Origin of the sequence: Gluconacetobacter johannae (assembly GCF_014174305.1) — a bacterium.
In the GTDB taxonomy this organism is placed as follows: domain Bacteria; phylum Pseudomonadota; class Alphaproteobacteria; order Acetobacterales; family Acetobacteraceae; genus Gluconacetobacter; species Gluconacetobacter johannae.
In genome coordinates, this window is sequence record NZ_JABEQH010000022.1 from 1 (window position 1) to 57,671 (window position 57,671).

General features: G+C 70.3%; 44 protein-coding genes and 1 pseudogene (1 of these 45 running past the window's edge). 24 read left to right on the forward strand and 21 right to left on the reverse strand.

Annotated features, from left to right (window positions below; translation table 11 throughout):
- Window positions 1-577: pseudogene (locus HLH21_RS14495) on the forward strand (ammonium transporter); the annotation flags it as partial.
- A 180-nt stretch (window positions 578-757) separates the two neighbouring features.
- Entirely contained in the window at window positions 758-1,249 is a 492-nt protein-coding gene (locus HLH21_RS14500; protein ID WP_182944470.1) for a hypothetical protein, read from the forward strand.
- 19 nt (window positions 1,250-1,268) lie between these two features.
- On the opposite strand, the gene HLH21_RS14505 is transcribed toward HLH21_RS14500, so the two are convergent.
- From HLH21_RS14505 to HLH21_RS14515, 3 genes are read right to left on the reverse strand one after another with little or no spacing between them, the layout of a single operon-like run.
- Window positions 1,269-2,237 (reverse strand): aspartyl protease family protein, encoded by a 969-nt coding sequence (locus tag HLH21_RS14505; RefSeq protein WP_182944471.1) that lies wholly within the window; start codon window positions 2,235-2,237, stop codon window positions 1,269-1,271.
- Entirely contained in the window at window positions 2,206-3,147 is a 942-nt protein-coding gene (pip, locus tag HLH21_RS14510; protein ID WP_182944513.1) for a prolyl aminopeptidase, read from the reverse strand. Before pip ends, HLH21_RS14505 begins: the two co-directional genes overlap by 32 nt.
- Window positions 3,148-3,164: 17 nt before the next feature.
- Complete coding sequence (locus HLH21_RS14515; RefSeq protein WP_182944472.1) at window positions 3,165-4,151, reverse strand: tyrosine recombinase XerC; 987 nt, start codon at window positions 4,149-4,151, stop codon at window positions 3,165-3,167.
- A 74-nt stretch (window positions 4,152-4,225) separates the two neighbouring features.
- Here HLH21_RS14515 and HLH21_RS14520 point away from each other — a divergent pair, with 74 nt between their 5' ends.
- A complete protein-coding gene (locus HLH21_RS14520; RefSeq protein ID WP_182944473.1) occupies window positions 4,226-6,487 on the forward strand; it encodes a primosomal protein N' in 2,262 nt (753 codons plus the stop codon).
- A 19-nt stretch (window positions 6,488-6,506) separates the two neighbouring features.
- Here HLH21_RS14520 and HLH21_RS14525 read toward each other — a convergent pair whose 3' ends face one another.
- On the reverse strand, window positions 6,507-8,192 hold the full coding sequence (locus tag HLH21_RS14525; protein ID WP_182944474.1) for an NAD(P)/FAD-dependent oxidoreductase: 1,686 nt from the start codon (window positions 8,190-8,192) through the stop codon (window positions 6,507-6,509).
- 184 nt (window positions 8,193-8,376) lie between these two features.
- On the opposite strand from HLH21_RS14525, the gene HLH21_RS14530 reads away from it, so the two are divergent.
- The 3 genes from HLH21_RS14530 to HLH21_RS14540 all read left to right on the forward strand — a co-directional run bounded on the left by HLH21_RS14530 (window position 8,377) and on the right by HLH21_RS14540 (window position 11,893).
- Window positions 8,377-9,426, forward strand: coding sequence for a cation diffusion facilitator family transporter (locus HLH21_RS14530; RefSeq protein WP_182944475.1), 1,050 nt, complete (start codon window positions 8,377-8,379; stop codon window positions 9,424-9,426).
- Window positions 9,427-9,429: 3 nt separating this feature from the next.
- Window positions 9,430-10,326 (forward strand): cation diffusion facilitator family transporter, encoded by an 897-nt coding sequence (locus HLH21_RS14535; RefSeq protein WP_182944476.1) that lies wholly within the window; start codon window positions 9,430-9,432, stop codon window positions 10,324-10,326.
- Window positions 10,327-10,534: 208 nt separating this feature from the next.
- On the forward strand, window positions 10,535-11,893 hold the full coding sequence (locus HLH21_RS14540) for a chloride channel protein (RefSeq protein ID WP_182944514.1): 1,359 nt from the start codon (window positions 10,535-10,537) through the stop codon (window positions 11,891-11,893).
- Between the two features lie 38 nt (window positions 11,894-11,931).
- On the opposite strand, the gene HLH21_RS14545 is transcribed toward HLH21_RS14540, so the two are convergent.
- The 8 genes from HLH21_RS14545 to HLH21_RS14580 form a co-directional block, all read right to left on the reverse strand.
- Window positions 11,932-12,996 (reverse strand): WD40 repeat domain-containing protein, encoded by a 1,065-nt coding sequence (locus tag HLH21_RS14545; RefSeq protein WP_246379819.1) that lies wholly within the window; start codon window positions 12,994-12,996, stop codon window positions 11,932-11,934.
- Window positions 12,993-13,991, reverse strand: coding sequence for a CobW family GTP-binding protein (locus HLH21_RS14550; RefSeq protein ID WP_182944477.1), 999 nt, complete (start codon window positions 13,989-13,991; stop codon window positions 12,993-12,995). Before HLH21_RS14550 ends, HLH21_RS14545 begins: the two co-directional genes overlap by 4 nt.
- Before the next feature lie 81 nt (window positions 13,992-14,072).
- On the reverse strand, window positions 14,073-15,167 hold the full coding sequence (locus HLH21_RS14555; RefSeq protein ID WP_182944478.1) for a glycosyltransferase family 4 protein: 1,095 nt from the start codon (window positions 15,165-15,167) through the stop codon (window positions 14,073-14,075).
- A gap of 10 nt (window positions 15,168-15,177) precedes the next feature.
- Window positions 15,178-15,846, reverse strand: a complete 669-nt coding sequence (locus HLH21_RS14560) for a glutathione S-transferase family protein (RefSeq protein WP_182944479.1) — start codon at window positions 15,844-15,846, stop codon at window positions 15,178-15,180.
- Between the two features lie 29 nt (window positions 15,847-15,875).
- Window positions 15,876-16,955, reverse strand: a complete 1,080-nt coding sequence (mnmA, locus tag HLH21_RS14565) for a tRNA 2-thiouridine(34) synthase MnmA (RefSeq protein ID WP_182944480.1) — start codon at window positions 16,953-16,955, stop codon at window positions 15,876-15,878.
- 23 nt (window positions 16,956-16,978) lie between these two features.
- Entirely contained in the window at window positions 16,979-17,293 is a 315-nt protein-coding gene (locus HLH21_RS14570; RefSeq protein WP_182944481.1) for a ferredoxin family 2Fe-2S iron-sulfur cluster binding protein, read from the reverse strand.
- Window positions 17,281-18,516, reverse strand: a complete 1,236-nt coding sequence (locus HLH21_RS14575) for a cysteine desulfurase family protein (RefSeq protein ID WP_182944482.1) — start codon at window positions 18,514-18,516, stop codon at window positions 17,281-17,283. Before HLH21_RS14575 ends, HLH21_RS14570 begins: the two co-directional genes overlap by 13 nt.
- A complete protein-coding gene (locus HLH21_RS14580) occupies window positions 18,513-19,652 on the reverse strand; it encodes a cysteine desulfurase family protein (protein WP_182944483.1) in 1,140 nt (379 codons plus the stop codon). The genes HLH21_RS14575 and HLH21_RS14580 overlap by 4 nt, the downstream gene beginning before the upstream one ends.
- 619 nt (window positions 19,653-20,271) lie before the next feature.
- Between HLH21_RS14580 and HLH21_RS14585 the strand changes: the two genes are divergently transcribed.
- The 3 genes from HLH21_RS14585 (at window position 20,272) to HLH21_RS14595 (ending at window position 22,740) form a co-directional block, all read left to right on the forward strand.
- Entirely contained in the window at window positions 20,272-20,937 is a 666-nt protein-coding gene (locus HLH21_RS14585) for an alpha/beta hydrolase (protein ID WP_182944484.1), read from the forward strand.
- Window positions 20,938-21,113: 176 nt separating this feature from the next.
- Window positions 21,114-22,358: a tyrosine--tRNA ligase gene (gene tyrS / locus HLH21_RS14590; protein ID WP_182944485.1), complete on the forward strand. Its 1,245-nt coding sequence runs from the start codon at window positions 21,114-21,116 to the stop codon at window positions 22,356-22,358.
- Window positions 22,359-22,374: 16 nt separating this feature from the next.
- Window positions 22,375-22,740 carry a DUF4186 domain-containing protein gene (locus tag HLH21_RS14595; RefSeq protein WP_182944486.1) on the forward strand — a complete coding sequence of 122 codons (366 nt, stop codon included), beginning with the start codon at window positions 22,375-22,377 and terminating at the stop codon, window positions 22,738-22,740.
- A 6-nt stretch (window positions 22,741-22,746) separates the two neighbouring features.
- Here HLH21_RS14595 and HLH21_RS14600 read toward each other — a convergent pair whose 3' ends face one another.
- Window positions 22,747-23,091, reverse strand: coding sequence for a Rieske 2Fe-2S domain-containing protein (locus HLH21_RS14600; RefSeq protein WP_182944487.1), 345 nt, complete (start codon window positions 23,089-23,091; stop codon window positions 22,747-22,749).
- Between the two features lie 121 nt (window positions 23,092-23,212).
- Here HLH21_RS14600 and HLH21_RS14605 point away from each other — a divergent pair, with 121 nt between their 5' ends.
- Window positions 23,213-24,460: an aminopeptidase gene (locus tag HLH21_RS14605; RefSeq protein WP_182944488.1), complete on the forward strand. Its 1,248-nt coding sequence runs from the start codon at window positions 23,213-23,215 to the stop codon at window positions 24,458-24,460.
- Complete coding sequence (locus HLH21_RS14610) at window positions 24,457-24,945, forward strand: hypothetical protein (RefSeq protein WP_182944489.1); 489 nt, start codon at window positions 24,457-24,459, stop codon at window positions 24,943-24,945. The genes HLH21_RS14605 and HLH21_RS14610 overlap by 4 nt, the downstream gene beginning before the upstream one ends.
- Here the strand turns inward: HLH21_RS14610 and HLH21_RS14615 are convergent.
- From HLH21_RS14615 to HLH21_RS14630, 4 genes are all read right to left on the reverse strand, one after another.
- Window positions 24,936-26,096 carry a glycosyltransferase family 4 protein gene (locus HLH21_RS14615; protein ID WP_182944490.1) on the reverse strand — a complete coding sequence of 387 codons (1,161 nt, stop codon included), beginning with the start codon at window positions 26,094-26,096 and terminating at the stop codon, window positions 24,936-24,938. The genes HLH21_RS14610 and HLH21_RS14615 overlap by 10 nt on opposite strands.
- A gap of 18 nt (window positions 26,097-26,114) precedes the next feature.
- Window positions 26,115-27,902: a heparinase II/III family protein gene (locus HLH21_RS14620; RefSeq protein ID WP_182944491.1), complete on the reverse strand. Its 1,788-nt coding sequence runs from the start codon at window positions 27,900-27,902 to the stop codon at window positions 26,115-26,117.
- Window positions 27,903-27,963: 61 nt separating this feature from the next.
- A complete protein-coding gene (gene rpe, locus HLH21_RS14625) occupies window positions 27,964-28,641 on the reverse strand; it encodes a ribulose-phosphate 3-epimerase (RefSeq protein ID WP_182944492.1) in 678 nt (225 codons plus the stop codon).
- Window positions 28,642-28,720: 79 nt separating this feature from the next.
- Window positions 28,721-30,007 (reverse strand): RsmB/NOP family class I SAM-dependent RNA methyltransferase, encoded by a 1,287-nt coding sequence (locus HLH21_RS14630; protein ID WP_182944493.1) that lies wholly within the window; start codon window positions 30,005-30,007, stop codon window positions 28,721-28,723.
- A gap of 242 nt (window positions 30,008-30,249) precedes the next feature.
- Between HLH21_RS14630 and HLH21_RS14635 the strand changes: the two genes are divergently transcribed.
- The 6 genes from HLH21_RS14635 to HLH21_RS14660 all read left to right on the forward strand — a co-directional run bounded on the left by HLH21_RS14635 (window position 30,250) and on the right by HLH21_RS14660 (window position 37,173).
- The gene (locus HLH21_RS14635; protein WP_246379828.1) at window positions 30,250-30,963 is read left to right on the forward strand and encodes a YggS family pyridoxal phosphate-dependent enzyme; all 714 of its coding nucleotides are present in this window, start codon (window positions 30,250-30,252) and stop codon (window positions 30,961-30,963) included.
- 66 nt (window positions 30,964-31,029) lie between these two features.
- Complete coding sequence (locus tag HLH21_RS14640; protein ID WP_182944495.1) at window positions 31,030-33,030, forward strand: potassium transporter Kup; 2,001 nt, start codon at window positions 31,030-31,032, stop codon at window positions 33,028-33,030.
- On the forward strand, window positions 33,020-34,222 hold the full coding sequence (gene hemW, locus HLH21_RS14645; protein WP_246379821.1) for a radical SAM family heme chaperone HemW: 1,203 nt from the start codon (window positions 33,020-33,022) through the stop codon (window positions 34,220-34,222). Before HLH21_RS14640 ends, hemW begins: the two co-directional genes overlap by 11 nt.
- Before the next feature lie 83 nt (window positions 34,223-34,305).
- Window positions 34,306-35,412, forward strand: a complete 1,107-nt coding sequence (locus tag HLH21_RS14650; RefSeq protein ID WP_182944517.1) for a nucleoside hydrolase — start codon at window positions 34,306-34,308, stop codon at window positions 35,410-35,412.
- 16 nt (window positions 35,413-35,428) lie between these two features.
- Complete coding sequence (locus HLH21_RS14655) at window positions 35,429-35,875, forward strand: DUF1489 family protein (protein ID WP_182944496.1); 447 nt, start codon at window positions 35,429-35,431, stop codon at window positions 35,873-35,875.
- Between the two features lie 53 nt (window positions 35,876-35,928).
- Window positions 35,929-37,173, forward strand: a complete 1,245-nt coding sequence (locus HLH21_RS14660; protein WP_182944497.1) for a lytic transglycosylase domain-containing protein — start codon at window positions 35,929-35,931, stop codon at window positions 37,171-37,173.
- Here the strand turns inward: HLH21_RS14660 and HLH21_RS14665 are convergent.
- Window positions 37,154-39,157, reverse strand: a complete 2,004-nt coding sequence (locus tag HLH21_RS14665) for a glycoside hydrolase family 3 C-terminal domain-containing protein (RefSeq protein ID WP_182944498.1) — start codon at window positions 39,155-39,157, stop codon at window positions 37,154-37,156. The two genes, HLH21_RS14660 and HLH21_RS14665, sit on opposite strands and share 20 nt — an antisense overlap.
- Before the next feature lie 251 nt (window positions 39,158-39,408).
- Here HLH21_RS14665 and HLH21_RS14670 point away from each other — a divergent pair, with 251 nt between their 5' ends.
- The 5 genes from HLH21_RS14670 to holA all read left to right on the forward strand — a co-directional run bounded on the left by HLH21_RS14670 (window position 39,409) and on the right by holA (window position 45,784).
- Window positions 39,409-40,581, forward strand: coding sequence for an MFS transporter (locus HLH21_RS14670; protein ID WP_182944499.1), 1,173 nt, complete (start codon window positions 39,409-39,411; stop codon window positions 40,579-40,581).
- Between the two features lie 182 nt (window positions 40,582-40,763).
- Complete coding sequence (locus HLH21_RS14675) at window positions 40,764-41,288, forward strand: DUF3576 domain-containing protein (RefSeq protein WP_182944500.1); 525 nt, start codon at window positions 40,764-40,766, stop codon at window positions 41,286-41,288.
- 122 nt (window positions 41,289-41,410) lie between these two features.
- A complete protein-coding gene (leuS, locus tag HLH21_RS14680; RefSeq protein ID WP_182944501.1) occupies window positions 41,411-44,026 on the forward strand; it encodes a leucine--tRNA ligase in 2,616 nt (871 codons plus the stop codon).
- A gap of 49 nt (window positions 44,027-44,075) precedes the next feature.
- Window positions 44,076-44,771 (forward strand): hypothetical protein, encoded by a 696-nt coding sequence (locus HLH21_RS14685; RefSeq protein ID WP_182944502.1) that lies wholly within the window; start codon window positions 44,076-44,078, stop codon window positions 44,769-44,771.
- A complete protein-coding gene (gene holA, locus HLH21_RS14690; protein ID WP_182944503.1) occupies window positions 44,768-45,784 on the forward strand; it encodes a DNA polymerase III subunit delta in 1,017 nt (338 codons plus the stop codon). The genes HLH21_RS14685 and holA overlap by 4 nt, the downstream gene beginning before the upstream one ends.
- Window positions 45,785-46,371: 587 nt before the next feature.
- Here holA and HLH21_RS14695 read toward each other — a convergent pair.
- A complete protein-coding gene (locus tag HLH21_RS14695; RefSeq protein ID WP_182944504.1) occupies window positions 46,372-46,626 on the reverse strand; it encodes a hypothetical protein in 255 nt (84 codons plus the stop codon).
- 161 nt (window positions 46,627-46,787) lie between these two features.
- Here HLH21_RS14695 and HLH21_RS14700 point away from each other — a divergent pair, with 161 nt between their 5' ends.
- Both HLH21_RS14700 and HLH21_RS14705 read left to right on the forward strand, forming a co-directional pair.
- Window positions 46,788-53,876: a type I polyketide synthase gene (locus HLH21_RS14700; protein WP_182944505.1), complete on the forward strand. Its 7,089-nt coding sequence runs from the start codon at window positions 46,788-46,790 to the stop codon at window positions 53,874-53,876.
- A 177-nt stretch (window positions 53,877-54,053) separates the two neighbouring features.
- Window positions 54,054-55,340 carry an aminotransferase class I/II-fold pyridoxal phosphate-dependent enzyme gene (locus tag HLH21_RS14705; RefSeq protein WP_182944506.1) on the forward strand — a complete coding sequence of 429 codons (1,287 nt, stop codon included), beginning with the start codon at window positions 54,054-54,056 and terminating at the stop codon, window positions 55,338-55,340.
- Here HLH21_RS14705 and HLH21_RS14710 read toward each other — a convergent pair.
- Window positions 55,283-56,506 (reverse strand): capsule biosynthesis protein, encoded by a 1,224-nt coding sequence (locus HLH21_RS14710; protein ID WP_182944507.1) that lies wholly within the window; start codon window positions 56,504-56,506, stop codon window positions 55,283-55,285. The genes HLH21_RS14705 and HLH21_RS14710 overlap by 58 nt on opposite strands.
- Window positions 56,500-57,671, reverse strand: the 3' portion of a protein-coding gene (locus tag HLH21_RS14715) for a glycosyltransferase family 4 protein (RefSeq protein ID WP_182944508.1). 94 nt of this gene lie beyond the right edge of the window; only the last 1,172 of its 1,266 coding nucleotides appear in the window; its start codon lies beyond the right edge, outside the window; it ends in the stop codon at window positions 56,500-56,502. Before HLH21_RS14715 ends, HLH21_RS14710 begins: the two co-directional genes overlap by 7 nt.

Sequence of the window (57,671 nt, forward strand, 5' to 3'; positions counted from 1 at the left end):
CAACGCCGGGTCGGCGGTGGGCGCCAACGGCCGCGCCGGCATGGCCATGGCCACCACGCAGATCGCCACCGCCGCCGCGGGGCTGGGCTGGATGGTCGCGGAATGGATCCGCACGGGCAAGCCCACGGTGCTGGGCATCATCTCCGGCGCGGTCGGCGGCCTGGTCGCCATCACCCCGGCGGCGGGCTTCGTGCTGCCCGGCGGCGCGCTGATCCTGGGCCTGGTCGCCGGCGTCGTGTGCTACTGGGCCGCCACCTCGCTCAAGCACCTGCTGGGCTATGACGACAGCCTCGACGCCTTCGGCGTGCACGGCGTCGGCGGCATCGTCGGCGCGCTGCTGACCGGCGTGCTGGCCTATGGCCCGCTGTCGGCCACCGACGCCAACCCCTCGGGCGTCGTGGGCTCGTTCGCCCAGCTCGTCATCCAGGCCAAGGCCGTCGGCATCACCATCGTCTGGTGCGCCATCGCCACCTTCGTCCTGCTCAAGATCGTGGACCTGACCATCGGCCTGCGCGTCACCCAGGACCAGGAGGTCGAAGGCCTCGACATGGTCCTGCACGGCGAACGCATCAACTGACCGATCGCCCAGGGACATCCCCTGGGCAGCCGGACCAGGCCGGCCGGGGCACGCCCCCCGGCCGGCCTTTTTCTTTCCGTATTGATGTCAAACTGTTATGGATTCCTGTCCTGACAGACCGGTTCGCGGCGCGTGGTGTTCCGCGACTCCGGCCCGAATTCGGAAAGGGTTGCCTTCCTCATGGCTATTGCTCTTCGCGGCCGTCTTGCGCTCGCCCTGCTTCTGACTGCCCCGGCCTTCTCGCTCATGCCCGATCACGCCCACGCGGCCAGCGCGGCGCAGGCGTGCTACCAGAAGTTCAACGCAGCCCGAAAGGCCGGCACCATCCAGGGCATGCCCTACACCCAGTTCAAGGCGACACAGTGCGCGACGCCCGATGCCGCGGCCTCCACCCCGGCCGCACCGGCCGCGGCCCCTGCGGCGGCGCCCGCCGCGACCGCTCCCGCAGCGCCGGCCCCCGTCGCAAAGCCGGCCCCCGTCGCCGCCGGCAACGCGGTCCTGCCCAGCGCCATATCGCCGAAATATGCCGGCGAGCCCGCCGGCAAGGCCCGCATGCATACCTGCCTCGACCAGTACAACGCCAACAAAGCGACCAACAGCAACGGCGGCCTGAAGTGGATCCAGAAAGGCGGCGGCTACTACAGCGTCTGCAATGCCCGTCTGAAGGGCTGACGATCGGAGGCCCGGCGCCTCAGTGCGGCGACCGGCGGACGAACATCCGGCCGGTCGCGTACGAGATCCAGACGGCATGCCGGGCGAACCAGTCCGCGCCCAGCAGCATATCCGCGCGGTCGTGCAGCGGCGCGACCGTCAGGACCGGCGCGCGGTCCAGCTCCCGGCCGATACGCAGGCTGGCGAACCGGTGCCAGCGATAGAGTATCGCCCGCCCGTCCACGCCGCTGGTTTCCCCACCGGGGTCCACGGCCAGACGGTCGGGACCGACCCCCACCCGTTCGGCCATGGCGGCGGAGACAATGCGCGACCGCGCGCCGCTATCGACCAGGGCGACCATGGGCGCGCCGTCCAGTTCCGCCTCGATCGTCACGCGATGCCCGTCGCGCCGCAGGGGGATGGTATCATAATCTCCCCGCCAGGCCGGCGGCCCCTTGCAGGCCAGCGACCCCGCCCCCACGCGCCAGAGCGACAGCCATCCGCCCGCGACGTCGAGTTCCAGGTCGAAGCGCGCCAGCACGTCACCGCCCAACAGGCCGGCGACCGCCGGGCGCAGCATCGGCTGCCCCGGCAGGTCGCCCACAGGCAGCGACTGCTCCCCGAACCGTACGTCGCCGATCCGCATGTCGGGCACGATGACGTTCGGCACCACCCCCGCCAGGCCGCCGGTGCCATGCACGATGGTCCGCCGGTCGGGATCGGTCGCCAGGCGCAGGGCGCGGACCGCCCCGTCATTCACCAGGCCGCCTTCCGACCCGGTATCGACCAGCATGCTGACCGCCTGCCCGGCGATCGAGACCGGAATCGTCAGATACCCCCCGTCGTCGCGCAGGGGCACCCGCGCGATGCGGGCCACCTCGCAGGCCCCGTCCTGGGCCAGGGCCTGGCCGGCAGCCCCCGCCGCGATCAGAACCGACAGGCCGAGAGCCGACAGGGCGGTCCGGCCCCGCCGGCCCTCAGGGCGTGCGGGCAAACCGGTCGGTGGCATCCAGCAGCGCTTCCAGGATTCCCGGTTCCGACACCGCGTGGCCGGCGGCGTCGACAAGGTGGAACGCGGCCTCGGGCCATGCGCGATGCAGGTCCCATGCCGTACGCACCGGCGTCGCCAGATCGTAGCGTCCCTGCACGATCACCGCCGGGATGTGACGGATGCGGTCCACGTCGCGGATCAACTGGCCTTCCTCCAGCCAGCCGCCATGGACGAAATAATGATTCTCGATCCGCGCGAAGGCCAGCGCGTAGTCCGGGTCGGCATGCTGGGCCGACAGGGCGGGCGCGGGGCGCAGGGTCAGGGTCTCGCCTTCCCACAGGCTCCAGGCGATCGCGGCCTGGGTGCGGGTCGCGGGGTCGTCGCTGGTCAGGCGGCGGCGATAGGCCGCCATCAGGTCGCCGCGCTCGTCCGGCGGGATCGGCGCCAGGAAGGCCTCCCACTTGTCGGGAAATAGCCAGGACGCGCCCTCCTGATAGTACCACAGCAATTCCGCCCGCCGCAGCGTGAAGATGCCGCGCAGGACCAGCGCCGTGACGCGCTCGGGATGGGTCTGGGCATAGGCCAGCGCCAGCGCCGAGCCCCATGACCCGCCGAACACCTGCCAGCCTGCCACCCCGGTCAGGCGGCGCAACCGTTCGATATCCTCGACCAGATGCCAGGTGGTGTTGTTCCTCAGGTCCGCATGCGGGGTGGACCGGCCGCAGCCGCGCTGGTCGAACAGCAGGATGCGATAGCGGGCGGGGTCGAACAGGCACCTCTGCATCGGGCTGCACCCGCCGCCGGGGCCGCCATGCAGGAACACCACGGGAATGCCCTCGGGGTTGCCGCACAACTCCCAATAGAGGGTATGGCCGTCCCCGGTCTCCAGATACCCCCGGTCATAGGGTTCGATGGGCGGGTAGGGCATGCGCGGGGATGCGGTCGTCACGGTCTTCGGTCCTTCGTCATGTCGGGCGCGCCGGCGCGGGGATGCGCGCGGGTCCAGACCTCCATCAGCCGCGCCTCGTCCGCCAGGGTATAGCGCTGGGTCGTCGACAGGCTGGCATGGCCCAGCAGGTCCTGGATGGTCCGCAGGTCCGCCCCGCCCGTCATCAGGTGCGTGGCGAAGGAGTGGCGCAGCGCATGCGGCGTCGCATGGTCCGGCAGGCCGGCCATGTGCCGCCACGCCCGCATCGCCCGCTGCGCCACGGCGGGTTGCAGCCGCCCGCCCCGCACGCCGGGAAACAGCGGCGCTTCGGGCAGGGGCGCGGGATGCCGCGCCCGCCAGTCCTGCAGGGCGGCCCGCACCGCCGGCAGCAGGGGCGCCAGCCGCTCCCGCCCGCCCTTGCCACGGATCCGCAGCGTGCCGCCGCCGGCCAGCGCGTGATCGAGGTCGCGGACATCCAGGCCCAGGGCCTCGGAAATCCGCAGGCCGCAGCCGTACAGCAGCAGGAACAACGCCCCGTCGCGCACGCGCGCCAGCGGCGTCACCGCCAGGTCGCCCACCCCCTGCGGGACCTCCAGCGCCTGGTCGCGGGTCAGGGGGCGCGGCAGGGTGGCCTTCGCGCGCGGGGCGGCCAGCAGGCGCGGCGCGGGGTTGGTGCCGCCGTGCCGGCGCGCGAGGTAGCGAAAGAACGACCGCATGGCCGACACCCGCCGCGCCCGGGTGCGGGCGGCACGATCCTGCGTGCTGGCGCGGCCGTCCCGGCGGGGCCGCAGCGATGCGGCATGCTCGAACGCCAGCCACGCGCGCAGGTCCGCCAGCGACAGGCGGTCCAGCACCCCCAGGTCGACTTCGCCGCCGACATGGCCGCCGATGAAATCCAGAAACCGGACCAGATCGCCCCGATAGGCTTCGATCGTCAAAGGCGACGCCCGCCGCTCGTCCCGCAGCCATGCCAGAAAGGCCTCGCGCGCCTCGGCCCCGGTCATGGCGCGCGTCCCTCCATCACGCTGTTCCGCGACGGCAGGCAAGACACGCGGCGACGGGGGCGATAGAAAACGGCATGGCGCATGCGAGTCTAGACAAACGCGACCCGACGCGAAAGCCGGGAAAGACGACCCGGCCCCGCGTGCGCGTGCTGCTGCCGCTGCCCTTCCCCGGCCCGTTCGACTATGCCGTGCCGGACAGCCTGGCCGACGCGGACCTGCGCCCCGGCGCCATCGTTTCCGTGCCGCTGGGGCGGCGGACGGAAACCGGCGTGGTCTGGGACAACGACAGCGTCCTGCCGCCCGAATTCGCCCCGCCCCCGATGCCGGCGGTGGCGGATGGGCGGCTGAAACCCGTCGCCGCCCTGCTGGACCTGCCGCCGCTTCCCGCCGGCCTGCGCCGATTCGTCGACTGGGTCGCGGCCTATACGCTGTCGTCGCCCGGCATGGTGCTGGCCATGGCGCTACGCACCACGGCGACAATCCCCACGGCCCCCGTTCTGGGATGGACGGTCGCCGACCCGCCGCCGCCCGACCTGCGCGAAACGCCCACCCGGCGGAAGGTGCTGGAGGTCGTCTCGGCCCACGGTCCGCTGACGGCGGCCGAAATCGCCCGTCGCGCCGGGGTGGGCGTCGGCGTGGTGCGCGGACTGGCCGATGCCGGGGCATTGCGTCCCGCCCCGATGGCGGCCCCTCCGGCCTTCGCCCGGCCCGACCCGGACCACAATCCACCGGTCCTGACCGGGCAGCAGGCCGATGCGGCGCACAGCCTGCGCGAGCTGGCGACCCAGGGCGGATTCTCGGTGACGTTGCTGGAAGGCGTCACCGGGTCGGGCAAGACCGAGATCTACATGGAAGCTATCGCCGCCTGCCTCGCCCGGGGGCGGCAGGCGCTGGTGCTGCTGCCGGAAATCGCGCTGTCGTCGCAATGGACCGGCCGTTTCGCCCGCCGCTTCGGCGCCGAGCCGGCGCTATGGCATTCCGACCTGGGGCCGCGCCTGCGCCGCATCACCTGGCGCGCGGTGGCGGACGGCGCGGCCCCGGTCGTGGTCGGCGCGCGGTCGGCGCTGTTCCTGCCGTTCCCCGACCTCGGCCTGATTATCGTGGACGAGGAGCACGAGACCGCCTTCAAGCAGGAAGACGGCGTCACCTACCACGCCCGCGACATGGCGGTGGTGCGCGCCCGCGTGGCCGGCGCGCCCGTGGTGCTGGTGTCGGCGACCCCCAGCCTGGAGACGCTGGCCAATGTCGGCGCCGGCCGGTACCGCCATCTGGTCCTGACGGCGCGGCATGGCGGGGCGACCATGCCCGAGGTCCGCACCATCGACATGCGCGCCCATCCGCCCGAACGCGGGCTGTTCCTGTCGCCGGTGCTGACGGAAGCGATCACGGCGGCGACGGGGCGCGGCGAGCAGGCGATGCTGTTCCTCAACCGCCGGGGCTATGCGCCGCTGACGCTGTGCCGCACCTGCGGGCACCGCATGCAATGCCCCAACTGCACCGCATGGCTGGTGGAACATCGCGCGCGCCAGATTCTGACCTGCCATCATTGCGGCTATCAGGAACCGGTGCCCCCCGCCTGCCCGCAATGCAATGCCGAGGCCAGCCTGACGCCGATCGGGCCGGGGGTGGAACGCATTACCGAGGAAGCGCGCGCGACCTTTCCCGACCTGCGGATCCAGGTGATGGCCAGCGACACCCTGCCCGGCCCCGCCGCCACCGCCGACGCCGTGGCCCGGATCGCGCGGCGCGAAATCGACCTGGTGATCGGCACGCAGATCGTCGCCAAGGGCTGGCATTTCCCGCACCTGACGCTGGTGGGCGTGGTCGATGCCGATCTGGGGCTGGGCGGCGGCGACCTGCGGGCGGCGGAACGGACGGTGCAACTGCTGCACCAGGTGGCCGGCCGCGCCGGCCGGGCCGAGGCGCCGGGGCAGGTCCTGCTGCAAAGCTACACGCCCGACCACCCGGTGATGCTGGCGCTGGTCTCGGGCGATTTCGAGGCCTTCATGCGGCAGGAGGCCGAACAGCGCCGGCCCGGATTCTGGCCGCCTTTCGGACGCCTGGCCGCGCTGATCGTCAGCGCCGACACCCCCGACGCCGCCGACGCCACCGCCCGCGCCCTGGGCCACGCCGCGCCGCATGGCGAAGGATTGCAGGTGCTGGGCCCGGCCCCCGCCCCCCTGGCCGTCCTGCGCGGCCGCCATCGCCGGCGCCTGCTGCTGCGGACGCGGCGCGACGTCGCGGTGCAGCCGCTGCTGCGCCACTGGCTGTCGCTGGTCAAACCCGAACGCGGGGCCAGGATCGACGTGGATATCGACCCGGTGTCCTTTCTCTGACGGTATCGACGCCCGATTGCTACTGCGCGGCCTCGGTCCTGGTCATCGTCTCGCGGATCAGCCCGTCCACCGGGCGGCCGGCCATCGTCAGGGCCACGGCCTCGGCCACGCGGATGCCGTCGATCCCCGCCGACAGGATGCCGCCGGCGTAGCCCGCGCCCTCGCCCGCCGGATACAGGCCGGCGGTGTTCACGCTCTGGCCGTCCGGGCCGCGCGGGATTCGCAGGGGGGAGGACGTGCGGGTTTCCACCCCGGTCATCACCGCGTCATCCATCGAGAATCCGCGCAGCCGCCGCTCGAACATCGGCAGGGCCTCGCGCATGGCCGCCACCACATAGTCCGGCAGGCATGTCGCAAGGTCGGTCGGCGTCACGCCGGGGCGATAGGACGGTTCCACCGTGCCCAGATGGGTCGAGGGGCGGCCAGCCAGGAAGTCGCCCACGCGCTGCGCCGGCGCGCGATAGCCGCCGCCGCCCGCAAGATACGCCTGGCGTTCCCAATGGCGCTGGAAGGCGATGCCCGCCAGCGGGTCGTCCGGATAATCGACGCCCGGCGCAACACCCACCACGATGCCGGCATTGGCATTGCGCTCGGCCCGCGAATACTGGCTCATGCCGTTGGTGACGACGCGGCCTTCCTCGGACGTGGCGGCGACGACGGTGCCACCCGGACACATGCAGAAGGAATAGACCGCGCGCCCGTTGGCGGCATGATGCACCAGCCGGTAATCCGCCGCCCCCAGCTGCGAATGGGCCGCCTGCGTGCCGAAACGGGCCGTGTCGATGACCGATTGCGGATGTTCGATGCGTACGCCGATGGAAAAGGGCTTCGCCTGCATCTCGACCCCCGCGTCGCGCAGCCTGGCGAACGTATCGCGGGCGCTGTGGCCGATGGCCAGGACGACATGGCCGGTCGAAACCGTGCCGCCGTCGGACAGGCGCACCCCCTCCACCCGCCGGGCCCCGGCGGCGTCGCGGGCGATCAGGATCTCCTCGACCCGGGTGCCGAAGCGGTATTCGCCGCCCAGCGCCTCGATCTCGGCACGGATATGCTCGACCATCGACACCAGGCGGAACGTGCCGATATGCGGCTTGGACAGGTACAGGATTTCCTCGGGCGCGCCGGCGCGGACAAATTCCGCCAGGACCTTGCGCCCGTAATGGCGCGGATCGCTGACCTGGCTGTAGAGCTTGCCGTCCGAGAACGTCCCTGCCCCGCCCTCGCCGAACTGGACATTGCTTTCCGGCGTCAGGACCGATTTACGCCACAGCGCGAAGGTATCGACGGTGCGTTCGCGCACGATCTTGCCGCGTTCCAGGATCAGCGGCCGCAACCCCATCTGCGCCAGCAGCAGCCCCGCCAGCAGCCCACACGGCCCGGCCCCGATGACCACCGGCCGCCGGTAGCCGTCGCGCGCCGCCAGGGCCGCGCCGTCGTCCATCACGAAACGATAGGCCATATCGGGCGCCAGGCCGACATGGCGATCGTCCGCCAGCCGCGCCAGCACCGCGTCCTGGTCGCGCACCGCGCAATCGACGGTATAGACCAGCGTGATCGCTCCACGCCGCCGCGCGTCATAGCCCCGGCGGAACACCGTATGGTCCAGCAGGTCGGTGGCCGGAATGCCCAGCCGCCGCACGATCTCCGCCGCCAGCGCGTCGGGCGCATGGTCGAGGGGAAGCCTGAGTTCGGTCAGTCTGAGCATGGCAGCCGGATATATCTCGGTTCGGGTGGCGGGCGGGATCGACAGCGGCGCGGATCGCACCCTTTCCGGCCGTGCCATATCACGACGGCCGGCCGCGACGAAAGGCCACGGCCCTAGCCGCGCCGCCCGGCCTTCTGTTAGAGAGGGCCGCCCTCTCCCCGGACATCGAGACATCCAGGACGCCATGGCCGACGCGCACGACCCTTCCCACATGCATCCCCACGACGATGCCGACCAGGGACACGCCCACAGCCATGACCATGACCACGGGCATGACCATGGACACGGGCATGGCTGTGGGCATGGGCACGGGTTCGGGCACCACCACGCGCATGCCCCCTCGTCCTACGGCACGGCCTTCGCCGTCGGCATCACGCTGAACCTGCTCTACGTCGCCGCGGAGGCCGCCTGGGGCGTGCTGTCCCACGCGCTGGCGCTGCTGGCCGACGCGGGGCACAATCTGTCGGACGTGCTGGCCCTGGCGGCCGCCTGGCTGGCGCAGCGCCTGTCGCAACGCGCCCCCAGCGCCGAATTCACCTACGGCCTGCGCCGGTCGTCCATCCTGGCCGCGCTGGCCAACGCCATTGTGCTGCTACTGGTCACCGGCGGCATCGTGTGGGAGGCGATCCTGCGCCTGACGACCCCGTCCCCCGTCGCCGGCGGCACGATCATGGCCGTCGCGGGCCTCGGCATCCTGGTCAACGGCTTCACCGCCCTGCTGTTCGCCAGCGGCAGCCGCGAAGACCTGAACGTCCGGGGCGCCTTCCTGCACATGGCCGCGGACACGCTGATGTCGCTGGCGGTGGTGATCGCGGGCGGGGTGATCCTGTACACCGGCTGGCTGCGTGTCGATCCGGTCATCAGCCTGGTGGTCTCGGCCGCGATCGTCGCCGGCACATGGTCGCTGCTGCGCGATTCGCTGGACATGGCGCTGGACCGCGTCCCCCGCGGCATCGACCGGCAGGGGGTCGAGGCCTATCTGCGCGCCCTGCCGGGGGTGACCGACCTGCACGACCTGCATATCTGGCCCATCAGCACCACCGAGACCGCCCTGACCGTGCATCTGGTCCGTATCGTCTGCCCCCCCGACGACAGCGCCACCACCGACGACACGCTGCTGCGCGACGCGACCGAGACGCTACGGACGCGCTTTCGGATCGGCCATCCGACCTTCCAGGTCGAGACCCAGTCGGACGCCGCGCGCTGCGTCCTGGCCGACGCGCACACGGTCTGATCCATGCCCCATATCAGCAAATACGCCCTCGCCTGGACCAGCCTGGGCGTCAGCCTGGTCGCGCTGGTCCTGAAGTACGCCGCCTGGCGGGTGACCGGCAGCATCGCGCTCTATTCCGACGCGATGGAGACGATCATCAATGTCGTCGCGGCCCTGGCCGGCCTGTGGGCGCTGCGCGTCGCCAGCCTGCCGCCCGACGAAAACCACACCTATGGCCATTACAAGGCCGAATATCTGTCGGCGGTGGTCGAGGGCGTCCTGGTCATCCTGACCGCCCTGGCCATCGGGCGCGAGGCCTGGCTGGACTGGCACGACCCCACCCTGCCGCGCGCGCCGCTGCCGGGCATCCTGCTGAACGGTTCGGCGGGCCTGCTGAACCTGGCCTGGGCGCAGATGCTGCTGCGCGCCGGGCGGGCGCACCGGTCGCCGACGCTGATCGCGGCGGGGCAGCACGTCATGTCCGACGTCTGGACCACGGTCGGGCTGATCTGCGGCTTCACGCTGATCCCGCTGACGGGATGGGTCCGGCTGGACGCGACCCTGGCGGGGCTGATCGCGCTGAATGTCCTGCGGGTCGGGTGGGACATGATGCGGACCTCGATCGCCGGATTGATGGACGAGGCCCCGGACCCCGATACACTGGCCGACATCCGGACCATCATCGCCGACAACGCGCGCGGCGCGCTCGAGGCCCACGATCTGCGCGCGCGCATCGTCGGCGCCATGGCGTTCGTCGAATTCCATCTGGTCGTCCCCGGCGGCATGAGCGTCGATGCCGCCCACGAGATCTGCGACCGGATCGAGGCGGCGCTGCGCGCACGCATCGGCCAGGCGCTGATCCACATCCATGTCGAACCCGAACGCAAGGCGAAGCACGAGGGAATCGCCATCCCGGCCTGACCCGGCCGGCCCGCGCTTCCCCGCCTGACACAATACAGCCCGTCCCCCGAAACAGGGGTCGCGGACGGGTTCCTGTGGAACCGCGCGGACGATCCGCGGTAAAGGGGCACATGCCGCCGCCCCCTCACCCTGCCCGTCGCGGGCAAGGACCATCATGCCTCACATCCGAATGATGAAGACCGACCTGACCGAACTGCGCGGCCGTCACATGCGGCAACTGCGCCGGTCCGCCCGGGTGACGACGGCGCAGTGGCGGCGCAAGCTGGTGTACTGGACGGCCGCCATCCTGGTCGGGCTGGTGGCCGTGGCCTTCGCCACGGCGGCGGACGAGGCCGAATACCTGCGGACGCGCATGATCGCATGGGACCCCTGGATCATGCTGGCGCTGACGCCGGCGGGGCTGGCGCTGTCGTCGTGGCTGACCCGCACCCTGTTCCGCGGCGCGCAGGGCAGCGGCATCCCGCAGACCATCGCCACCTTGCACCTCGAGGATTTCACGGTCGTCGACCGCCTGCTGTCGCTGCGGATCGCGTTCGGCAAGATCCTGCTGACCACGCTGGGCCTGCTGGCCGGCGCCTCGATCGGGCGCGAGGGGCCGACGGTGCAGGTGGGCGCCGCGATCATGCACGCCTTCGGCCGATGGCTGAACCTGTCGGCCATCGGCATCCGGCGCGGGCTGATCCTGGCGGGCGGGGCGTCGGGCGTATCGGCGGCCTTCAACACGCCGCTGGGCGGCATCGTCTTCGCCATCGAGGAACTGAGCCATTCCTTCGAGCAGCGCACCAGCGGCACGATGCTGACGGGCGTCATCCTGTCGGGCGTCACCGCCATCGCGCTGGTCGGCAACTACACCTATTTCGGCCACACCGACGTGGTGGTGCCCATCGGCATAAGCTGGATCGCGGTGCTGGCCTGCGGCATCCTGGGCGGCGTCAGCGGGGGCCTGTTCTCGGCCATCCTGATCCGCACCTCGGCGGGGCTGCCCGGCCTGCTGGGGCAGTTCGTGGCCCGCCATCCGGTCGCCTTCGCCGCCCTGTGCGGCGTGGTCCTTGCCATCCTGGGCATCGCGTCCGGCGGCATCACCTACGGCACCGGCTATCTCCAGGCGCGCGAGATCATTGCCGGGCAGACGCATTATCCGGCGTCGTTCTTCGTCCTGAAATACATCGCCACCATCGTGTCCTACTGCTCGGGCATTCCGGGGGGGCTGTTCGCGCCGTCGCTGGCCGTGGGGGCCGGAATGGGCGGATGGGTGGCGCAGTTCCTGCCGCACACGACACCGGGCGCCGTCGTGCTGCTGGGGACCGTCGCCTATTTCTCGGCCGTGGTGCAGGCGCCGCTGACCGCGACGGTGATCGTCATGGAAATGTCCGACAACCAGCAGGTGACCCTGGCGCTGCTGGCGACGTCATTCCTGGCCTTCGCCGTCTCGCGCATGATCTGCGGCCATTCGCTCTATAGCGCGCTGGCCGAGAAATTCCTGGGCGTGGTCGAAAACGCCCCGCCCCCGCAACCCGAAACGGCGGCCCCGGCCCACGCGGCAGGCGCGGCCTCCAAGCCGATCTGAAGCCCCCGGACACCCACGCGTCCAGGGGGTTCAGAGTGTCATCGCGACGCCAGGTCGACGATCCCGATCTGCCCGTCCTCGGTGCCGAAGGCCAGGGCGCAGCCGTCGGGGCTGAACGCCAGCGCCGACACCGCGCCGCCCCCCGCGCCGCGCACCGGCAGCACACGTTGCGCTGCGGCGTCCTCCAGCAGGATCGTCCCGTCGGCGAAGCCCGCGGCGACGATCTCGTGCACGGGATGGCAGGCCACGCGCTGGCAGATCACACCCGGCAGGCCGGCCAGTTCGGACGGCGGCTTGCCCATCGGGCCGCCGCCGAAGAACGGCCACATCACCACGCTGTCCGCCCCGCTGGTCACCAGCCATTTCCCGGTGCGGGAAAACGCCATGGACTGCACCTTCTGCGGATAGCCGCTCATACGCATGTTGTGGCCGTCGGACAGGCGCCAGCCATGCAGGTCGTTTTCCTGCATGGTCGTCACCAGCGCCTCGCCGCCCGGATGGATCGCGATGCCGGTATGGCTGCCCTTCCATTCCAGGCGCCGGGGCGTATCGACCTTGGCATGCACGAACCACAGCGACGCGCCGTTATAGTGCGACGCGCCGATGCGCTTGCCCTTGGCGTCGAAGGCGATGCCGCTGACGGTCGAGGGATGTTCCAGCACCTTCAGCGTCTTCGTGCCCGTGGCGTCGCGCAGTTCCACCTGCCTGGCGGAGGCGAACGCGATGACCCCGGACTTGCCGTCCGACCAGCTTGCGACATGCTCGACCCAGCGCCGGCCACGCACCAGGTCGGTGACCGAGCCGTCGGCCCCCACCCGGCGCAGGGTGCTGTCGTCGCCCCCCGTCAGGAAGCCCGACGGCGCGGCGTCGGTCGAAACCGACAGGATCGCGCCATCATGCACGGTCCGCACCTGCCAGGCCGCCGCATTGGCGAAATCCTCGCGCGCCGCCAGCACGATGTCACCCTCGCCGGTGACGAAGGCGAACTGCCGGCTGTCACGCGACGCGACGCAGCCGGTGACATGCCCGTCGATGCCGCGCGTCGCCCCGCGTGTCTCCAGCAGGCCGGACGGCGCGCCGCCGCCCATCAACGACCCGCTCATTGTGCGCGGCAGCTTTCAAAACCGCGACGCAGGCGCGGGCGGTTGAGGTTCCGGCCGATGAAGACCAGGCGGGATTCCCGCTTTTCGCCGTCCTTCCATGGGCCGATGAAACCGCCATCGGCCATCATGTGCACGGCCTGGAAGGCAAAGCGCCGATCCTCGCCGGCATAGTTCAGGATGCCCTTGGCCCGCAGGATGTCGGGACCCTGCTCCTGCAGCAGCGCGCCGATCCAGGCCTGGAATTTCGCCGCATCCAGCGGTTCCTCGATTTCGTAGGACATCGACGTCACGCCTTCCTCGTGGCTGTGGCTGGTGTCCTCCAGAAAGCGCGGCGCGTGCTGCAGCGCGCGTTGCAGGTCGAACCCGCCCTGGTCCAGCACGTCGGTCAGCGCCACGTCGCCGCGCTGCGCGCGATGCAGCCGCGCCACCGCGTTGATGGCGCGAATGCGCGATTCGATGGTCGCGATCGCGACCTCGTCCACCAGGTCGGTCTTGTTGAGGATGATGACGTCGGCGAAGGCGATCTGGTTCACCGCCTCGGGGCTCTCGTCCAGCGTCTGGAGCACGTTCAGGGCGTCCACGACGGTCACCACGGCGTCCAGCCGCGTCTTGCCGCGCACGTCCTCGTCCACGAAGAAGGTCTGCGCGACCGGCGCCGGATCGGCCAGGCCGGTGGTCTCGACGATGATGCCGTCGAACTTCGCCCGCCGCTTCATCAGGCTGCCCAGGATGCGGATCAGGTCGCCCCGCACCGTGCAGCAGATGCAGCCGTTATTCATCTCGAACACTTCCTCGTCGGCATCCACCACGAGGTCGTTGTCCACGCCGAGTTCCCCGAACTCGTTGATGACGACAGCATATTTCCGTCCATGCTCGGCCGTCAGGATGTGGTTGAGCAGCGTGGTCTTCCCCGCGCCCAGAAAGCCGGTCAGCACCGTGACCGGCACCAGCCCGTCACTGGCCCCGGCCTGCGGCGCCTGCTGGGTCTCAGACATGTGTTCTCCTGTCATGCATCCAATCGTTCCTGCATATAGGGCCGCCGGGCCGCCGGTCCCATCCCCCCGAAGCGGGAAACGTCATGCGCGCGGCGGAGAGCCGCCCGCGATGCAGGCCCGGCGCAGATCCTCCAGCCGCGCGCGCGCGGCCGGGCGCGTGAAGCCCCGCGCCCGCGCCACCCCCCGACCCGACAGTTCGGCGCGCAGCGCCTCCGACCCCGCCAGACGCCCGATCGCCTCGGCCAGGCCCGCCACCGGGTCGGGATCGGCCAGCAGGGCGGCGTCGCCCACCACCTCCGCCAGACCGCCGTGCGGCGACGCCACCAGCGCCGCGCCGCAGGCCATGGCCTCCAGCGCCGCCATGCCGAAGGGTTCCTGCCATCGGCTCGGCACCACGACGATGGCGGCCCGGGCCATCGCCGCCAGCACCCGGTCATGCGACTGATAGCCCGCCATCTCGACCCCCGCCGCACGCGCGCGGGGACGCAGCTCGGCCAGGAACGGGGTTTCGGGCGAATCCGGCCCGAAGCGGTCCGCGCCGATCATCTCCGCCCGCCAGCCCGGCAGGCCCGGCAACAGCGCGGCACAGGCGGCGACGAACGCATCGGCCCCCTTGTCGGCCACCACCCGGCCGGCGAACAGGATGGTCCGCTCCCGGTCGAGGGTGGGCAGCGGGGGCGGCAGCGCCGCCAGGTCGATGCAGTTCGGCGCGACCTCCACCGGATGGCGCGGTGCGGGCACCCCTTCCAGAAACCGGTCACGCAGCCAGCCGGACACCGTGGCGACGCGCATGCGCCGCAGGATCGCCACGCGCTGCCCCGGCGTCCCGGCCCGGCGCATCGCCTGCGGATCGTTGTGCAGGATCAGCATCATCGGCAGCCGCGCGAAGCGCCGGGCCAGCGCCAGGGCGACATCGGGGCGGTTGTGCACCTCGATCATCGCCGGGCGCAGGGTCCGGATGGTCCGGGCGACGGCGGCAACATAGCGCCCCCCATCCCAGAACGACGGGACAGCCGGGCAGAACGCCACGTCGCCGAACGGCGCATCGACCTGCGCCCCCACCACCACGTCGTCCGCGCCGGCCAGGCGATGCACCAGCAGGCTGATCGCACCGGCCCGCCCGGGCGCGAACTGCTCGCGCGAAGGCAGGATCGTTACGACCGGGCGCCTGTCCATCAGCCGGCCGTCAGGGAATGGCTTCGTAACGGTCGAGTCGCCAGGATTCGGGTTCCGCCGCCGCGTCGGCATACCATTGCGCCATCAACGGATGCGCCCGCAGCGCCGCCGCGTACTCCCCCGCCGCCGGCGACAAGGCCACGCCGTAGGAGAGGAAGCGGGCGATGATCGGCGCATACATCGCATCGGCCACCGTCAGGACGGACCCGAACAGATAAGGCCCCCCTGCCCCGAAGGCCGCACGGGTTTCAGACAGGATCGCACCGATCCGCGCGATGTCGGCCACAACCTCGGGCGTCACCCCGTCCGCCAGCGGGCGGGCGTCGCGGCCCAGATTCATCGGCATGGCGATACGCAATGCGCGAAAGCCCGCATGCATTTCCGCTGCGATGCTGCGGGCATGGGCGCGCGCCACACGGTCGGACGGCCACAGGGCCGGCGCGATTTCCGCGCAATATTCGCCGATCGCCAGGCTTTCCCAGACTCGCGCGCCCCGATGTTCCAGGTACGGCACCAGCCCGTTGGGCGACACCGCCTTGATCGCCGCCGTCCCCCCGCCGCCGGCGATGGGGATCAGCATTTCCTCAACGTCCAGGCCCGCCGCGCGGACGACCAGCCAGCCCCGCAGCGACCAGGACGAATATCGCCGTGTTCCGATGACCAGTCTGCCGTCCGTCATGTCGTCCTCCGTTTCCCGCGCCAGGCCGCTCAGGCTGCCTGCGTCTCGCGCCGCCGAATGAACCCGCCACCCAGGACGCGGCTGCCGTCATACAGCACGCAGGCCTGCCCTGGGGCCGGCATCGCGGCCTCGTCCAGCACCACCGTGGCGCCGTCCGCCGTCCGCCGCACCACGGCGTCACGCGCGATTTCGCGGGCGCGGATCTGCACCTTGCAGCGCAGATCGCCCTCGGGCGGCGCGATCAGCCAGTTCATGTCCCGCAGCGTCATGTCCCGCACTGCGCTGCCGGCCCGGGGGCCGATCACCACGCGCCGCGTCGCGGGTTCGATGCCCACCACCATCTGCCGCGCGCCGTCGCGCATCGCGGCCGCCCCCAGCCTGCGGCTCTGCCCGACCGTGAAGCGGGTGACGCCGTCATGCCGCCCGACCACCTGGCCCCCGGCATCCACGATCTCGCCCCCGCCCGCCATGTCGGGGCGCAGCTTCTCGACCAGGGCGGCATAAGACCCATCGGGCACGAAGCACAGATCCTGGCTGTCGGGCTTGGCGGCGACGGCCAGGCCGAATCGTTCGGCCTCGGCCCGCACGGCGGCCTTGTCCGGCAGGTCGCCCAGCGGAAAGCGCAGGAAATCGAGCTGCGCCCGCGTGGTGGCGAACAGGAACCAGGACTGGTCGCGGTCCGCATCCACCGGGCGGTGCAGTTCGGGGCCGTCCGGCCCCTCGATGCGGCGCACGTAATGGCCGGTGGCCATCGCGTCCGCCCCCAGGTCGCGCGCCATGCCCAGAAGGTCAGTGAATTTCACGCCCTGGTTGCAGGCGACGCAGGGCACCGGGGTTTCGCCCCCGGCATAGGCATCGGCGAAATGCTCGATCACGCTCTGCCGGAAGCGGCTTTCGGCGTCGATGACGTAATGGGGAATACCCAGCCTGTCGGCCACGCGGCGGGCATCGTGGATGTCCCGCCCCGCGCAGCATGCGCCCTTGCGCGCGCCCTCACGCGAATCATAGAGCTGAAGCGTCGCGCCGAAGACCTCGTGCCCTTCGGCCACCAGCCGGGCCGCGACGACGCTGCTGTCCACGCCGCCGGACATGGCGACCATGATTCGCATGGGCAGGCCCTCCTGCTTGTTCCTCAGGCCGTGCGCGGCAGGCGCACGACCAGCCCGTCCAGCGCCTCGGTCATGACGATCTGGCAACCGAGGCGCGACGTCTTCTCCAGCCCGAAAGCCAGGTCCAGCATGTCTTCCTCGTCCTCGGTCGGGGCCGTCAACTTCGGCGCCCAGTCGGGATCGACCACGACATGGCAGGTCGCGCAGGCCAGCGACCCCTCGCACGCACCTTCCAGATCGACCCCGTGCTTGTGCGCGATCTCGAGGACCGAGAGACCCAGCGGGGCATCGACCTCGCGACGCGTACCGTCGCTCTCGATGAAAATCATATGCGGCATTCTGCTATCCTGGCCGTATCGTCTTGGGTGGAACCGTCATCGGCGGATTGGGCGGCGCGCTCCCGTCCCGCCGCGCGGACATCCTCCACCGCCCGGCACAGGATCGCGGCCGCACGATCCATATCGGCGGCTGAGGTATAGCGTCCCACGGCCAGACGCAAGCTTCGTGCCGCCGCATCCGCGTCCAGCCCCATCGCCGTCAGCACATAGGACGGCACCAGTTCGGCCGACGAACACGCCGATCCGGTCGAGACGCACAGCCCCCCGGCCTGGGCGATCACGTCCAGCGCCCGCACGTCGGGCAGGCGCAGGTTGAGGTTGGCCGGCAGGCGATGCGCCATCGACCCATTGACCACAATCCCCGGAATCGCCGCCTGCAACCGCGCCAGCAGCCCGTCGCGCAGGGCCGCCATCCGCAGCGCCTCGTCCACCCGGCCCGCCCGCGCGATGCGGCAGGCTTCGCCGAACCCCACCAGCAGCGGCGTCGGCAGGGTGCCGGAGCGGACCCCGCGCTCCTGCCCGCCGCCCGAGAACAGCGGGGCCAGCCGCACGCGCGGCCGCCGCCGCACATACAGCGCGCCCACGCCCTTGGGTCCGTACAGCTTGTGCGCCGACACCGACGCCAGGTCGACATCCATCGCCCGCACGTCCAGCGCCACCTTGGCCGCCGCCTGCGCCATGTCGCTGTGCAGCAGCGCGCCGGCCGCCCGCACGATCGGCGCCAGGGCCGCCAGGTCGTGCAGCACCCCGGTCTCGTTATTGGCGGCCATGATGCTGACCAGCAGGGTCGGGACCGCCAGCGCCGCGCGCAGGGTCTCGGGGTCCAGCCGTCCGTCCGCGCCGACCGGCAGGATCACCGGTTCGAACCCTTCCGCCGCCAGGTCGCGCACGGCTTCCAGGACGCATTTATGCTCGGTCGCCACGGTGACGACCCGCCGGCGCGCGTCGCCCCGGCCCGCCAGGTGGCGCACCGCGCCCTTGATGGCGATGTTGTTGGCCTCGGTCGCGCCGGAGGTGAACACGACCTCCCGCGCATCGGCCCCCAGCAGGGCCGCGACTTCGGCCCGCGCGGCCTCCACCGCGTCCCACGCGCGCCGGCCCATCGCATGGTCGGCGCTATGCGGGTTGCCGAATTCGGTGGTGAACCAGGGCAGCATCGCCTGGACCACCGCCGGGTCGCACGGGGTCGTGGACTGGTAGTCGAGATAGAGTTCCACGGTCATGCCCGTGCCTCCTCCGGCGCGCGGGCCGGCAACCGCGCCGCCATCGCGGCATAGGCGGCGATGAAGCGTGTCACGTCCGCGGCCCGCGTCGTCCAGGGCAGCGAGACGCGAATCGCCTCGCCGGCCAGCGGGCCCAATCCCATCGCCGCCAGCACGTGCGACCGCGCGACCTTGCCCGACGAACAGGCCGACCCCGCCGAGACGCAGAACCCCGCCAGGTCCAGCGCGATCAACTGCGTCTGCGCCCGGCGTCCGGGCAGCGCGAGCATGGTGGTATTGGGCAGGCGCGGCCCGCTGCCGCCGCAGACGACCGCCCCGGCCCCCCGCGCGGCGTCGTCGATCATGTCACGCCACCGGGCCGGACCATCGTCTGCGGCGGTCATGTCCCGCACGGCCTCGGCCGCCGCCGCCGCCATCGCCGCGATCGCGGGCAGCGCCGGCGTGCCGCCGCGCCGCCCCTGTTCCTGCCCGCCGCCGGCCATCATCGGCGGCAGGGTCCGCACCGCCGCCCCGGACAGCAGCAGCGCCCCCGCCCCCTTCGGGCCGCCGAACTTGTGCCCCGAAATCGCGATGCTGTCCGCCCCCAGCGTGGCCAGGTCCACCGGAATCCGGCCCGCCGCCTGCACCGCATCGACATGCAGCAGCGCCCCATGCGCCCGGCAGATCCGCGCGGCGTCGGCCACCGGCTGGATCGTTCCGACCTCGTTGTTCGCCAGCATCAGGCAGACCAGCGCGGGATCATCGTGGCCGCCCTCGGCCAACAGGCGGTCCAGCACGTCCAGGCGGGCGACGCCGTCCCCATCCACCGGAATGGCCGCCCCGTCCGGCACGGCGGCGCGCACCGCGTCATGTTCGGTCGCACCCGCCAGCAGGCGCCGGCCCCGCCCCAGCCCCGCGATCGCCAGCACGTTGGCCTCGGTCCCGCCGGAGGTGAAGACGCAGTTTTCCGCCCGGCCGCCAAACAGCGCGGCCAGTGTCTCCCGCGCCTGTTCCAGGATCGCCCGCGCCCGCCGCCCCGCGCGATGGACCGACGACGGATTGCCCACGACTCCCGCCGCCTCGGCCAGCGCCGCCAGCGCCGCGGCGCGTACGGGTTCGGACGCATTGGCATCGAAATAGGAAAAATCGTCGTCCATGCCACGCCTCCTTGCCGTTGCCCCTCCCATTCGGGACGGATCGCCCCTGGCCATGCCCCTGCCGCACAGGTCGGCCGAAACGATCCGACGCGATTTATCTGGCAATTGGCGATTCCGGATCGCTATATACAGTCACCTGTCCGGCCGGCCGGCGCCGCCGGGTTGCCGGACAAATACATGTTTTCACGGCCGGACGCGCCATTCCGCCTGACACGAAACCAATGGCGGAACTAACTGGGGAGCCTGGATAAAGGGGATAGTGGACTATGGCCATGTCATGCTGGAAGTCAACCGGTCGGCGCGACCCCGGCCCTCCAGTCTTCGACGACTGACGAGAACGCATCCCACGCCCGACGAACCAGCATTTTGAATGGTCCAAGGCTTGCCCCAAAATAATAAAAAAATGATTCCCAAGGCACTTACCGGCCTCCGGCAGGCCAGCGGTGCCGGAATAATCAGGTTTGACGTGAACCGGCCGCCCGATCGCGCCTCCCACCCGGATGCGCCCGACAGGGCTTCTCTCGCCGACAGATGACGGGGCATCGTCATCCGCAGGCCCTAACAGTAACAACTCCGCCGCCATGCCCATGGGCGCGGGGAGAGATATCGCGGGATACGAATGCCTGAGGTCATGTTCGCCGGCCCTGACGGCCGCCTGGAGGGACGTTATCACCATTCGAGCGAGCCCAATGCGCCGCTCGCCCTCGTTCTGCATCCACATCCGCTGCATGGCGGCACGATGAACAACCGCATCACCTATGCGATGTATCGCTCGTTCGAGAAGATGGGTTTCTCGGTCATGCGATATAATTCGCGCGGGGTCGGCCGGTCGCAGGGTCGCTATGACGGCGGCATCGGCGAAATCTCCGACGCCGCGGCGGCGCTGGACTGGATGCAGATGGTCAACCCGAACGCCGGCGGCCTGTGGATCGCGGGCTATTCGTTCGGGGCGTTCGTCGGCATGCAGCTGCTGATGCGCCGGCCGGAAATCACCGGCTGGATCAGCGTGGCCCCCCCGGCGAATCATTACGATTTCGGCTTCCTCGCGCCCTGCCCCTGCGGCGGGCTGATGATCGCGGGCGACGCCGACGAACTGGTGCCGGAACCCGCGATCCGCAAGCTGGTCGACAAGCTGAACACCCAGAAGGGCGTGGCCGTCGATTATCGCATCTTCGCCGGCGCCGACCATATCTTCGCCAACCATGCCGACCAGGTGGCCGACGCGCTGGAAGATCATGTCGGTTCCGTCATGACGCGCGGCGCGCTGGCCCTGGCCGCGGACTGACGCCACCGGCCGGACGGGCGCGTCCCGTCCGGCCCCGTGTCCGCGCTGTTTCGTACCGCCAAACAGGCCGGCACCGGCGTCCTTGCCGGGTTCATGTCGCCCGATGGGCGTGCTAGTGCATGGCGCGACCTGTTCCGGCCCCCGGCCGGCCCGATACGAAACCAGAGTGACCGATCATGCCCCAGAGCGAATTCCTCCGGGAAGCCGAAGCGCGCGGCTTCATCTTCCAGTGCACGGACATGGAGGCCCTGGACGCCGCCATGCAGGCCGGACCGGTGGCGGGCTATATCGGCTTCGACCCCACTGCCGACAGCCTGCATGTCGGCAGCCTGATCCAGATCATGATGCTGCGCCTGCTGCAGAAGCACGGCCACCGGCCGGTGGCGCTGCTGGGCGGCGGCACCGCGCGGATCGGCGACCCCTCGTTCCGTGAGGAAGCCCGCATGCTGATGACCGGCGACACGATCGCCGCCAATCTGCGCGGCATCGAGGGCAGCCTGCGCCAGTACCTGTCCTTTGCCGACGACACCACAGGCGCGGTCCTGGCGAACAACGCGGACTGGCTGGACCGGCTGTCCTATATCGACCTGCTGCGCGACGTGGGCGTGCATTTTTCGGTCAACCGGATGCTGTCCTTCGATTCCGTCCGCTCGCGGCTGGAGCGCGAACAGGGGCTGACCTTCCTGGAATTCAACTATTCCATCCTGCAATCCTACGATTTCCGCGAACTGAACCGCACCCTGGGCGTGACCTTGCAGATGGGCGGGTCCGACCAGTGGGGCAACATCGTCTCGGGTATCGACCTGGTCCGCCGGACCGACCAGAAGCAGGTCTTCGGCCTGACGACTCCCCTGCTGACCACGGCGTCGGGCGCCAAGATGGGCAAGTCGGCGCGCGGGGCGGTCTGGCTGTCGGCGGACAAGCTGCCGGTTTTCGAATACTGGCAGTTCTGGCGCAATACCGAGGACGCGGACGTCGGCCGCTTCCTGCGCCTGTTCACCGACCTGCCCCTGGCGGAATGCGACCGCCTGGCCGCCCTGCGGGATGCCGAGATCAACGAGGCCAAGAAGATCCTGGCGACCGAGGCCACCGCCCTGTGCCACGGCCGCGCCGCCGCCGAGGCCGCCGCCGAAGCCGCCCGCCGCACGTTCGAGGAGGGCGCCGCGCCGGCCGACCTGCCCACCCGCCCGATTCCGGCAGCCGTGCTCGCCGCCGGCATCCCGGCCTTCCGCCTGTTCGTCGAAAGCGGGATGGCGGCCAGCAACGGCGAGGCCCGACGCCTGATCCGGGGCGGCGGCGCACGGGTCAACGACGTTCCGGTCCGGGACGAGGGCGCCGTGGTCTCGATCGCCGACCTGACGGACGGCGCGATCAAGCTGTCCTCGGGCCGCAAGCACCACCTGCTGGTGCGCCCGGAATAGGCCTGCCGAGGGGCCGATGACCACAGAAGCGCCCTCCGACGAACTGTGGGCACGGCTTGGCCGCTCGGCCTTCCGGGCGCGCTTCCATCTGGACGCGCGCGACCGCGCCTATCTGGAGGCGAAGGGCATCGCCACCGTGATGTCACACGCCGCCGATTTCATTGCCCGGCGGCTGGCCCCCGCCCAGCCGGCCCGTGACGGGCGGCAGACCCCATGGCGGGGCCATCCCGTCTTCGTGGCGCAGCACGCCACCGCGACCTGCTGCCGATCATGCCTGGAGAAATGGCATCATCTGCCAAAGGGCCGCGCGCTGGCGCCGGCCGAACAGGCCTACATCCTGACCGCGATCCGCCTCTGGCTGGACCGCGAACGGACGCGATAGGCGACGTCACCCGATCCGGGGGGCCGCGTCGATCCAGACCGCACCGTCGCGGACATGGGCGTCGAATCGCCGGGCCGCGCATGCCGGGCGCGCCACCCCGTCCGGCCCCACGGCCCGCCCCGATTCGTCGAACGCCCACAGATGGAACGGACAGACCAGCCGTCCGTCGGCGACGTACCCGGCGGACAGGCGGGCGTCGCGGTGCGGGCAGCGATCCGCGAACACGCGCGGCCCGCCGTCGGACCCCATCCAGACCACCAGCGCCTGGCCGCCCGCCACGACACGAAGCGGCCGTTCGCGCGCGTCCGCAACCCCGCACAGCCGCACCCCATCCCCGGCGACGTCCGCCATGCTTCGGTCACACCTCCGCGCCATCATCCTGCTCCACCCGCCCGATGCCGGGGGTGTGCCTAGCCCGGCCGAAACAATCGGGCTAGGCTGACGAGACTTGGAATTACAGGATGACAGGTTCATGACTTCCTCATCATCCCATGACCGCCTGCTGGACCGCCTGGGCGAAGTCGCGGTCCGGATCGGGCTGAACATCGCGCCGGGTCAGCAATTGCTGATTACCGCGCCGCTCGACGCGGTGCCGCTGGTGCGCCGGATCACCGAACATGCCTATCGGGCCGGCGCATCGCTGGTCACGCCGTTCTTTTCGGACGACGAAATGACGCTGGCGCGCTTCCACCACGCGCCGGATGCCGCCTTCGACGTGGCGGCGGGCTGGCTGCAGGACGGCATGGCCAACGCCTATCGCGACGGCGCCGCGCGGATGGCCATCACCGGCGGCAACCCCGTGCTGCTGAGCAACGAGGACCCGGACCGCGTCGCCCGCGCCAACAAGGCCAGTTCGCTGGCCGGGCGTCCGGCCATGGAGCTTATCACCAGCTTCGCCGTCAACTGGAACATCGTCGCCGCCGCGACGCCGGCCTGGGCCGCGCAGGTCTTCCCCGACGACGCGCCGGACGTGGCTCTCGCCCGACTGTGGGACGCCATCTTCCTGGCATCGCGCGTGACGGTGGACGACCCGGTGGCGGCTTGGGCCGACCATAACGCCACGCTGCATCGCCGGGCCGACTGGCTGAACGAACGCCGGTTCGCCGCCCTGCATTTCACCGGCCCCGGCACCGACCTGACGGTGGGCCTGGCCGACGGCCATGCCTGGGCCGGCGGGTCGGAACCCGCGCGCAACGGCATCGTGTGCAACCCCAACATCCCGACCGAGGAAGTCTTCACCACGCCACACGCCCAGCGCGTCGAAGGCCATGTGCGCGCGACCAAGCCGCTGTTCCACCAGGGCACGCTGATCGACGGCATCGAAGTGCGCTTCGAAGGCGGCCGGATCGTGGAGACGCACGCCACCCAGGGCCTTCCGGTGCTGGAGCGGATCCTGGCGACCGACGAAGGGGCGAGCAGGCTGGGCGAAGTGGCGCTGGTGCCCCATTCCTCGCCGATCTCGCACAGCGGAATCCTGTTCCGTAACACGCTATTCGACGAAAACGCCTCCAGCCACATTGCGCTGGGCCAGGCCTATACCAAATGCATGCTGGACACCGACGGCCAGACGCCCGAGCAGATCGTGGCCCGCGGCGCCAACAGCAGCTTCATCCATATCGACTGGATGATCGGCTCGGCCGAAATCAACGTCGACGCCATCACCCAGGATGGCGGCCGCGAACCCCTGATGAGACACGGCGAATGGGCCAACCCGGTATGAACACACGCACCTCCCTCCTGGCGATGGCGCTGGCCGCCGCCATCCTGCCGGCCGCGCCCGCCCTGGCGCAGCAGCAGGCCGCCCCGCCCGGCGTGGATCAGGCGACATTCGAGCGTGACATGCAGGAAGCCGCCCGCTATCCGCTGCCCGCCGATTTCCTGCCCCGCATGACCGCCACGATCCAGGCCATCCAGGCCGCCGGGATCGCGCCGCCGAACACGCCGAACCTGTCGCTGGCGCAGACGATCGACCGCACCGCGGCCATTCCGGGGCTGACCCCGATCCTGGCCGCCCACGGCTTCACCCCGCGCGATTTCGTCATGGGCATCACGGCCTTCGGCCTGACCGAAGCGCTGATCCAGCAGCCCCCGCCGGCCGGGGCGCATGCACCGCAGCCGAATCCGGCGAACGTGGCGCTGATCCGCAACTATCCGCAGGATGCCCAGACCCTGGCGCAGGCCATGGCCGGCGGCAATCAGCAATAACCGTTCGAGGGGGGACGGCGAGGGCTTTGGGGCCTATGGGCGGGGTCCAGCAACCCGTCCAGGGTCCGGGCGATCACCCGGGCCTCGTCATACCGGTCCAGCGCGCGGGCGCGTCCTGCCGCCCCCATCCGGGCGCGTAACGCCCCGTCGCGAACCAGGCGGTTCAGCGACCGGGCCAGCGGAGCGACCTCGCCGGCCGGCACCAGCAGGCCGGTCCGCCCGTTCACCACCTGCTCCCTGGGGCCGCTGATATCGGTCGCCACCACCGGCAGGCCGGTCAGCATCGCCTCGATCACCGACATCGGCAGCCCTTCGAAATGGCTTGGCAGGGTGAAGATGTCCGCCGCCGCCAGCAGGGCGGGAATGTCCCGGCGATATCCCAGGCAGCGCAGACGCCCGCCCAGCACGCGCCGTGCCTCGGCAAAGCACACATCCAGCGCCTGACCATGGTCCGAGGCCAGGCGTTCGCCCACCACCCACAGCATCGCATCGGGCACCTGGGCCATCGCCGCCAGCAATTCCGGGTACCCCTTGTGCCGGACCAGCCGGGACACGACGACGATGACCACCGCGTCGTCAGGAACGCCCAGTTCGGCCCGGATGCGCGCGCGCGCCTGCGCGTCCGGATGGAACAGGGCCGGGTCCCGTCCGTTGCCCACGGCCGTGGCGGCCGGATGGATATGCAGGCGCCGCGCGTCGTCGGCTTCCTGGGACGACACGGTGAAATACCGGTCGGTGATTCGCCCCGCGCACCATTCCAGCACCAGCGACACGCCCCGCCGCAGGCGCGAGCCCGGCTGGTTGAACAGGAAGCCATGGCAGGTGTAGGCCACGCACGGCACGCCGCACAGTCGCGCCGCCAGCCGGGCCAGCAGGCCGCTGATCGGCATGTGGGCATGCACGATGTCCGGCCGTTCCCGCCGGATCAGCCGGACCAGCGCGGCCAGCGCCCGGCCCTGCGCCAGCGGCGAGAACGACCGCGCCATCGGCAGCGGCTCCACCCGGAACCCCTCGGCGCGGACATCGGCCAGCAACGCCCCGTCCGCACACCCGCCGACGACCTCGTGCCCGCGCGCGCGCAGGCCGCGCATCAGCGGCAGCAGAAAATGCCGCAACGAGAAATCGACGTTCGTGATTTCGAGAATTTTCATCGTCCCGGCGAACGGCGTTCAGCCGTCGGTCCGCAGCAGGGCCCAGCGCACGACCTGCCGCGTCCGCCCTCCGGCGTCGGCCGGGGCGGGTGCGGGCGCCTCCGGTGTCGATGGGGCAGGTGTTTCGGCCGGCGTTTGTTCCGGGGGGGGCGAAGCATCCATGCCGGTGCTTTCGGCCTCCGGCGAATCTTCGGCTGTCCCGGTCTCCGGTTCCGTCTCCGGTTGGGCGGCTTCGACCGGCCCGTCCCCGCCCTTGTCGCCGGGCCGGACCCTGACGACGATCTGGCGGGTCCGTTCCGGCGTCGCGCCGCTGAAATAGACGCTTTCCTCGACGGCGACGGTGCCGCCGTCGGCGCGGAATCTCCAGATCCATCCGCCGACATCCAGCACGACCACCTGGGCGTCGGCATCCAGTTCGGCCTCGACCGACGGATGCAGGTGGAATCGCAGGACGAAGGACTGAAGGCGCTCGCCCTCCACCACCTCCTCGCCCCGCAGGTTCTCGCCGCCATCGCCCAGATAAAGCCGACGCCGCCACGACGCGCCGAACGGGGCGTGGTACCCGTCGTGCGCCAGATCCAGCCAATGGGCCCCATCCTGGGCGACCTGTTCGACCGTCACATGCGCCGGACGCCGCTGGATCCCGCCCTGCGGGGCGAAATCGGACGACGAACTGTCTTCCAGGACCAGCAGCGAATGGGCGGCGCTCTCGCGCAGGGCGCGACGCCATTCCGGCAGTTCGCCGGCCCCGCAATTGACGATCAGCCGCTGCCGCGCGACCGAGAACTCGAACGACAGGGTGCCGGCATGGGCCTCGGCGTCGAATCCCGGCGGCGGCGGCGCGGCCGCATCGACCAGCAGCAGCGACCGGCCGACCTGAAGGCGGATGAACCCGCCATCGGGCATCGCGGTCGCCACCACCCTTGCCCGCGTCGCCTGCGACAGCACCATCTCGATCATCGCCACGCTGCCCGCATGGCTGCCGTTGAACAGGGCCAGGCCGCCATCGCCATGGCGCAGCGCCCGCAGGACCGGGCTCATCCGGTCAAGGGCCAAGGCCAGGGAATCCGGCAGGGCAATCTGCGCCGCCTGCAGCATCGCCCGCATTTCCGCCAGTTCGCGCAGCGCCAGGAACTGGATTTCCGGACTGCGCTGGATATGGCATCCGTCCTGCAGGACCTGGCACGCCAACTCCCCGTCGATATAGCGCAGGAACCGGGTCAGGAAGCCGCTATGGTCGGGCATCGCGACGGCAGCCGCCAGCAGGCCCTTGAAGGCCGTCAGCGCCCGCCAGTCGTGCGAGTCCGGCGGCAGCAGGGCGGCCAGCGTCCGGCCTTCGGTCAGCAGGCGCGTCATCAGGCGCTGGCGAAAGGCGTCGTCGGCCGACGCGGCGAAGAAGTCGTAATGGCCCAGCCAGGACGCCAGCCTGGCCCCCGTCACCGCGCAGTCGCGCACCATCGGGTCGGTCGGCGGGTGGGACAGCCAGTCATTGACCAGCGCCCGCGCCTGCAACCGCGCCGAATCGGTACCGACGGCGCGCAGGTCGCGCAGCCAGGTAAACCCATGCAGGTAGGCCCGGAACCGCTCGGGGTACGAGGGATCTTCCCACCGGCCGGGGCCGATGCGGCGGGTGACGCCGGCATGCGTCAGGCTGCCCTTCACCAGGCGCGCGCCCGACGCCGGGTCGCCGGGCCACAAATCGCGAATGGCATGCACAGGGGCAGGCGGCACCCGGCCCAGCCCGGCCAGGGACGGCAGGCGCGCCAGAGAAAGGCGCGCATCCTGGCTCCATCGTCGCAGGACCATCAGGCCCCTCTCATCCCATGGCGTCCGGCCATCGTTCCCACGGCCGCAAGCCCGGTGCTGGTCATGCGGGCCGTCGGCCCGCCTCGCGCAGGGCGGTGATCGCCCGGCCATAGTCCGGCTGGCCATAGACCGACGTACCGGCCACCAGCATGTCCGCTCCGGCCGCCGTGGCCAGGGCGGCGGTTTCGACATCCACCCCGCCATCGACGCCGATGCGGATATCCCGCCCGGTCGCGTCCGCCATGCGCCGCAGGGTGCGGATCTTGTCCAACTGGCTGGTCAGGAACTTCTGGCCGCCGAAGCCGGGGTTGACGGTCATGACCAGGATCATGTCCACCAGGTCCAGCACCTCGGCCACCGCCTCGGGCGGGGTGGCGGGGCATATGGCGACGCCGGGCTTGACCCCCAGCGCGCGCACCTGCTGGAGCGAGCGATGGGTGTGCGGCCCGGCCTCGATATGCAGGTGGATGTGGTCCGCCCCCGCACGGGCGAACATCTCCAGATACGGGTCGACCGGCGCAATCATCAGATGCACGTCGAACACCAGGCCGGATTGCGGTCGCAATGCCTTGATCAGTTGCGGCCCGAACGACAGGTTCGGCACGAAATGGCCGTCCATCACGTCCAGATGCAGCCAGTCCGCACCCCCGCGTTCGACGGCGATCACTTCCTCGGCCATGCGGGAGAAATCGGCGGACAGCACACTGGGCGCGATGAGGGGAGGAAAATGAGCAGGCATGGGCGCAGTGTAACAGAAAATCACGCCCCTCATGCAAGCAGTTGCGTGCACGTGGCCCGACGTCGCCCGATCACGTCTCCTAGCGGCGGCGGAACCGCGCAGCGAAGAACCCGTCCATGCCGCCCTGCGCCGCCCACAGGCCGGGATGGGTCCGCAGCCAGCCCTCGGGCGTCCGGGCCTCGGGCAGGTCCGCCAGTTCCTCGGGCGTGAAGGGGTCGGGCTCCAGCCCCATCGCGATGGCGGCACGGACCCGCTCCGGCCCCTCCTCGGGCTGGAGCGAGCACACGGCATAGACCAGTCGGCCGCCGGGGCGCAGCATGTCCCGCGCGGCGGCCAGCAGGCGGTCCTGCCCGGCGGTCAGGGCCGTCAGGTCGCGCGGGCGCTTGATCCACAGCACGTCGGGATGCCGGCGCGCCGTGCCCGTCGCCGAGCAGGGCGCATCCAGCAGCACCGCGTCCAGCGGGGCGTCCGGCCGCCACTCGGCCGCGTCGCCCTGCACCGTCGTCACACGATCGGCCAGTCCCAGCCGGGCCAGATTGTCGCGCAGCCGCGCCATCCGCGCGGGCTCCCGCTCCACCGCCGTGACGTCGGCGCCGGCCAGCGCCAGTTGCGCCGTCTTGCCGCCCGGCGCCGCGCACAGGTCGGCGACCCGCTCGCCGGGGCGGACGGCCAGCAGGCGCGCCGGCAGGGCGGCCGCCGCGTCCTGCACCCAGAACGCCCCGTCGGCATAGCCCGGCAGGTCGGCCACGCGGGTTCCGGCCGGCAGGCGCACGCTGCCCGTGGGCAGGATGGTCCCGTCGGGCGGGCAGGCCGCGCCGGGCCGCAACGTAAGGTCCAGAGGGGCCTCGCGTCCCAGGGCCTCGGCCACCGGGCGGGCCAGGTCGCCCCACGAACTCCACAGCCAGGGGGGCACGTCCAGCCGGGCCTGGTCCAGGCCCTCCAGCGCGCCGGCGCCCGCCTGCGCGACACGGCGCAGCACCGCGTTCACCAGGCCCGCGAACGGCGTCAGGCCCTGCCGGCGCGCCAGGGACACCGCCGTGCCGACCGCCGCGTGCGCCGGGGTGTCCAGCAGCAGAAGCTGCGCCACGCCGATCAGCAGCACGACGCGCACCGGCGCCGGGGGCTCCTTCTTCAGGAAGGGTTCCAGCACCATGCCGGCCGTGCCCATGTGCCGCAGGACGGTGGCCGCCAGCCGGTGGGCCGCCGCGCGGTCGCGCGCGTCCGCATCCCGTGCCGCCGGCGAACGCTCCAGGCTGGTTTCCAGCATCCGCCGATGCGCGATGACGCCCAGGACGATGTCGAAGGCGATATCGCGCGTCGGGTCGCTGTCCGCCGCGCGCGGCCTGTTCCTTGGTCCCTGGCTCATGATGCTGCGGTCCCGCCCCTTCCCAGTCCCTGATTACGGTTTGAAGCGTGCGCTGATGGCATGACACGGCCGGCGCCGCCAGCCCCCCGGCCCGAAAACCGCGCGAAAGAACCGCCGGCCCCTTGACCGGTAGCCCCGCCGGGCCAACCGTAACCCACATGACCGCGCCTCCTCCCGCCCCCGCCGCCCTCGCCCCGCACATGCAGGCGTCCGGCGCGCATGCTTCCGCCCCCCCCGACGACATGGCGGTGGCCGCGGCGCTGGCGGTGATCCGCGCGCGGATCGCCGCCGCCGCACGGCAGGCGGGGCGCGACGCGGCGGGGGTGACGCTGGTCGCGGTCTCGAAATTCCACCCACAGGCCAGCGTCATCGCCGCGCTGCAGGCCGGCCAGATGGTGTTCGGCGAAAACCGCGTGCAGGAAGCCCTGGCGAAGTTCCCGCCGCTGCGCGCCGCGTGGCCGGACATGCGGCTGCACGTCATCGGCGGGCTGCAGACCAACAAGGCGCTGGACGCGGTGCGGATCGCCGACATGATCGAAAGCCTGGACCGCCCGGCGCTGGCCGACGCGATCGCCCGCGCCGCCGACCGCGCGGGGCGGCTGCCGGAGCTGCTGGTGCAGGTCAATACCGGTGACGAGGCCCAGAAATCCGGCGTGCCGCGCGCGGAAGCCGACGCCTTCATCACGGCCTGCCGCCGCCGGTTCGGCGACGCGGTGCGCGGGCTGATGTGCATCCCGCCCGCCGGGCAGGACCCCACCCCCCATTTCCGCCACCTGGCGCAACTGGGCGCCCGGCATGGCCTGGCCGTGCTGTCGATGGGCATGTCCGCCGATTTCGAGGCGGCGATCGCCGCCGGGGCGACCCATGTCCGCGTGGGCAGCGCGATCTTCGGACACCGGCCCGCGGCGGCGAATAGGGGGGTCCCGGCAAGTCACCTTGCCGCCCCCGGATCATGACGCTATGCGGGGTCAAGGTCGGCCTGTCCGCCGTTCCCTTTGTCTGAACAGCGGAGACGTCCCGACATGACGCCAGCTTCGGGCGATTCCGCCCCCGGATCCCTGCCCGCCGCCCCGTCCGGTGTGAACGCACCCGTGGACGGCGCGCCGGCCGGCAAGGGGCCGAAGGTCACGGAATTCGGCGCCGACCAGCATGAGCATGCGGCCAACCCGGTGGGTTTCGCGGCCCTTCTGGTCGTGCTGGGCGTGGTGTTCGGCGACATCGGCACCAGCCCGCTCTACGCCCTGCGATCGACCGTCATGATCGTCTCGCAGCATCACCAGATCGAACCTTGGGAGGTGATGGGGGTCGAAAGCCTGATTATCTGGTCCCTGATCCTGATCGTCACCGTCAAATACGTTCTGCTGATTATGCGGGCCGACCATAACGGCGAGGGCGGCATCATCTCGCTGATGTCGCTGGCGCAGCGGGTGTCCGAAAACGCGCGGATGAAGCTGGTGCTGGGCATGGTGGGCATCGCGGGGGCCTGCCTGTTCTTCGGCGACGGGCTGATTACCCCGGCGATTTCGGTCCTGTCCGCCATCGAAGGGCTGGAGGTCAGCTTCCCCGCCGCGCGCGAACTGGTGATTCCCCTGGCGATCGTGGTCCTGATCGGGCTGTTCTCGGTGCAGTCCTACGGCACCGGCAGGGTAGGAGCCATCTTCGGGCCGGTCATGCTGGTGTGGTTCAGCATGCTGGGCATCCTCGGCGCGCTGGAAATCCTGCATCATCCCGGCATCCTGATGGCCATCTCGCCGATCTATGCCATCCGGTTCGTCGTCTTTCACGGCTGGCTGTCGTTCATCGCGCTGGGCTCGGTGGTGCTGTCGGTCACGGGCGCGGAAGCGCTCTATGCCGACATGGGGCATTTCGGCCGGCAGCCGATCCGCTATGCGTGGCTGTTCTGCGTCCTGCCGTGCCTGGCCCTGAACTATCTGGGCCAGGGGGCGCTGATTATCACCACGCCCTCGGCGCTGAACAATCCGTTCTTCCAGTTGGCGCCGCACTGGATGCAGATCCCGATGATCGTCCTGTCGACGCTGGCGACGGTGATCGCCAGCCAGGCCGGGATATCGGGCGGGTTTTCCCTGTGCCGGCAGCTGATCCAGCTGGGCTACCTGCCGCGCATGCGTATCACCCACACCAACAAGAAAGAGGAAGGGCAGATCTACCTGCCGGACTTCAACCGGTTCCTGATGGTCGGCGCATTGCTGCTGGTCGTCTCGTTCCGCAGTTCCGACGCCCTGGCCTCGGCCTACGGCATCGCGGTGACGGGCACGTTCATGTGCACCTGCGTGCTGGCGATGGTGGCGTTCCGCAGGCTCTATCACTGGTCGCGCCCGGCAGCCGTCGCGACGTTCGGCGGCTTCTTCGTCATGGACAGCGTCTTTTTCGCATCCAACGCGCTGAAGATCCCGCAGGGCGGCTGGGTGCCGGTCCTGCTGGGCATCACGCTGACGCTGATGATGACGACGTGGAAACGCGGCCGCGGCCTCATCATGAACCGGCAGAAGCTGGATAGCCTGCCGGTCAATTCGTTCCTCGCCCGCCTGCCGCAATCGCGCACCATCCGCGTGCCCGGCACCGCCGTGTTCATGACCGCCACGCCCGACTTCGTGCCGACCTGCCTGCTGCATAACCTGAAGCACAACAAGGTGCTGCACGAGCACGTGCTGTTCGTCACCGTCCAGACCCTGGACCAGCCCGAGGCCGCGCGCGGCCATCGTGTCGCATTGCAGGAACTAGCCCCCAACATCTATCGCGTGATCCTGCGCTACGGCTTCATGGAAACGCCCAACCTGCCCCGCGCGCTGGAGGACCTGAAGGCCAACGGCATCGACTTCGACGTGCTGCAGGCGTCCTATTTCACCAGCCGGGAACTGCTGGTCCGTTCCTCGGTGCCCAAGATGTCGCGCTGGCGGATGTCGCTGTTCCTGCTGATGGCGCGCAACGCCAGCCCGGTCACCGAATTCTTCCGCATCCCGCCGGACCGCGTCGTCGAACTGGGCGTGCGGCTTGCCATCTGACACCCCCCTGTCGGCCGGGGCCGAGCCCCTGGCGCTGTATGTGCACTGGCCGTTCTGCCTGGCCAAATGCCCGTACTGCGATTTCAACAGCCATGTCCGCGAAACCATCCCGCAGGCCCGCTTCGCCACCGCCCTGCGGCGCGAACTGGCGCATGAGGCCACGCGGCTGAACGCGCAGGGCGGCCGACGCCGGCTGGGGTCGATCTTCTTCGGCGGGGGCACGCCCTCGCTGATGGCGCCCGACACCGTCGCGGCCCTGATCGCGGACGCGCGGGCCCTGTTCGACGCGGCGCCCAACCTCGAAATCACCCTGGAGGCCAACCCCACCAGCGTCGAGGCCCAGCGCCTGCGCGCCTTTCGCGACGCGGGGGTCAACCGGATCTCGCTGGGGGTCCAGAGCCTGGACGAGGCGGCGCTGCGCCTGCTGGGGCGCGCGCATTCGGCGGCGCAGGCCGTCGCCGCGCTGGACCTGGCGCGCACCCTGTTCGACCGGATTTCCTTCGACCTGATCTACGCCCGCCCCGGCCAGTCCCTGGCCGACTGGCGGGCCGAGCTGGACCAGGCGCTGTCGCTGGTGTCGGACCATCTGTCGCTGTACCAGCTGACGATCGAACCCGGCACCCGCTTCGAGGGACTGCACCGCCAGGGCCTGCTGGCCCTGCCCGACGAGGACGACGCCGCCCGCCTGTACGAGGAAACCGCCACCGTGGCCGCCCGTCACGGGCTGCTGGGCTACGAGGTCTCGAACTACGCGCGGCCGGGGGCCGAGAGCCGCCATAACCTGACCTACTGGCGCTATGGCGATTATCTGGGCATCGGTCCCGGCGCGCATGGCCGCATGACGCTGGACGGCCGCCTGCACGCCACCCGGCGCCATCGCGCGCCCGAACCATGGGCCGAGCGGGTGGAACGCGACGGCACGGGCCTGATGCAGGACGAAACCCTGTCCCCCCGCGACCGCGCGCGCGAAATGCTGCTGATGGGCCTGCGCCTGACCGAGGGAATCGACGAGGCCCGCTTCGCCCGGCGCACCGGACTGGCGATGGCGGACGCGCTCGATCCGACCATTCTGGAAGCGGCGACGGAAGAAGGCTATCTTCGCCGCGACGACACGCCGGACGGGACGATCCTGCGCGCCACGCCGTCGGGCCGCCTCCGGCTGGAGGCGCTTCTGGCGGCGCTGGTCCTTTAAGCGCCCGGCCGACACCCCACCGCCTCACAGGGACCCGCATGATCTCCTTCCCCTCCCGCGCCCGCTATCGTTCCGTCCCCGACATGCTGCGACGGGGGGCGGCGGCGCTGCTGGCCGCCGGCCTGCTGGCCGGAACGGCGCCATCGGCCGCGCGCGCCGCCGAACCGCAACTGGTGATCGAGGACAACGATTTCCTCGGGCCGGGCGGCTCGGACCAGCAATCCGTCATTCCGCTGCTGTTCGATCCGGCGGTGAAGGTCCTGGGCTTCACGATCGCCAGCGGCGACGCCTGGGAAAATCAGGAATCCGCCCATCTGCGCCGGTTCCTGGAGATCATCGGCCGAAGCGACGTTCCCGTGGCCGACGGCGCGGTCTACCCGCTTATCAACAGCGTGCCGATGATGCGCCTGCGCGAACAGCAGTTCGGCGTCATCCCGTGGAAGGGCGCCTGGGGTGGAATCGGGTCGATCGACGGCACGCCCTCGGTCCAGCCGCCGCTGCCCCGCCTGAAGGAAGGCGCGCCCACGGTGCGTCCCGTGGATGAAAGCGCCGCCCTGTTCCTGATCCGCCAGGTGCATGCCCACCCGCATGCGGTCACGATCGTGGCCGCCGGGCCGATGACCAACCTGGCGCTGGCGATCCGCCTCGACCCGACCTTCGCCGCCACCGCCCGGCAACTGGTGTTCATGGGCGGGCTGCTGGACACCAGCATGAAATCGGTGACCGGCAACGCGGATTTCGCGTCCGACTTCAACATGATCTTCGACCCCGAGGCCGCGCACATCACATTGACCGCCCCGTGGGCGGCGATCACGGTCGTCGGCAACGTGTCGAACGACCTGATGATGACGCGCGACTATCTGAAGCAGATCATGCGGAAGAAGACGCCGATGACCGACTATATCGGCGCCTATTACGACCCGCTGCCGATGTGGGATGAAATGGCCACCGCCATCGCCGCCGACCCCACCCTGGTTACCGCATCGGTCGAGGCCTATATGGATATCGACATCTCGAAGGGGCCGAACTACGGCCACGCCTATGTCTGGCCCGACCAGACGGCCCCCAAGGCGATGGGCGTACGCAAGGTCCGGATCGTGCAGTCCATCGATTCGCGGCGATTCCTCGACACCTTCCTCCGCCAGGCCCAGAGTGACGTGCCTGTGCATGCCGCACCCACCCACCACTGAGGACACGCCGGCCATCATGCTCCATCTGGTCAAGCTCGCGGTCGGGATCGCGTCCCTCGACGACCTGGCCCATCGGCAGCAGACGATGATGGACGGCGCGGGCGACGGGCTGGACGGCACGCGCCCCGATGGGCGCCCCTGGCTGCGGACCCGGATGTTTCCGCGCCGGGCCGAGGAGATCCTGGCCGGCGGGTCGCTCTACCGCGTCATCGGCGGGATGATCCTGTGCCGCCAGCGGGTCGTGGACATCCGCCCCGACGTGCGCGAGGACGGGGCGGCCTGCGCCCTGGTGGTGCTGGACCCGCAGATCGTGCCCGTCGCGCCGCGACCGATGCGGCCGTTCCAGGGCTGGCGCTACCTGTCCGCCGCCGATGCGCCCCCCGATTTCGGCGGCCCGACGGACGCGGGCGGTACCCTGCCCGAGGCCCTGCGGCGGGAGCTGGCCGGGCTGTGCCTGATCTGACCGCCCCCGCGCGCGGGATTGCGCGAAAGGCCCGCCGGACGCAGCATGCCGCCATGGCAAGACGCCCGACGCCGCCCGATTGCGCCGCCCTCACACGGGGGGCGGTGATCCGCCTGTCGCTGCTGTGCGCCGCGGCGTCGCTGGTGGCCTGCAGCGGCGGACCGGCGTCGCGCTACTCCCGCTATTATGCCCGCAACGGGGCCTATCGCGCGCCCGGCCCGGCCGAGGACCCGTGGCGGCCCTACATTCTCGATGCGTCGTCACGCTTTTCGGTTCCGCAGCCGTGGATCCGGGCGGTCATCCAGCAGGAATCGGGCGGGCACGAATATCTGGACGGCCAGCCCATCACCTCATCCGCCGGGGCAATGGGCCTGATGCAGCTGATGCCGCAGACCTACGCCGACATGCAGGCCCAGAACGGGCTGGGACCCGACCCGTACGAACCGCGCGACAACATCCTGGCGGGGACGGCGTATCTGCGCCAGATGTACGACCGGTACGGCGCGCCGGGCTTTCTTGCCGCCTACAATGCGGGGCCGCAGCGGCTGGACGATTACCTGCAGACCGGGCGCGCGTTGCCCAATGAAACGATCAACTACCTGGCGTCGGTGACCCCCAATCTGGGCAACGACGTCGCCCTGAGCGGCCCGCTGGCCGCCTATGGCGGCGCCACGCAGATGGTATCGGCCACCCCGACTCCGCTGCCGGTCGCCCTGGCGTCCGCCTCCCGCCCCGCACCACCCGCGCTGCCGGTGGTCGTCACCCCGACCATGGACAACCCGACCGGTGGCCAGCCCGTGCAGTACGCGGCCTACGTCCCGCGCGCGCCGGCCGGCCGCGCCGCGCGATGCGCGCAGGACCCCGACGCGGCGTACGATCCCGACGCACCATGCCCGTCGGCGTCCACCCTGCCCGAGACGCTTCCGCCGCCCAGCCCGTCCCTGCCCCAGGTCCTCGCCCCTCCGGCCGCGTCCGCGCCGCGCGTCCTGCCGGCGGTGATCCGCATGCCCGCCGCACCGCACGTGGTGCCGGGGGGCGGCGTGAATTATGGCCAGTGGGCGGTGCAGGTCGGCGCCTTCGCGTCCGAAGGGCAGGCCCGCTTCGCCAACACAATGGCCCGCCAGGCGGCGTTCACCCCCCTGAACGGCGCGCGCAGCGTCGTGCAACCCATCCCCTCGATCGGTCACGCCCTCTATCGCGCCCGCCTGTCGGGACTGGCGCACGCCAGCGCGACATCGGCCTGCGCCACGCTGCGCCAGCAGGGCCTGGCCTGCATGATTATTCGTCCCGGACAGTAGATTCCGCCGGCGCAGGCGGCAGGGCGCCGGGCACATGCATTTCCGGCAGATGCAGGGCGACGTGCCGTACCAGATTGGCCGCATGCGCGCCGAGCGAGACGGTATAATCGCCCGTCGGCACCACCCATTCCAGCGCCGACGCATTCCATTGACCCAGCAGATGCGCGTCGATGCCCATCGACAGATGCGCGCCCTGCCCCGGCGCCAGTTGCACCGTCCGCCAGCCCACCAGCCGCTTGGGCGCGTCCCCGACCCCGGGCGGCAGGTCCAGATAGATCTGCGGCACGTCCCGGCCGGCGCCGCTGCCGGCATTCGCGACCCCGAACGACACCACCAGCCGCGTCCCGTCACGGGTGACGCGCAAATCGGAATAGGTGAAGCGCGCGCGGTCCGACAGCCCGTAACCAAAGGGAAAAAGCGGGGCGACATGCGCGCGGTCGAACGCCTTGTATCCGGCCTGGCCGACGTCGGCCGGGGCGCGTCCGCCCGTGAAGGTGGCCGGCAGCCGTCCGGCGAAGTCCTTCTGCCCGGTCAGAAGCGCCGCCAGCGCCGATGCGCCCCCCCCGCGCCACGACCAGGCCTGCACCACCCCGTCGACAAGGTCCAGCCACGGCATCGGCCGGTCCGGATCGTCCGACAGCAGGACGACCACCACATGGCCCCCGTTGCCGGCCAGGGCGGCGATCAGCCGGTCGTCCTGCCGCCCGTCGGAAAAGACCAGAACGCAATCCACCTTCGCCGCGTCGGCGGGCACACCCCCGTCGCCCGGCGAATCGGCCGCCAGACGAACGGCCCGGCCCGTGCGCCGCATCGCCTCGGCCACCGCGCGCGCGGCGTCATGCGTCCCGCCCGTGCCGACCACCAGGACCGGGTCGGCCTGCGTCCCGGCCAACGGCAGGACGTCGTTCTCGTTCTGCAACAGGACCGCGCCCTCGGCCATTTCCTCGTCCAGCAGCGGGTCGTGCACGGACGAAAGGCCCGATACCGCCCCCGATGCCACCTGGGGGGCGACGTAGGACGGCGGCCGGTCGATCACCCCCGAGTCGTCGAGGGTCCGCAGGATCCGTTCCGCCATCGTGTCCAGCCGCGACCACGGCACGGCCCCGCTCCGCAGGGCCTGGCGCAGCGCCACGACATACAGCCCGTCCGCCGCCGAGGGCGATCCCTCCAGATCCACCCCGTCGGCAATGCTCGCCAGCAGGAAGGGCTGGCGCGACATTCCATCGCCATCGGCCTCGCGGTCCGCAACCTCGGCGACCATGCCGCCGAATCGCCAGCCCTCGCGGATCGTCCGCCCCATCCGGTCCAGGTCGCCGCACGGGTGGGCGGCGGCGACGGCGGTGCGACAGAGGATTCCCCCGCCATGGGCCTGCCCGATCGCCAGATAGAGGCCCAGCATCCGGTCGCCGGGCAAGGCGGAAGGCCGGGCCGACCCGGCATCGTCGTTCCCGAACAGCGGCAGCACGTGGCCGGACATCAGGCCGGCGGCCATCGCCCCCATCACGCTGCCCGCCAGCAGCGGATCCTCGCCATCGCGCGTGCGCCCCGCGCCCACCGGGCCGACGCCCCCCACCGGAAAGGCGGCCTGCCCGGTCGCCCGCGCCGATCGGGCGGACGCCTGCCCGACGCGGCGCGCCAGCCCGACGTCCCAGCTCGCCATCAGCGCCAGGGGCGAGGCCGCGCCATGGGCGCCCTGGTTCCCCTCCAGCGCCATGCGTACCGCCGGCAAGCCGACGCGGGGGACACCCGGCAGGGTGACGATGGCCGCCTGGCCCGCCTGCGGGCGCGACAGGCGGGCCTGCACAAGGCCCAGTTTCTCGGCCGGCGTCAGGCGCGCCAGCAGGATTTCCATCCGGGCCGGCCGCTCGACGCCTCTGGCCGGGGCGGCGCCCCCATCGTCGACAAGGGCCGCGGCGACGGCCGCGACGACCGCCAGGGCCATGCGACCACGCCATTGTCCGGTCCGCCGACCCGTACCCGTCATCCGCATGACCCTCGTCCCGCTTTCCATCCGTCGGCGGGGCCGCGACATCCGCCCTCGGTCTCCGCCCTGCATTGCCGGCCCCGCGCGATTTCGCAACGCCCCATGTGTCAACGCGCATGTGGCGGAAACGTCGCTGCGCGCACGGTTCGATCCGACGCCGCATGAACACTCTTTTCAAGCGGAACGGAACAGGGAAGAAGAACATCCGAATCGCTTCCGCGCGATCCTCCCTTTTTTCGGAATCCGTCATCGTGCCCCTGCCCCTTCTCGCGCTTGCGCTGGCGTCCTTCGGAATCGGGACGACCGAGTTCGTCATCATGGGCCTGCTGCCGCAATTATCGGCCAGCCTGCATGTGTCGATTCCCGCCGCCGGGCAGCTCGTCTCGGGCTATGCGCTGGGGGTGACGGTCGGCGCGCCGATCGTGGCCATCGCCACCGCGCCGCTGCGGCGCAAGACCGCCCTGCTGGTCCTGATGGGCATGTTCATCCTGGGCAATTTCTTCTGCGCCATCGCGCCGGGATACGCCCTGCTGATGGCGGCCCGCGTCATGACCGCCTTCTGCCACGGCGCGTTCTTCGGCACAGCCGCCATCGTGGCCGCCGACCTGGTCCCGCGCGAGAAACGGGCGCAGGCGCTGTCGCTGGTCTTCGCCGGCCTGACGCTGGCCAACGTGTTCGGCGTGCCGTTCGGCACGGCGCTGGGCCAGTGGGCGGGATGGCGGGCGACCTTCTGGGTGGTGTGCGCCATCGGGGTGGTGGCGCTGCTGGCGATCGCGACGCTGCTGCCCCGCGACAACGAACATCCACCCGCCCGCGTCCTGGCGGAACTGCGCGTGCTGCGCCGGACGCAGGTGCTGCTGACCATGGTGATCTCGACCGTCTGTTCGGCCAGCCTGTTCAGCGTGTTCACCTATATCGCGCCGCTGTTGCAGACGCGCGCCGGCCTGTCGCCTCATCTGGTCACCATCGCCCTGCTGCTGTTCGGCGGCGGCATCACCATCGGCAACCTGCTGGGCGGCCGCCTGGCGGACTGGAAGCTGCTGCCGTCGGTCATCATGACCCTGGTCGCCTCGATCGTCGTGCTGCTGGCCTTTACCGAGACCAGCCGGATGGCGATCCCGGCGATGGCGACGCTGTTCCTGTGGGGGGTGATCGTCTTCACCCTGGTCCCGCCGCTGCAGTACCGCGTGGTGCAGCAGGCGGCCGAGGCCCCGAACATGGCCTCCACCCTCAACCAGGGGGCCTTCAACCTGGGCAACGCCGTGGGGGCGTGGATCGGCGGCATGGTCGTGCCGACCGCCTGGTCCTATGGCGGGCTGCCGATCGTGGGCGCGGTCCTGGCGCTTGTGGCGCTGGTGCTGACATTATGGGCGCAGCAGGCCGACAGCCGGACTGTCGGCGTCAGGCACGAGGGCCGCGCCTAGCCCGATCGCCCCGCCGGCAAGAGAAAATCGCCGGGCGACTTGGCGGGGATGGCCGGCCGGGATATGAAGACGGCATCTAAACCGGCAGGACCGTGGCGTAATCGTCGGACCGAAGCAGGCGGGACGCGCCACGGCGGCCGGTCCATATACGGGTCCACACCCGAGGGGGCCACAGGGGCATCATGACCGTTCGACCGCCATTCGTCGCCATTCGCCATGCCCTCTCGCCACGGGGGCCGGTGCGTTCCGCCATGCTCCTCGCTCCGGTTCTGGCCGGCCTGGCGGCCTGTTCGGGGTCGCACCGCGCCGATACCGGGCTGGCGCTGCCCCAGAACCACCTGCTCAACGAGGACCGGTCGGCCAACGGCGGCGACGACCAGCTGGCCAACAGCGGCGTCAACGCCTATCTGTGGCGGGGCGCGATCGACACGCTGTCCTTCATGCCCTTCGCCTCGGCCGACGCCGTCGGCGGGGTGATCCTGACCGACTGGTACACGCCGCCCGCGACCAAGAATGAGCGGTTCAAGATCACGGCCTACATCCTGTCGCGCAACCTGCGATCCGACGCCATCCGGGTTTCGGTCTTCCGCCAGGCCCTGACGGACGGGCAATGGATGGACACGCCGGTGGCGCCGAACACCGTGTCGGACATCACCTCCAAGATCCTGACCCGCGCGCGGCAACTGCGCGCCGACGGCGGCCACTGATCCCGCTCCCGTCCCGGTGCGGGTTCGCCGGGGCGGGTCACGACCCTGCCGTCAGGACCGGGCGCCCCCGGGCGCCCTTCCCTTCCTTCGCCTATCAGGGCCATGCGCCCCGGACCGAAATCATGACCGAGACCTCCCCCGCCCCCTATGATTTCCACACCGCCGAGCCGCGCTGGCAGGCGGAATGGGAACGGGCGGGAGTCTTCGACGTGCCCGACGTCCCGCCCGCCGACCGGCCGAAATACTACGTGCTGGAGATGTTTCCCTACCCGTCGGGGCAGCTCCACATGGGGCACGTCCGTAACTACACGCTGGGCGACGTGGTCGCGCGCTACAAGCGCGCGCGCGGCTATTCGGTCCTGCACCCGATGGGGTGGGACGCGTTCGGCCTGCCCGCCGAAAACGCGGCGCGGGAACGCGGCGTGCATCCACGCACCTGGACGCTGGACAATATCGCCGCCATGCGCGGCACGCTGAAGCGCCTGGGCTTCTCGTTCAACTGGGATCGTGAAATCGCGACCTGCCTGCCGGAGTATTACGGCAAGCAGCAGAAGCTGTTCCTGGACATGCTGCAGGCCGGCCTGGTGGAACGGCGCGAAAGCTGGGTGAACTGGGACCCGGTGGACCACACCGTCCTGGCCAACGAACAGGTCGTCGATGGCTGCGGCTGGCGGTCGGGCGCCCCGATCGAGAAGAAGCAGTTGTCGCAGTGGTTCCTGCGGATCACCAAATTCGCGCCCGACCTGCTGGACGGCCTGTCGCACCTGCCGCGCTGGCCCGACCGGGTACGCACCATGCAGGAGCGCTGGATCGGCCGGTCGGTCGGCGCGCGCGTGCGCTTTGCGCTGCACAGCCCACCCGCCGGGTTCGACACCGACCTCGATTCCGTCGAAGTCTTCACCACCCGTCCCGACACGCTGTTCGGCATGGCCTTCATCGCCGTTGCCGCCGACCACCCGCTGGCCGCGCGGATCGCGCAGACCAACCCCGGGGCAGCGGCCTTCATTGCCGAATGCCGGCGGCTGGGCACGTCCGAGGAAGCGATCGAAACCGCGGAAAAGCGAGGGTTCGACACCGGCCTGCGCGTCTCCCACCCCTTCGCGCCCGACCAGACCTTCCCGGTCTGGATCGCGAATTTCGTGCTGATGGAGTACGGCACCGGGGCGATCTTCGGCTGCCCGTGCGGCGACCAGCGCGACCTGGATTTCGCCAATGCCTACCATCTGCCGTTCCGCCCCGTGGTGCTGCCGCCCGGCGAGGACGCGACGGATTTCACCATCACCGGCAAGGCCTGGGACGGCGACGGCACGCTGTTCAATTCCGGCTTCCTCGACGGGCTGGACACGACCCAGGCCAAGGCCGAGGCGATCGCGCGCCTCGAAGGGATGGGCGTGGGCCGGGGCGTCGTGAACTGGCGCCTGCGCGACTGGGGCATCTCGCGCCAGCGCTACTGGGGCTGCCCGATCCCGGTCATCCATTGCGCCGCCTGCGGTGCGGTGCCGGTGCCCGACGACCAGTTGCCGGTGGTGCTGCCCGAGGACGTGACGTTCGACCGCCCCGGCAACCCGCTGGAACATCACCCGACCTGGAAGCATGTCACCTGCCCCCGCTGCGGGGCCGACGCCACGCGCGAGACGGACACGTTCGATACGTTCGTCGACAGTTCGTGGTATTTCACACGCTTCACCGCGCCGCACGCCGCGGCCCCGACCGTGCGCGCCGCCGCCGACGGCTGGCTTCCGGTCGACCAGTATATCGGCGGCATCGAACACGCGATCCTGCATCTGCTCTATGCCCGCTTCTTCACCCGCGCGATGCGCGAAACCGGGCATGTCGGCCTGGACGAACCGTTCGACGGGCTGTTCACCCAGGGCATGGTGAACCACGAAAGCTACCGCGACGCCGACGGCCTCTGGCTGTACCCCGAGGAGGTGGAGCGCCGGGCGGACGGCGCCGTCCGCCGCGACAGCGGCACGCCCGTCACCATCGGCCGTGTCGAGAAGATGTCCAAATCCAAGCGGAACACCGTCGCCCCGGTCGCGATCATCGAACGGTTCGGCGCCGATACCGCCCGCTGGTTCGTGCTGTCCGACAGCCCGCCGGAGCGCGACATGGAATGGACCGAGGCCGGGGTAGCGGGCGCCGCGCGCTACCTGCAACGCCTGTTCCGCACGGTCCGCGCAGTGGCCGAGACCGTGCCCGACAGCGCGACCCGTCCCGAAACCGTATCCGACGCCGCCGACGCGCTGCGGCGCGCCACCCATCGGACGATCGTATCCGTGGGGGACGCGCTGGACGGATTCGCCATCAATGTCGCGGTGGCGCGCCTGCACGAACTGACCTCCGCCCTGGCCGACGCCGAGCGGCAGTCGGGCCACGAGGGCATGGATTTCGCCCGCCGCGAAGCCGCGCGGACCCTGTGCCTGCTGACGGCCCCCATGGTGCCGCACCAGGCCGAGGAAATGCTCGCCATCCTGGAGCCCGGCCAGGCGCCGGCCGTCCAGCGCGCCTGGCCCGAGGCCGATCCGGCGCTGCTGGTCGCGCGCCAGGTGACCATCGCGATCCAGATCATGGGCAAGCTGCGCGCCACCATCGACGCCCCCCCCGATGCCCCGGCCGCCGACGTCCTGGCGCAGGCCGAGGCCGAGCCGAACATCGCGCGCCTGCTGGACGGGCGAAGGATCGTCAAGCGCATCCATGTGCCCAACCGCATCGTCAATTTCGTGATCGCGGGTTGATCGGATGATCCTTCCCCGCCAAGCGCGCCGCCGGGGCGCATACCGGGCCATGGCGGCAGCCCTGCTGCTGGCGCTGGGGGGCTGCGGCTTCCAGCCCCTGTATGGCGGCAACGGCGAAGCGGCGGGCGGCGGCACCATTCCGGACAAGCTGCGACAAGTCTATGTCGCCGGCATTCCGGAACGCTATGGCCAGGAACTGCGCCTGTTCCTGCAACAGGACATGGCCGGGGCCAGCCCCGAGGACCCGACCGGCTATGTCCTGCAGGTCAATTCGTTCGTCATGAACGAAAGCCTGGACATCCATGCGGACAATACATCCGGCCGGACCCGCGCCAGCGGCCACGCGCACTGGACCCTGCGGACCGTGGCGGCCGCGCCGGTCGTCCTGGCCCAGGGCGACGCGCAGGCCATGGACGGCGAGAACGAGACCTACGAACAATATTTCGCCCAGAACCTGAACCAGGCCGCGCTGGCCCGCCGGGTCGCCAATACGCTGGCCGAGCGGATCACCCAGCAGGTCGCGATCTGGTTCCGCACCCAGGCCCCGCCGCCACAGCGAACGCCTGTAGCGGGGCCGCGGCCGAGCTATGTCGACCCCAACGTCATGCCCAATTCCAGCACCGAAATACAGGAACAGCCGGTGGGCGAGGACGGCATGCCCGCGATGGCGATCGGGCGCACCAACCCCAACCCCTCGGGCGCGAGCGAGAGCCAGCCCGCGAACGGAACGACGGGCACCCCGTGAAGCTGGACGCGCGTTCGGCCGCCCGCATCCTGCGCGACCCGGGGGCCTTGCGCGTCATCCTGCTGCATGGCGACGACACCGGCCTGGTCCGCGAGCGCGCCCGCACGGCAGCCCTGGCCGTAGCGCCCGACCTGGACGATCCGTTCCGGGTCGCCGTCCTGGACCGCGACGCGCCGGAGCGGCTGGAGGAGGAGGTTTTCGCCCTGTCGCTGACCGGCGGACGGCGCGTCGTCTGGGTCCGTGACGCCACGGACGCGATGACCGCCCCGCTGAAGCACTGCCTGGGGCAGGCATCCGATACGCTGGTGATTATCGAGGCGCCGGGACTGACCGCGCGCTCGCGCCTGCGTACGCTGGTCGAGGGCCATGCCGAGGCCGCCGCCATCGCGTGCTATCCCGAGGAAGGCCGCGCGCTGGAGGCGTCGATCCGCCAGATGCTGGCGGCCGAGGAAATCCGGATCGACCCGGACGCCCTGTCATGGTTCGCCGGCCTTCTGGGGCCGGACCGCGCCGCCACGCGCGGCGAGGTCGAGAAACTGGCGCTGTATGCCGGTCGTGGCGGACAATTGTCGCTGGATGACGTGCGCGCCTGCATCGGTGACGCCGCCGGGGTGTCGCTGGAGGACGCGGCCTTCGCCGCGACGGCCGGCGACCGGGCGGCGGCCGACACGGCGATCGAACGCGCCCTGGCCGAGGGTACCAGCCCCATCGCCATCGCCCGATCCCTGCTGTCGCACCTGCACCGCCTGCGCCGGGCACGACTCGCGATGGATTCGGGGCAGAGCCGCACGGATGCCATGCGCGCCCTGCGCCCCCCGGTGTTCTTCAAGCGCACCGAAGCCTTCGGCCAGGCCCTCTCGCTCTGGACCGCCGACCGCCTGATGGATGCCGCCGAGCAGACCCAGAGCCTGGAACTGGACTGCAAGCAGACCGGCGCGCCGGACCTGACATTATGCCGCCGTCATATCGCCCGCCTGGCCGGCACCGCGATGATGCTGCGGCGGGATAGGTAGGGGAAACCGGACAACGGGCGCTTGCCCCAAGTCCGCCGGTCGTCTACACAGCATCTGTGTGTCCGCGTAGCTCAGCAGGATAGAGCACAGGATTCCTGGTTTCAAAATTGGGCGTCACGGCGGGAAACCTCGTGGCGGATCTGCTCAAATTCGGGGAACGCTCGGGCCACACGCCGTGCCGATCCCGAGCCAAGCCCGGCCTGGCCGGGAAGGTGTAGAGACTGGACGGGCAGCACCTAACGGCCTTCAGGGCCCAGGGTGAAGGGACAGTCCAGACCACGAACGCCATCACCCGATGGCGGCGGCGAAAGCCGAAGTGGGATGAATCCTGGGGCCGTGGGTTCGAATCCCGCCGCGGACACCAATTACCTTTCCCATGATGATCCATACGGGCCGGAAAGTGCGGGAAACCGCCATTTTCCGTCCATGACATCTCCCATGCAGTCCGTGGTCATGTTGGTATCGTCGGAAGAAACGATACCAACAGCAGGTCACAACTGCTGCCGCGGGCCGATATGACTTGCCGTAACGCCCAGGGACGCAAGAAGGACGAGCCGGAACGATCGCGGGTGACAACGTGGACGTCTCTACTGATAGGCATTCCCGTTCACAAGGATATTATGCCGCAAAGAGATTTGCATAAATGTATCTTTGAAAAGAAAATATTTATTTCGTCTCTTTTTTTCAGCGCAGTTACGAGCATACAGGTTGAAAATTCCCATTGCCGAATATTTCCCTTTCTTCCGGCGCTGAGCGACCGATGGTTTCATTTCGATCAGCTTTTTATCGGTCCCCCTGCCCGAACGTTCGCTGGGCGGGGCGGGAAGCGGATGTCGAGCCACGCGTCTGCCGCCCCCTTCTGACGATTCGTGAGGATCCGGGCTGTGACGAGAGGAAATAGACGGCTTCCGTTTAACCGCCTTTCAATCCCGCCAGACCTTTTCGCCCCGTCTTGATCGCGTTACATCTTGTGCCATCACCGCATCTGGAAACACATCCCTTCATGCTGAACCGTTCCACGTCTGGGTACAGTGCCGACAATCCGGAAGAGCCAATCGCCATTATCGGCGCTTCCTGTCGACTGCCCGGCGCGACGGATCTTGCCGGTCTTTGGCAACTTCTGGACGAGGAACGCGAAAGCGTACGACCGATCCCCGAAAACCGCTTTCCGTTGCGGGATTTCTGGCACCCGCGTCGTGGCGAGCCCGGAAAGTTCTATGCGACGCACGCCGCGACCCTGGACAATGTCGAACTGTTCGACGCCGCCTTCTTCGGCATTTCGGCGCGCGAAGCCCGGCAGATCGACCCGCAGCAGCGCCTGCTGCTGGAACTGGCCTGGGAAGCGCTGGAGGACGCAGGGACGACACCCGACGCCATTGCGACGGCCGGCGTCTATATCGGTGCGTCGGGGCTGGAATATGCCAATCAGCGCCTGACCGACCCGTCGTCGTCGGACGCCTATTTCATGCCGGGCAACACGCTGAGCATTTTCGCCAATCGCATCTCCCATGCCCTTGGCCTGCGCGGGCCAAGCATGACGATCGACACGGCGTGCTCGTCGTCCCTGTTCGCCTTGCACACGGCGTGCGAGGATCTGCGTGCCGGGCGGACCGACATGGCCATGGTCGGCGGTGTCAGCATGCTGCTGTCGCCCTATCCATTCATCGGCTTCTGCGCGGCGGGAATGCTGTCGCCGACCGGCCGGTGCCATTCGTTCAGCGCCGACGCCGACGGCTATGTGCGTGGCGAGGGCGGCGTCATGCTGCTGCTCAAGCCCCTGTCGGCCGCCCGACGGGACGGGGACGATATCCGCGCGGTGATTCTCGGCACCGCGGTCAATGCCGACGGGCGCACACCAGGCCTGACCTTCCCCAGCGCCAAGGCCCAGACCGCCCTGCTGCGCGAGATCTATGACCGGGCCGGCATATCGCCCGAGCAGCTCGCCTTCGTCGAGGCGCACGGCACCGGCACCCCGGCCGGCGACCCCGTGGAAACGACGGCGCTGGGTACCGCCCTGGGCCAGCCCAGAAGCACGCCCCTGCCGATCGGTTCGGTGAAGACGAATGTCGGGCATCTCGAGCCGGCATCGGGACTGGTCAGCCTGCTGAAGGCGATGCTGGCCTTGCAGAAGCGGCGCCTGCCGGCCTCGCTGCATTGCGAAAACCCCAATCCCGCCATCCCGTTCGCGGCACTCAACCTGGATGTCGTGACGAAGGCCCGGCCGCTGGGCGAGGGTCCGCTGATCGCCGGCATCAACAATTTCGGCTTCGGCGGCGCCAACGCCCACGCGATCCTGGCCAGCGCCCCGATCGCACCGCCCCAGGTTCGGCCGCCCGCGCCCGTGTCCGACGACGGATTGCCGCTGCTGCTGTCCGCCCGGTCCGAAGCGGGATTACGCAGCCTGGCACGGATCTGGTCCACGACGCCCTGGACCGACGCCGATTTGCGCGGCATGGCGACCCGCCGTGCCCATCTGGCCTATCGCCTGGGCGTTCCCGCCGGGGATGCGGCGGACATGCGCGCGGCATTGGCCACCTGGGCGGACGCGCGCGCCCATCCCGATGTCGTGACCGGGCAGGCCCTTGCCCAGGGACGCACGGTCTTCGTCTTTTCCGGCAACGGCACGCAGTTTCCGGGAATGGGGAAGGATCTGCTGGACATCAGCCCGGCCTTCGCCGCCGGCCTCGCCGAGGCGGATGCGGCGCTGCGTCCGCATCTCGGCTGGTCGGTGCTGGAGGCGATGCGCTCGGGCGACTGGTCGGCCGAACCAGCGGACATCGCGCAACCCATGCTGTTCGCCTTCCAGATCGGCGTCCTGCGCGGCCTCGCCCACCAGGGCATGCGGGCGGACATCGCGATCGGCCACAGCGTCGGCGAAATCGCGGCGGCCTTCTATGCGGGGACGCTGGATCTGGCCGAGGCCGCGCGCATCGTCGTGCTACGCAGCCGTCATCAGGCGACGGCGCCCGGCGGCGGCATGGCCGCGCTGCATGGCGATGTCGACGCGGCGCGGCGCCTGATGGAACAGGCTGCCCCAGGCCTGGAAATCGCGGCCTACAACGCGCCGAACGCCCTGGCGGTCGCGGGGGATGTCGAGGCGCTCGACCTGCTTGAGGCCGCGAATACCGACACATCGCTGCAGATCCACCGGCTGAAGGTCGGCTATGCCTACCACAGCAGCAAGATGGACCCGATCGCCGCCCCGCTGATCCAGGATCTCGGCCCCATCGCCGCACGCCTGCCGGACCGGGCGCTGATCTCGACCGTGACGGGGCAGCCGGTCTCGACCCTGTTCGACACCGAATACTGGTGGCGCAATGTGCGCGCCCCTGTCCTGTTCGCCGAAGGCGTGCGCCAGGCGGCCGCCCAGGGGGGCGCCATCTTCATCGAGATCGGCCCCCGCCCGGTCCTGCAACATTATCTGCGCGACATCCTGCGGGACAGCGACGTGCAGTCCCGGGTCATGCCGGCGGTGCCGGCCAAGATCGCCACCGACCCCTTCCCCCGCGCCGCCCTGGCCTGCTTTGCTGCGGGCGGCGATATCCTGTCGGCGTCGTGTTTCATCGGCCCGGCCCAGGTCAGGGGCCTGCCCGGCGTCCAGTGGCAGCGCGAACGCCACTGGTTCGCCCCGACCGAGGACGCGGCCGTCGTCCTGTGGGACCAGCAGAATACCCATCCCCTTATGGGGGCGCGCGGCAAGACCGATCCGAACGAATGGATCGCGCATCTGGACAGCGCGGTGCAGCCCTGGCTTGCCGATCACATGGTCGGCGACACCATCGTGCTGGCCGCGGCCTGCATGATCGAATTCGCCTTCACCGCCGCACGGGCGGCGTGGCCGGCGGCGCAGGTGCTGGAACTGCGCGACTTCCAGATCATGCGTCCCGTCATCATCGACCCGGCGCACCTGCGTGAAATCCGGGTCCGGCTTGCGGCGGATGGCACGATCACCATCGACAGCCGTCCCAGGCTGGCCCAGGCGGTCTGGACCCGCCATGCGACCACGCGGGCCGGCGTGTCCCCCGTTTCCCCGGTGGCGCTGCCGCCCGCCACCACCGATTCCGTACTGGCGGGGGATGCGCTCTACGCGACGGCGCGCGCCGCCGGACTGGCCTACGGCCCGGCCTTCCAGCGTGTCGGCGCAACGGCCATGGCCACGGACCGGGTGGACGTGACGTTGACCGGCCAATCCCCCATCACCGGCCTGACGCTGGATCCGACCGCGCTGGACGGCACGTTCCAGGCGCTGGTCGGCCTGGCCGTCAATCATGCCGGGCCGCAGTCCGCCGAAGCGCCGCTGCCGCGAAAATTCGGGACCATCCGCCTGGACATGACGGCGGACGCGCCCGTGCGGGGACAGGCCGCCGTCACGACCTCCGGCCCTCGCGAAACCGAAGCCGACATCGTCATGCTGGATGCCGCCGGCCGCGCGGTGCTGTCGGCCACCGCCTGCTGGTTCACCCGCATGCCGGGCGAACGCCCCACCCCGGTTGCCGAACGCAGCTTCCATGAAATCTGGCTACCGTCGCCCATCGCGCCCGCGCCTTTGTCCGACGACTGCTTCCTTGCCCTGCGCCCCGCCCTGGAGACGCCGGCGGGCGATGCGGATGACAGGGATGCCGGTCTTCTGGCCCAGGCCTTCCTGGCCGCCTGCGCCGCCCCGGAGACGCCACCCGCCGAGGGTCCGGGCGACGCATCCGACCTCGCACGTATCTGGCAGACCCTGTTCCTCGACCTGCCGCAATGGCTGCCGGCGGCGCTCCTGCTGGCCTGGGTGGGAGAGCGCTGCGGTGTGGCGGGCGCGCCCCGCGCCGACGTAGCGGCGGGCGACGATACGTTCCCCGACGTCGCCTTCCGGCAACTGCTGTCCGGCCGCGCCGTCGAACTGGCCGCCGCGCAGATGGCCGACGCCATCGCGGCCTATACGCGCGACTGGCCGCAGGACCGCCCGGTGCGCGTGCTGGAACTGCATGCCGACCGGGGCACCCTGGCCCGCCAACTGGCCCCGCGCCTGACGGCACTGCCGACGCGCCTCGACTACACGGTCCTGGAGCCCAACCGCGAACGACAGGCCCGGCTGCGCCCGACATTGCTGGCCCACCGGCCTGGCATCGTCCTGGCCGAAACCGTTCCGGCCGGCGCGTACGATGTCCTGGTCGCCTACACGCCCGGCCTGCACGGCGTCGTGCCGGCGGCCATCCTGGCGCAGGCCGACCGGCTGGCCCCAGGCGGCCTGATCCTGGTGGCCGAGGCGGCCGAGGACAGCAGTTGGACCACGCTGCGCGGCCTGTCCACCGATCCGCTCACCACGATCGCCGCCTGGCGCGAACTGCCGCATCGCCTGCGCGCGGTGGCCGAGAGCACGCCCGGCCAGGCGCCGTTCCCGCTTGCCCTGCTGGCGGCGGTCGCGGCCGAGGCCGAAGACCCGTTGTCCACGCCCGACGCCCCGCCGACGCTGGCGCCGATGCGCCTGTCGTACGCGCCGCAGGACCAGATCGCGGACGATGATACCGCCCAGGCCGGAACCGCCGAAACCACCCTGGCCGCCCGGGCGATGCTGGCCCTGGCCCACGACGCCCGACAGGCGGCCGAGGCCGGCGAACGCCTGGCGGTGATTACCCGGGATGCCGGCCGCACCCCGCACGAGGCCGCGCGCGTGGCCCTCGCCCGGACAATCGCCAACGAATTTCCGTCCCTGCGCTGCCGCCGGATCGACCTGTCCTCCGCCATGACGGAAGCCGGGATCGAGGACGCCCTGCGCGCGGAAGGCGCGGCCACGGACGACGAACGCGAGGTGCGCTGGACACCCGACGGACGTCTGGTCCGCCGCCTGCGCGAGGGCCTGCCGGATCGCGCCGCCACCCCGGCGTCCGATCCTGTCCGGCTGATCCAGCCGGTTCCGGGGCCGCTGGACCGCCTGTGCTGGATGCCGCAGGCCCGGACCCAACCCGGACCGCGCGACGTCGTCATCGATGTCAGGGCCAGCGGGCTGAACTATCGCGACGTGCTGTCCGCCATCGGCATGCTGCCTGATGAATTGCTGCTGGACGGCTTTGCGGGCGCGACGCTGGGCATGGAATGCACCGGCATCGTCGAGGCCGTGGGGGCCGAGGTCATCGATCTCGCGCCCGGCGACCGCGTCATGGCGCTATCCGCCGCCGCCCATGCCAGCCGCGTGATGACCGACCGGCGCAGTGTCCTGCCCCTGCCGGACTGGCTGTCCTTTTCGGCAGGCGCCACGGTCCCGGTCGCCTATCTGACGGTGCTGTACGCGCTTGAAACCGTGGGGTCGCTACAGGCCGGCGAAACGGTCCTGATCCACGGGGCCGCGGGCGGCGTCGGCCTGGCCGCCATTCAATATGCCAGCCATGTCGGGGCGCGGGTCATCGCCACCGCGGGTTCTCCCGCCAAGCGCGCGGCATTGCGCCGGCTGGGGATCGAGACCGTGCTGGACAGCCGGTCGCTGCGGTTCGGCGCCGATGTTCTGGATGTCACGGGCGGACAGGGGGTGGATGCGGTCCTCAATGCCCTCAGTGGCGACGCCATGGAACGCAGCCTCGAACTGCTGCGGCCGTTTGGTCGCTTCCTGGAACTGGGCAAGCGCGACTTCCTGGCCAACACACGGGTCGGCATCGGCCCGCTGCGGCAGAACGTCAGCTATCATGCGATCGACGTCGACGCGCTGGTGCGGCATCGTCCGGAACTGGTCGGCGCCCTGACGCAGCGCCTGCACGCCCTGCTCGAGGAAGGCGCGCTCGGCCCGCTGCCGTATACCAGCTTTCCCGCCGCCGCCGCGACCGATGCGTTCGCCCTGATGCGGACATCGGCCCATGTGGGCAAGATCGTGCTGACGATGGGCCCGGTGCATGTGCCGCCCAGCCTGGATGTCCCGGCCGACCGGACCGTTCTGGTGACCGGCGGAACCGGCGGTTTCGGCGCGCGCGCCGCACTGTGGCTCGTGTCCCGGGGGGCGCGCCATCTGGTGCTGGTCAGCCGGCGCGGCCCCGCGGCCGACGGCGTGGCGGCCCTGCGCGCCACGCTGCTGGAGGCCGGCGCGCTGACCGTCGAAATCCGGGCCTGCGACGTCACCCACCCGACCGGGCTTGCCGCCCTGATCGATGACATCCGGGCCACCCTGCCGCCCCTCGGCGGTATCGTGCATGCCGCCGTCAGCGTGGCGGACGGGCTGGTCTCGACCCTGTCCGAGGAGCAGGTCACGGCCTCGGTCCAGGCCAAGCTGGGCGGCGCGCTGGCGCTGGACCGGCTGACGCGCGATGACCCGCTTTCGCTTTTCCTGGTCTTTTCGTCGGCCACGATCACCCTTGGCGCACCGGGCCAGGGCGCCTATGTCGCCGCCAATGCGGCGGTCGAGGCGCTGATCCAGCGGCGACGCGACGCGGGCCTGCCGGGCTGCGCCGTTCGCTGGGGGCCGATCGCCGACGCCGGCTTCCTGGAACGCAACGCCGCGGCGCGCGAGGCGCTGGATCGCCGGCTGGGCGCGCAATCCATGCGGTCCATGGCGGCGCTGGACGCCCTGCCCGATCTTCTGGTCTCGTCCGATCCCTGTCCCGTCCTGGCCGACATGGACTGGCAGGCTACCGGCAACATGCTGCCCATTCTGGACGAACCCCTGTTCGGCGCCGTGGCGCGCCGGCGCGACGAAGACAGCGACACCGGCGACCTGATGAGCCTGCTGGCCACGGCAACCGAGGAGCGGCGGCGGGAAATCGTCGCCGACGTGATCCTGGGCGAGTTGACCCGCATCATGCAGGCCGACCGCGAGGCCCTGCCCCTGGATCAGCCGCTGGCCGAACTGGGGATGGATTCGCTGACGGCGGTCGAGCTGGCGCTGGGACTGGAACGCCGGCTGGGCGTCTCGCTTCCCGGCTTCGCATGGCAGGAGATGACCGTCGGGCGCGTCGCACGCCAGGTCACCGCCCTGCTGGGCAATGGCGGACAGGACGCCACCGCGCCGGCCGAGGCCGTCCTGACCCGCCATCTGTCCGACGAGGAGCGGAAGGCCGTGTCCGCATCGCCCGAACCTGCCCCTCAGAACGAGGAAATCCTGATACCCATCGACGAAGGCAAATGACATAGCTGGCAGGACAGGTCGGGCTTTGCCCGAACCCACCAGGGCCTGAGGCCCTGGACCCCGATTATTGATAGACAGATCGGTTTCCAAAGGGCGGTGGCCTTTGGGCGGGTTTCAGGGCAGAGCCCTGAGCCGTGCCGCCGAAGAGACATTCATAACGCGGATTGGTATGACGACATGACGGGACCGAAATTCGGCCGACGCCTTGGCGAACGCATCAAGCTGCTGGCCAGCCTGTCGGGCGCGGCACCTGCCGAAACCAGCACACGCGGCTGGACGCTGCCCGGCGTGGAAGACATGGAAATCATGGCGCAGCGCGCGGCGGCGCTTGGCGTGGTTGATCCGTTCTTTCGCCAGCACGACGGGCTCGCCGGGGCCACGACCTCGATCAACGGCCGCAGCTATATCAATTTCTCGTCCTACGACTATCTGGGCCTGAATGGCGATCCCCGGGTCACCGCCCGGGTCGAGGACGCGCTCCGTCGATACGGCACGACGGTTTCGGCCAGCCGCATGGTATCGGGGGAGCGTCCCTTCCACCGGGAACTGGAAGGCGCGCTGGCCGAATGGCACGGCGCCGAGGATTGCGTCGTGATGGTGTCGGGCCATGCGACCAACGTGACGACGCTGGCGCAGCTCATGCGGCCGGGGGATCTGATCGTCCACGACGCACTGGCCCATAACAGCCTGATCCAGGGTGCCATCCTGTCGGGCGCCCGCCGCGTCGCCTTCGCCCATAACGACGTGGCCGCCGCCCGCGAGCAGTTATGGATGCATCGCAAGGCGCACAAGCGCGCGTTGCTGGTGCTGGAAGGCCATTACAGCATGGATGGCGACATCCCCGACCTCGCGGCCTTCGTCGCCCTGGCCCGGGAATTCGACTGCATGTCGCTGGTCGACGAAGCCCATTCGACCGGCGTGCTGGGCGCCAGCGGACGCGGCATTGCCGAACACGCCGGCATCGCGCCGGATTCGGTCGATCTCTGGATGGGGACCCTCAGCAAAAGCCTGATTTCCTGCGGCGGGTACATCGCCGGGCGCGCGGACGTCATCACCTACCTCAAGCGCACGGCCGCCGGATTCGTCTATTCCGTCGGGCTGCCGCCGACCGGCGCCGCCGCATCCCTCGCCGCACTGGACATCCTGCGCGAGGAGCCGTGGCGCATCGCCCGCCTGCGCGAAAATTCCGCCCATCTTCTGCGCCTTTTCCAGGATGCGGGGTTGGACACCGGCAGTTCCGCCGGCTACGGCATCGTGCCGCTGGTCACCGGCAGTTCCCTTGTTGCCGCCCGCCTCTCCCAGGCCGTGTTTGAACGCGGCGTCAATGTCCAGCCGATCATCCATCCCGCGGTGCCGGAACGGGCGGCGCGCCTGCGCTTCTTCGTCAGCGCATCGCACACACCCGATCAGATCGAGGCGACCGCCACGCTGCTCGGGCAGGAATTGCGGGCCTTGTCGGCATAGGCGGACAGAATCCGCCGAACCGACCCCTCCACCGCCAGCGCCCGCCCTTCGGGGGTGAAAAAATCACCCTCGACCAGTACCTCCTGGACCAGCATGCGACAGAACGCATCCAGCAGTTCGGCATCCGGCGCGCAGGCTTCGCGCCAGTACCGACCCAGCGGGCCAAGGAAGGTCAGTCCCTCGACCTCGTAGATGGCCTGCCCCAGAATCTTGACAGGCTTGTTCTGCCGCAAGGCCTGCAGCCCGACGGTGCTGTTCACCGTCACAACGCCGGCACACGCCTCCAGAACCGGTTCCAACGGCCCATCGGCCATGAAATAAACCCGGTCCGCGACACCCAGCGCGCGCGCGCGTCGGCGGATCAACCCCTCCCAATCGGTCAGGCGGGGGTCGAGCGGATGACGCCGCACGACCAGGGACAGCGTATCCGGGGCATGGGCGGCAAAAGAGGCAAGAATACGCTCCAGCGCCTGGCCCATGCTGTGGAACGGGGAATGGACCCGCAACTGGTAGTCCCCCTCCATCTGCATGGGCACCAGCATGAAGGGCCCGGTGGGCAGGACCGCGGCTTGCGGCTTCCGCACCAGACGCCCGGCCCAGTCGCGCAGCCAGCCCGCATATTCCACGAACGGATCAATGGCGGCATGAAACCGCGCGTGCGGGAAAAACGGGGTCAGGGCCAGACGCAGGGCGTGATAGGACACGTCGTAGACGGCGCGCCGCAGGAAATCCGCATGCGGATCGTACTGCCGGGCAGGCCATGGCGCCCGCCCGCGCGCCCGGATGACGGCGGGGTCGCGCGGCAATGCCGAAAATCCGTTGACGCCGTGCGGTTCCAGCGTGATCCAGCCGGGCCTCAGATACCCTTCCTCGAACACCCATATGCCGATATTCCGCGCACGGGCGATTTCGGTCGCCGCCCGATGGACCGGACGGCAATCGCCGAACAGAATGATCGCATCCGGTCGCTCGCGCACCACAATGTCCTCAAGGAACGCCGGCAACGCCTCCTGGCGTCCGTGAAACCGGATCGCGTCCGATGAAAAGACGAAGTCCCCGCCGTTGAAGGCGATGCGACGGACATGATGACCGGCGGCCTTGAAGGCCGAAGCCAATTCGGAAAAGAAGGGCGTGGCATTGCCTTGCAGCACCAGAAAACTCAGCAAACCGTCCCCGCTTCCATATCCATCAGGCGAACGGCGCCACCCGCACGCGCATCCCAAGAACCGGCATCCGCACGGCCCGCCCCGTCGATCATCGCCAGTCCGGCCGCCGCCTGCGTTGGCCAATCGGCGAATGTCGGTGGCGCCTCTCCAGCCCCCCGCGCATCCTGTTCGGCCAGCTCCAGGATTTTACGCTGCCAGGCCGGCCCATCCAGCGGGTCCAGATAGCCGGGCAGATCCCCCGCGATTTCGCGAAAGACCGGTAGATCGCTGCACAGACACGGGATGCCCATCGAGAGGGCCTCGAGCAGTGGAAGACCGAATCCTTCGGCGAACGAAGGGAACAGCAGGGCGCGGGCACCACGGACCAGATCCGCAACGACCACATCGGACAACGTCGCATGTTCATGCACGATGCCCTGAAGGGTGGGGCAGCGTTCCAGCATGTCGATTATATTTTCGTTTTCCCATCCGCGGCGTCCAATGACGACCAGATGCGGCAGCCGGGTGCGATCCCGCCCGGCCGCCATATGCCGCCAGATATTCAGTAGCAGCAGGTGATTCTTTCGCGGCTCGATCGTCCCCAGCACAACGAAATAAGGGGCATCCGGCGCCAGGCCGCTGACAGGCACCATGGTGGCCGGGCTGACATGGCACCCGTGATGCACCACGCCGATCGGCGGGCAGCGCCCGCCCGGCGCAAGATAGTGCCGCAGGGACTTCGCAACATCCTGCGACGGCACGATGACGGCGTCAGCCAACTGTCCCACCGTGTCCATACGTCGCCGGTGGCGGTCCGGCTCGGACGGGCGGGCGTATTCGGGATACTCGATCGGGATCAGGTCATGAACCATGACGGCCAGCCCGGCATTCGCCCGGCCCAGGAAGCCGGCGATCGCGTCCCGCTGCATCAGATGATGGTGCGACAGCAGCAGATACAGCCGGCGTTGCACATTATTGCCGACCGCCCCGATCGCCGCCGCCTGCAGCAGCACGCCAGCCATAAGCGACGCCCCGCGCCATGGCCGCCTCCCCTTCGTCCAGGCACGCGCCAGCATCCGCAGGAAACAGTCTGTCAGACGCCGCGGCAGGATGCCGATCCGCCCCAGAGGATGATAGGCTACGAAGGTGACCCGTGCGGGAAAACACCGCGACAGATACAGCGCAT

Coding starts and splice junctions, on each gene's coding strand:
- rpe (WP_182944492.1), bottom strand. CDS start 28,641: ATGCCTGCTCATTTTCCTCCCCTCATCGCGCCCAGTGTGCTGTCCGCC.
- HLH21_RS14615 (WP_182944490.1), bottom strand. CDS start 26,096: ATGAAAATTCTCGAAATCACGAACGTCGATTTCTCGTTGCGGCATTTT.
- HLH21_RS14610 (WP_182944489.1), top strand. CDS start 24,457: ATGAACACACGCACCTCCCTCCTGGCGATGGCGCTGGCCGCCGCCATC.
- HLH21_RS14595 (WP_182944486.1), top strand. CDS start 22,375: ATGACCACAGAAGCGCCCTCCGACGAACTGTGGGCACGGCTTGGCCGC.
- HLH21_RS14575 (WP_182944482.1), bottom strand. CDS start 18,516: ATGACCGTGGAACTCTATCTCGACTACCAGTCCACGACCCCGTGCGAC.
- HLH21_RS14545 (WP_246379819.1), bottom strand. CDS start 12,996: ATGAGCGGGTCGTTGATGGGCGGCGGCGCGCCGTCCGGCCTGCTGGAG.
- tyrS (WP_182944485.1), top strand. CDS start 21,114: ATGCCCCAGAGCGAATTCCTCCGGGAAGCCGAAGCGCGCGGCTTCATC.
- HLH21_RS14700 (WP_182944505.1), top strand. CDS start 46,788: ATGCTGAACCGTTCCACGTCTGGGTACAGTGCCGACAATCCGGAAGAG.
- HLH21_RS14555 (WP_182944478.1), bottom strand. CDS start 15,167: ATGGACAGGCGCCCGGTCGTAACGATCCTGCCTTCGCGCGAGCAGTTC.
- HLH21_RS14630 (WP_182944493.1), bottom strand. CDS start 30,007: ATGAGCCAGGGACCAAGGAACAGGCCGCGCGCGGCGGACAGCGACCCG.
- HLH21_RS14530 (WP_182944475.1), top strand. CDS start 8,377: ATGGCCGACGCGCACGACCCTTCCCACATGCATCCCCACGACGATGCC.
- mnmA (WP_182944480.1), bottom strand. CDS start 16,955: ATGCGAATCATGGTCGCCATGTCCGGCGGCGTGGACAGCAGCGTCGTC.
- HLH21_RS14515 (WP_182944472.1), bottom strand. CDS start 4,151: ATGACCGGGGCCGAGGCGCGCGAGGCCTTTCTGGCATGGCTGCGGGAC.
- HLH21_RS14505 (WP_182944471.1), bottom strand. CDS start 2,237: ATGCCACCGACCGGTTTGCCCGCACGCCCTGAGGGCCGGCGGGGCCGG.
- HLH21_RS14600 (WP_182944487.1), bottom strand. CDS start 23,091: ATGGCGGACGTCGCCGGGGATGGGGTGCGGCTGTGCGGGGTTGCGGAC.
- leuS (WP_182944501.1), top strand. CDS start 41,411: ATGACCGAGACCTCCCCCGCCCCCTATGATTTCCACACCGCCGAGCCG.
- HLH21_RS14620 (WP_182944491.1), bottom strand. CDS start 27,902: ATGGTCCTGCGACGATGGAGCCAGGATGCGCGCCTTTCTCTGGCGCGC.
- HLH21_RS14605 (WP_182944488.1), top strand. CDS start 23,213: ATGACTTCCTCATCATCCCATGACCGCCTGCTGGACCGCCTGGGCGAA.
- HLH21_RS14520 (WP_182944473.1), top strand. CDS start 4,226: ATGGCGCATGCGAGTCTAGACAAACGCGACCCGACGCGAAAGCCGGGA.
- HLH21_RS14580 (WP_182944483.1), bottom strand. CDS start 19,652: ATGGACGACGATTTTTCCTATTTCGATGCCAATGCGTCCGAACCCGTA.
- HLH21_RS14665 (WP_182944498.1), bottom strand. CDS start 39,157: ATGACGGGTACGGGTCGGCGGACCGGACAATGGCGTGGTCGCATGGCC.
- HLH21_RS14635 (WP_246379828.1), top strand. CDS start 30,250: ATGGCGGTGGCCGCGGCGCTGGCGGTGATCCGCGCGCGGATCGCCGCC.
- HLH21_RS14685 (WP_182944502.1), top strand. CDS start 44,076: ATGGCGGCAGCCCTGCTGCTGGCGCTGGGGGGCTGCGGCTTCCAGCCC.
- HLH21_RS14500 (WP_182944470.1), top strand. CDS start 758: ATGGCTATTGCTCTTCGCGGCCGTCTTGCGCTCGCCCTGCTTCTGACT.
- HLH21_RS14675 (WP_182944500.1), top strand. CDS start 40,764: ATGACCGTTCGACCGCCATTCGTCGCCATTCGCCATGCCCTCTCGCCA.
- HLH21_RS14560 (WP_182944479.1), bottom strand. CDS start 15,846: ATGACGGACGGCAGACTGGTCATCGGAACACGGCGATATTCGTCCTGG.
- pip (WP_182944513.1), bottom strand. CDS start 3,147: ATGCCCTACCCGCCCATCGAACCCTATGACCGGGGGTATCTGGAGACC.
- HLH21_RS14525 (WP_182944474.1), bottom strand. CDS start 8,192: ATGCTCAGACTGACCGAACTCAGGCTTCCCCTCGACCATGCGCCCGAC.
- HLH21_RS14570 (WP_182944481.1), bottom strand. CDS start 17,293: ATGCCGCATATGATTTTCATCGAGAGCGACGGTACGCGTCGCGAGGTC.
- HLH21_RS14535 (WP_182944476.1), top strand. CDS start 9,430: ATGCCCCATATCAGCAAATACGCCCTCGCCTGGACCAGCCTGGGCGTC.
- HLH21_RS14640 (WP_182944495.1), top strand. CDS start 31,030: ATGACGCCAGCTTCGGGCGATTCCGCCCCCGGATCCCTGCCCGCCGCC.
- HLH21_RS14650 (WP_182944517.1), top strand. CDS start 34,306: ATGCTGCGACGGGGGGCGGCGGCGCTGCTGGCCGCCGGCCTGCTGGCC.
- HLH21_RS14660 (WP_182944497.1), top strand. CDS start 35,929: ATGGCAAGACGCCCGACGCCGCCCGATTGCGCCGCCCTCACACGGGGG.
- HLH21_RS14550 (WP_182944477.1), bottom strand. CDS start 13,991: ATGTCTGAGACCCAGCAGGCGCCGCAGGCCGGGGCCAGTGACGGGCTG.
- HLH21_RS14655 (WP_182944496.1), top strand. CDS start 35,429: ATGCTCCATCTGGTCAAGCTCGCGGTCGGGATCGCGTCCCTCGACGAC.
- HLH21_RS14705 (WP_182944506.1), top strand. CDS start 54,054: ATGACGGGACCGAAATTCGGCCGACGCCTTGGCGAACGCATCAAGCTG.
- HLH21_RS14585 (WP_182944484.1), top strand. CDS start 20,272: ATGCCTGAGGTCATGTTCGCCGGCCCTGACGGCCGCCTGGAGGGACGT.
- HLH21_RS14540 (WP_182944514.1), top strand. CDS start 10,535: ATGCGGCAACTGCGCCGGTCCGCCCGGGTGACGACGGCGCAGTGGCGG.